Genomic DNA, 57,671 nt, shown 5'->3' with positions numbered 1-57,671 from the left:
AAAGCAAAGCTATTATGCTCCCCAATACGCGAGCAATACCACAAAATAGAGCCCACCAAAGCACAAAGCAAGCCTATAATACTAAGAAATAAAAGCGCGAAAGACTTATAGCTCATTTTTCCCCTTAAAAGTTGAAGTATAAAAACTGACTTGTTTTATCAAGCGTGAGAAGACTCGCTATCATTAAAAAGCACATAAAAACAAAATTGCAATAATTTGGCTTAAGATGTGAAGTAAGATATTGGCTATTTTTACACATAAGGCAGAGTATAAAACCTATAATGATATGAGCATATACGATATACATACTCTCTTCCATAGCCACCGCCCATTTATCAAAGGAGACAAAGCCAAAAAAAGGCTCTAATTTAGCCTTAAAAACAGAGGGGAGGATAATATCCCCCATAAACATACCTTTAAGGCAAAGTAGTGCTGCATAAACACTCTCACTTCTAAAAAACACCCAAGCAATATTGATAAAATTAAAGGTAAGAAAATAGCAGAGGGCTTTATAAAGCCTATTTTCTCTTAAAGTCATTAAATATTTATGAAATAAAAAAATATAGCTTTTATGGCAGATTAGCCCTAAAGCGTGGATACACCCCCATATTATAAATCCCCAGCCCGCCCCATGCCAAACACCGCTTAAAAACGCCACAATAAAGCAATTTCTCAAAGTGAAAAGCTGATTTAAAAATAAAGAATGTGCGTGATTTTGTATGTGAGGATTCTTACTCCCACCTAAGGGGATATAAACATAATCTCTTAAGAATCTCCCCAAAGTGATATGCCATTTGCGCCAAAATTCGCTAATGCTTAAAGCCTTATAGGGGGAATTAAAGTTTATAGGTAGCACAATGCCAAAAAGCAGCCCTAAACCAATAGCCATATCACAATATCCACTAAAATCAAAATAAAGCTCTAGGCTATAGCTTAAAGAAGTAGCCCAAGATTCAAAAAAATTAAGCCTAAGCCCTGATTGCAGGGCATTAAAGCCTTTATCTGCATATTCTCCCAAAGTATCGGCAATGCAAGATTTCTTAAATAAGCCTATAGAGAAGATAAATAGCCCTTTAGCAATGTTTTCCCAACAGATAGAATGCTGGGCTTTAAATTGAGGCATCATCTCTTTATGATGTACAATCGGTCCAGCTATGAGTTGAGGGAAAAAGCTAATGAAAAGGCAATAATCTAAAAATGAAGAATCCTCTATCTTAGATTTATAACAATCCACCAAAAAAGCGATTTGCTGAAAGGTAATAAATGAGAGAGCTAAAGGAAGCACAATATGGGGTAGGGGAATATTTATATCAAAAGAGAGAATCTTAGAGAGAAGATTCACATTTTCTAAGAAAAAATCGCTATATTTAAAAAATCCAAGTAAAGAGATATTAAAGATTATGCCTATAATAAGCCAAATCTTTGCTTTCGCCCCCCCCCCCGTGTAATTTCATCGCTTGCTGCATTTTTCTACTTAAGTAATAATTAATACATATAGAGCCACAAAGCAAAGGCAAATATATGAATTTCCAAAAAGCATAAAAATATAAACTTGAGCAAAGCAGAAAGATTTTTGCTATATTTTGCTTATTGAGTGCTTTGAGGGCGTGGAATCCCACCCATACAAAAGGGAGGAAACAAAATATAAAGATATATGAATTAAATAGCATAAAATGTTATTTCATCAAACATTGAAGTATTATATCGCCCATTTGCGCACAACCCACATTTTTCATACCCTCACTCATCATATCTGCTGTGCGATAGCCTTGAGATAATGCCTCCTGCACCGCCTCCTGCACCGCCTCGCTTTCTTTTTTTAATCCAAAAGATAGCTCTAGCATCATCGCTGCAGAGAGGATTGTCCCTATTGGATTAGCAATGTCTTTGCCAGCAATATCAGGTGCGCTGCCATGTATAGGCTCATACATTCCTCGTGTATTTTGAGAGAGAGAAGCAGAGGGAATCACCCCAATAGTGCCTGTGATGATGCTTGCTTCGTCACTTAAAATATCACCAAACATATTTTCAGTGAGGATTACATCAAATTGACTAGGAGCTCTACATATTTGCATAGCTGCATTATCTACATACATATGGCTAAGCTCTACTTCAGGGTAGCTTTGTGCGACTTTTTCTACCACTTCTCGCCACAATCGCGAAGAGCTTAATACATTTGCTTTATCCACAGAGACAATGCGTTTTTTGCGATTTTTTGCGATTTCAAAGGCTACTTTTGCAATCGATTCTATTTGTTTTTCACTATAGCTCATTATATCGCTTGCTACCTTTTGCCCTTGAATTTCCTCTAATTTATGCTCTCCAAAATACACTCCGCCAATGAGCTCACGCACGATGATAAAGTCAATGCCAAGTTTGAGAATCTCATTTTTTAGAGGGCTTGCATTACTTAAATCTTGTATCAAAGTTGCAGGGCGAATATTTGCAAATAGCCCAAGCTCCTTGCGTAAGGTTAAAAGCGCAGATTCTGGGCGATTATGCGGGGGCTGTTTATCCCATTTAGGTCCTCCTACCGCCCCAAGTAACACACTATCACTTTGCTTGCATATTTCTAAACTCTCTTTAGGGAGGCATTGACCACACGCATCAATAGCACAGCCCCCAGCTAAGACTTCATTAAATATAAATGTATGCTGATATTTTTCTGCTATAGCTTTTAGAATCTTTAGAGCTTGCGTGATGACTTCTCTGCCTATGCCATCGCCATGTATGAGGGCAATATGTTTTTCCATAATTTCTCCTTTATGCCTTTGCTTTAGCCTTAGCAATCCAATTTAAATATCCATTTGCATTAATGATTTCTTGGATAAATGGCGGAAATGGCGTGGTATTAAATTGGGCATTACTCTCACAATTTCTAATCACACCACGATCAAAGTCAATCTCCACTTTATCGCCATTTTCTAGGCTTTGGGCGATTTGTTCAGATTCTATAATGGCAAGCCCTATGTTAATGGCATTTCTATAGAAAATCCGCGCAAAAGATTTAGCAATAATGCAGCTTATCCCGCTTGCTTTAATGGCAATAGGTGCGTGCTCTCTACTGCTCCCGCAGCCAAAGTTCCACCCTCCTACCATAATATCACCCTCTTTGACTTTTTTCACAAAATCTTTATCAATATCTTCCATGCAGTGGCTTGCAAGCTCTTTATGGTCAGAAGTATTTAAATAACGTGCGGGAATGATTACATCTGTATCCACATTATCTCCATATTTATGGACAAAACCTTGTGCTTTCATTAACTCTCCTTAATATATATCTTGAGGTGCGCTTAAAATACCTCTTACTGCGCTTGCTGCTGCTACTTCAGGGGAGGAGAGATATACCTCACTGGTTACATGCCCCATTCTCCCTACGAAGTTACGATTTGTTGTGGAAACACATTTTTCATTTGCAGCTAAGATTCCCATATGCCCACCAAGGCAAGGACCACAAGTAGGAGTAGAAACGACACAACCAGCCTTAATAAATGTCTCTAAATAGCCTCTGTTGATACATTCTAAATAAATATTTTGTGTTGCGGGGATAATAATGCAACGCGTATTTTTAGCAATTTTTTTATCTTTTAAAATATTTGCTGCTATTGCCATATCGCTTAATCGCCCATTTGTGCAAGAGCCAATTACGACTTGATCAATCTTAACCTCTCCCCATTGCTCCTTTTCTTTAGTATTTTCGGGTAAATGCGGGAAAGCCACAGTGTGATTAATAGCATCTAAGTCAATATCAAAGATTTCTTCATACTCTGCATCTATATCAGGCTTGTAGATTCTAAACTCTCTACTCGTGCGCCCTTTAGCATATTCAAGCGTAATATCATCAACTTCAAAAATACCATTTTTTGCCCCCGCTTCAATAGCCATATTGGCTATACAAAGCCTATCATCAATAGTGAGGTTTTTTAGCCCTTCTCCACCAAATTCCATACTTTTATACAAAGCCCCATCAACGCCAATTTTGCCAATAATATGCAAGATGACATCTTTACCGCTCACAAAGGGGCGCAATTTCCCTTTGAGATTAAACTTCATCGCTTTTGGGACTTTAAACCACGCTTGCCCCGTTGCCATACCTACAGCCATATCTGTAGAGCCAACCCCTGTAGAAAACGCCCCTAATGCCCCATAAGTACAAGTATGGGAATCTGCTCCGATAATCAAATCACCAATGGTTACAATGCCTTGCTCGGGTAAGAGTGCATGTTCTACGCCCATATTGCCTACATCATAATAATGTGAAATATCAAAATCTTTAGCAAAGCAGCGGCACTGCGCACTTTGAGTGGCTGCTTTAATGTCTTTATTAGGGGCGAAGTGGTCCATTACTAAAGAGATTTTATCTTTATCAAATACTTTTTCAAATTTTGCTGCTTTGAAGGCATTAATGGCTACAGGTGTGGTAATGTCATTACCAAGCACCATATCAAGTTTTGCCATAATCAAATCTCCTGCCTTCACACTCTCTAATCCTGCGCGGTCGGCTAGAATCTTCTGTGACATAGTCATTCCCATTTTCTACTCCTTATTTATGTATTAAAATTCGATTAAGCGCACTTGCTAGTCCAAATACAGATGCCTTAATAATATCATTATCAATGCCTACTCCAAAGCATTTTTGAGTTTTACTCTCAATTTGCACAAATGATACAGCTTTAGAATCTGAACCTTTTTTGAGACCATATTCGCTATAGTCAAGGATTTCAAAGTCTATATGGAAATATGCTCTTAATGCGTTTGCTACGCTATCAAGGCGTCCATTTCCACTGCTTGTAATTAAAATTGGCTCACTTTTATTTGCTTGCTTTAATGTGAGAGAGACTTCAATTTGAGGGGCATTATCCTTTTGTGTAAAGTGGCATTGCTCTATGCTAAAGCAAGTTTGCACATTCACAAAATCCTTTTGGAAAATATCACAAATCTCATCAGGGCTTAGCTCTTTATGGAGAGAATCAGAGATGTTTTTTACATAGTAGGAGAATTCCTCCCTTAAAGGTGCGGGGAGATTGATACCATAATGATTATGGAGAATGTAGGCAATACCCCCCTTGCCGCTTTGAGAATTTATGCGTATGACATCACTTTCATATACTCTGCCCACATCTTTAGGATCAATGGGTAAATATGGCACACTCCAAGTATTTAAATTATGCTCTTTATGATAAGCCATACCTTTAGCGATAGCATCTTGATGAGAGCCAGAAAATGCCGCAAATACAAGCTTACCAGAATAAGGCTGTCGCTCATAAACTTGCATTTTTGTTACCTTTTCATACACATCACAAATAGCAGGGATATTGCTAAAATCAAGCTTTGGGTCTATGCCATGAGAGAGCATATTCATAGCGAGTGTGATAATATCTACATTTCCGGTGCGCTCACCATTACCAAAAAGTGTCCCCTCGATTCTATCTGCTCCTGCTAAAAGCCCTAATTCCGCATCAGCCACAGCACAGCCTCTATCATTATGAGGGTGGAGGGAGATAAGCACATTTTGGCGATTTTTAAGATGCTTTGACATATATTCTACTTGGCTTGCATAGATATGAGGTAGGCTCATCTCCACGGTTACAGGGAGGTTGATAATAAGCTTTTTGTCTTCACTTGGCTTAAATACATCAATAACGGCATTACATACTTCAAGGGCATAATCTACTTCTGTGCCACTAAAGCTTTCAGGCGAATATTCGAATCTAAAATTCCCCTTTGTGCTTGCTGCATATTCTTTAAGGCACATTGCCCCTTGAATGGCTATATCTTTGACTTCTTGTTTAGATTTTTTAAATACCTGTTCCCTTTGGGCATATGAAGTTGAGTTATATACATGCACAATCGCATTCTTACAGCCCTCTAGACTAGCAAAAGTCTTTTTAATAATATGCTCTCTTGCTTGAGTAAGCACTTGCACGCTTACATCTTCAGGGATAAGGTTTTCTTCAATCAATGTACGCAAGAAGCGATATTCTGTCTCACTCGCAGCGGGAAATCCCACTTCAATTTCTTTGAATCCAACGTTTAGCAGCAGTTTAAAAAATGTGATTTTTTCTTCTAGGCTCATAGGAGTAATAAGGGCTTGATTGCCATCGCGTAAATCTACACTGCACCATATTGGGGCATGTTGGACATATTCTTTTTTACTCCATTCTAAACATTCTACAGGAGGCATAAAATAGCCTCTTTGATATTTTGTATGACTCATAAAGACTCCTAGTTTTAAGAAAAATTGCTGCTAAAAGCCTTATGATTCTAGCAATAAAAACTATACAGGTAATAAAAATTCTTTACAAAACCTAGAATTTTCCATTTGCAAGGAATGATTGTCAATTTGTGGGATATGAGGTTTCTAAGATTGTAAACATTCTTCAAAAATAAATTTATGATCTTCTGGGAGCGATTCAAAAAGTGCTAGGGCAAGTGCTCGTATCTCCCATAATGCAGATTTAGAAGTGCGCAAGGCAAGGAGGTTTTGCAAGCTTCGGGCATTGATACTAAAGCTTAGCTCCGTGCGATAAGATTCGGGCATGGCAAATTTTGCTATATCATTATTGACATTATTGCAAAGAATCTCCCTTAGTCGCTCAAGGGCTAGCACAGAAGCTTCATTGACTTGCTCATTGCTAGTAAAGACTACATATTTTTCAGCTCTTGCAAGATTTTCTTCATTAATGGGTAGAAAGCTAGGGAGGTCTTTTAGCTCTTTTAATGTATAGCGGCTAGATTTTACACTAAAGCTTGCCATACGATGACGAGCTAACTCTTGGAGGCAAGCACGCGATATACCCTTGATGTAAAAGTTATAATATAAATGTTCTAAAGTGCTGGCGTGTTTATATTTATTCCCCACTCTATCAATAAGACTTATATCCTTTTCTCCGCCATTATCGCCCTTATCAAAGCTCTGCCAACAAGTGCGTATGGCATGAGAACAGATATGTAGGGGGGTGTAGTGTAAAAGTGTAATATCAATCTTGCATTCTCTTTTCTCTACCATTCTTCCCTCTTGTGCTTTATAGAATCATTGTAGAATATTACGAGTTTTAAGCTAATTTCACAATATGGAGAAAAGGGCAAAGATGATTTGGCTTGATATTATTGACCCTAAGTATGTGATGTTTTTTAAGTCTCTTATCCCGCAATTACAGCAATATAGTCAAGTGCTTATCACTACGCGTAAAAGTTTGGGCTATGATGAATGCGCAAAACTCTTAGCACTTTTTGGCATAAAGGCTTATGAAGTGGGGGGCTATGGAGGAGAGAGCAAAATAGGCAAATTTCAAGCTAGACTAGAGAGACAACAGGGCTTTTTAGCACTTTTTGAGACTTTGGGGGTTATGCCTAAGCTTTTTATCACAGGGGCGAGTGTTGATGGTGTGCAATGCGCATTTGCTTTGGGCATTCCCATAGTGCATTTTGCTGATACGCCAGTGGCAGATGAGGTCTTTAGCCCACAAAGCCTTACTATTCTCTCCCGCCTTACCTTACCTCTTAGCAGCCTTGTGTTTCGTCCATTTATCGTGCCTGAGATTTGCTATACCTGTTTGGGTTTGCTTCCTTCTCAAGTGATGGCTTATGACTTTATAGATGTGGCATTATGGCTAGGTGATGTGCCGAGCTTTGAGCAAAACTCTCCACAAAGGAAAGCATTTATCCAAACATATGGCTTAGATTCCAAGCTTCCCATTATCTTAGTGCGTGAGGAAGAATACAAAGCCCATTATGTGAAAGAGAAGTTATCACTGATTTATCAAAGCATAGAGTTACTTCAAAAGGAGGCAAATATATTGCTTATGCCTCGCTATGGGAGGGAGGAGTTAGAATCTGCTTATGGCAAATATACAAATGTGAAGATTCTAAAAGACAAGCTTCCACCAAAGGCATTTTACCCCTTTGTGGATTTGCTTATTGGCGGAGGGGGGACTATGAATTTAGAGGCTTGTTATCTAGGCATACCGGTGATTTCTACGCGCTCTCTTTTGCTTTTTCACGATAGATTCTTGCTTGAATCTCATCTTATGTTCCACGCTAAGGATATAAAAGAAGTACTATCCCTAGCCCACACTCTCCTTGCAAAAGGCTCAAATCATCAGCATAGAGATGATATATTTGCACCAAATGGAGCGAGCTTTGATAGCCTTTTGCCTCATATACAAGCTTTTATAAAGCCTTAGTTCATCATCGCCGCAGCGCTCATATCCCACATAGGCACAAATACCCCCAATGCCAAAAAGAGCAAAAGCGCGCCCATAATCAGGCTAAGGGCAGGCTCGATAAGGGAGATGAGAAAGGTAATTTTATCTTGAATGCTCTCTTCAAATCTTTTAGCGCATACTTCAAGCATTTCAGCGAGTTTGCCGCTTTGCTCCCCTGCGGTGATAAGCCCAAGAGTAATTTCATCAATGATATTTTCTTGCATAAGTGCTAAAGAAAAGCTCTTGCCATTTTTGATAGATTCTAAAACCCTTGCAAAATGTGCTTTAAGCACAAGATTAGAGAGGGTGCTATTGCTTAAGGAGAGTGCCATATCAAGGGGTGTGACGGATTTAAGCTGTAAAAAAAGTGTGAAAGTGTATTGATAAAACACATGCAGCTTAATAAGCTCCCCTATAAGCGGTATATGCAGCATAAGGGCATGGACTTTGTATTTAAAACGTGTTGAATGTTTATAGAGCTTTTGCAGGAGGTAAGCGAGCAATGCTATAACTATGCAAAATAAAAGCCCAAAATGGCTAAAAAAAGACTGCAAATACATAAGAATGCGCGTATATATGGGGAGAGTTACATTCATTTCTTCAAACATATTTAAAAATTCAGGCAGTACAAATAGCATAAGCCCCACAAATGCCCCTATAATGCTTATAAGCACAAGCAATGGGTAAAGAAGAGCATGCTTAATTTTATTTCTATTTTTATACTCTCTTATGGAGTGATTGCTTAGCATTTTAAAGACCTCTCCAAGCTCGCCACTTTTCTCCCCGAGCTCTATCATACTCCAAGTCATCTCGCCAAAGACCCCTCTATGCTCTTTAAAGGCAAGTGAGAGCTTCTGCCCTAAATTAAGTCGATAGGAGATTTCAAGTAAAATCCGCTTGAGTGCGGGCTTTTTTGTGCTTTTTGCACAAACTTGTATGACCTCTAGTATGGGTAAAGACGCGCTTAGCATAATGGAGATTTGCAAGAATAATGCGCTTATATCTTGCTTTGTGATTTTATTATGAAAACGGAGCATTTGTAGATGGAGAAATTCAAATCCACTTAGGGCTTTGATTTCAATAGGATAGATATTGTATTTTTGCAAGCTTTGTTCTCTTGCGTTTTCATATGAGGTGCAAAATAATGTAATTTGCACATGTTGATTGTCTTTAATGCCTTTAATTAAATATTTTTGTGGAAGTTTTTTCATATATTGCACACCCTATAAATTTCTTCAAAACTACTTTGCCCATTTTTGAGAATACTCATACCCTCTTCTAGCATACTCTTAAATCCAGATTTTTTCAGCAAATGATAGGTGTGAGACTTATCATTTGGGGATTTGATATATTCATAGAGTAAATTTGAGCCCTCTAAGAGCTCAGAGCAAAGTATGCGCCCGCTAAAGCCCTGCATATTGCAATGCACACATCCACAAGGAGCAAAAAATGTCCCATCTTTTATATCTTCCCATAAATATTCAAGTTTCGCATAGAGAAGCTTTTGGTATATGTTTTGTGAATCTATAGGGGTTTTGCAATATTCACAGAGTTTGCGCACAAGCCTTTGAGAGACAATAAGACGCAAGCTAGAGGTAAGTAGATAATTTTGTGCTCCCATATCAAGCAAACGTTCTACTACGCTAAGAGAATCATTTGCATGCAAGGTGCTAAGGACTAAATGCCCTGTAAGAGAAGCCCTTAAGGCTATATCAAGGCTATCTTTATCACGTATTTCTCCTATCATCAATACATCGGGGTCATGCCGCAATAATGCCCTTAAAGCTTGGGAGAATCCAAAGTTATATTTGTCATTAATAAGCACTTGGGTGGTGAGCTCTGTGTGGTATTCAATGGGATCTTCTAGGGTGATGATTTTTTTATCGGGGGATTTTATGGATTCTAACATCGCATAAAGCGTGGTTGATTTACCACTCCCTGTGGGTCCTGTGAGGAGAATAATGCCATTTGGTATATGGATATGATGTGTGATGATTGCTAAATGCTCCGGTTTGAAGCCTAAAGATTGCAAACTTATGCTTTGCGTGTTTTTACAAAGAATTCGAATTACAAGTGATTCTCCCCCAAAGGCAGGGAGAATAGAAAGCCTAAAATCATAAGAGATTCCATGAAATTCCCTGCTAAAGCGTCCATCTTGGCTTTGCCTCTTTTGGGTAATATCAAGCTTGCATTCGAGCTTTAAGCGTGAGCTGAGTGCTTCAAGCACATAAGATTCTAGGCTAAAAATTTCTCTTAACATACCATCTATGCGGATTCTTATGCGGGCTTTGCTTTGGGCGTTATGCTCAAAAGATTCAAAATGTATATCACTTGCCTTTTGCTCAATGCACACTTGCAAGATAAAATCAAGCAAAGCGACTACGCTAATATCTTTTTCTCTCATATCTTCTTGATTGTGAGCGGGGCTTGTGTGTTGGGTAAGGAGGGCGTTTTTGAGATTATTAAAATGTTGGAAGAGATAAATTTGATGAGCTTGCAGGTGAAAATCCTCACTTGAAGTGCTAAAAAACGATAAATGCACCTTAGGATAAAGCTGCAAAATATGCGTGCGCACAAGTCCCATTGAAATATCATCACTATCAGTTGCTATATGTAGATTATTCTCATCAATATGAAAGACTAAACATCTTTGCTTTTGGACAAATTTATATTCAAGGATATTAAGACAAGCCTCACTTAGTGCGATATTTTGCAAACTCATCGGAGGGAAGTTCATTATAATGCCCTTGATGCTTGCTTCAAATCTTGCAAGTTTAATAGAGATGAAAGATCTTTGCTAAAGTCTATTATCTCTTCTATCTTTTTTTCTTCATTAATGAGCTCTTCTCTTGTGTTTTGGGGCATTATTTGGGGGCGAGATTCTAAATCTACAATATATGGGGCTATTACAATCACCATTTCTTGGGTTTCTTTGGTGTTTCTTTTATAGCTAAAGAGATATTTAAGGAGTGGAATATCCCCTAAAATAGGGAGTTTTCTAATTGTCTGCCCCTCTGTTTTATCTATAAGCCCACCTAAGATAATGCGCTGCCCATCTTTAACTTGCACAAGTGATGAGAGCTGCTTTGTGGAGAGGTTGGGAGGTGTCTCAAGGGCGGTGGTTTGGTTTTCAATCGCAATATCTTTGGTTTTAGTAATGGAGGGATTGATTTTTAAAATGATTTTTTCATCTTTAATGCTTGGGGTTACATCAAGCAAAATCCCTGCAAAAACGGAGGGAAAGGCTTGGGCGTTATTTTGTATAGAAGTGCCTTGTGTGGTGGTTTGATAAGTGGTGCTTTGAGCATATCGAAGCACACTCCCCACGCTAATAATGGCGGGTTGATTATTAAGGGTGAGAATCTTAGGGTTAGAAATACTTTGGACTTTGCCATACGTTTGGAGAAACTCCACAATACGATTAATACTTACTCCCTGTGAGAAAATATTAAGGCTGAAGTTTCCACCACTGCTTTGTATGCTAGCAGAGCTGGTATTTTGCGTATCAATATTAGGAGAGAGGGTAAGGAGATTGCCTAACTTATAAAATTCATTCCAATCCACGCCATAAGTTTGGTTATTGCTATGAGTGAGGTTGAAAATATATACATCAATGAGCACTTGCTTTTGTATTTTGGCGTTGAGGTTTTTGAGATATTGCCCAATGCGCTCAATTTGTGCTGGACTAGCAGTGATAGTAAGTAAGCCCGCTGCTTTATTGATGATAATATCCTTACCTTTACCCTTTAACTCTAAATGCTCTGGTTGGTACATATCCCCGGGTGCATATGCTATGCCAGCGATTTCATTATAGAGCTCTCCCCAGAAGTCAATTTCATCAATACTATAAATTTTTGTCCCGCTTTTGCCAATGTTTGGATTGCTTGATGTGGCTTTACCAATTGCCATTTTATGAGCTTGATTCTCAAGCTCGAAGTTTGAGATAGCAAGAGGGGCGTTTGATATGCCATTATAGAGGCTTTGGACTTGATTATCTTGTGAGAATACAATATCTGTGTTGCTTGAGCCTACGCGAGTAGTGGCAATATAGCTAATCTCAAATGTTCTGGTAAGGAGTGAGCCGATTTTAAGCATTTCTTGCTCTAGGCTATAGTAGAGGTCATTGCCTACAATAAGGCTATCTAACACTTTATGGAGGGGTTTATCACTTATAGTGATAGCTGTTTTCTTGCTATCTAGCATATTTTTTGTGTTTTCTTGCAGGTAGATGACATTGAGGTGGCATTGTGCGGCTATTTCTTCAATAATCTTGCTTAAAGCTACATTGCTATTGGCGCGGATATTAATGGGGCTTTGGCATGCAAAAAGCGTTAGAGACAAAAAAGATATGCTAAAGATTATAAGATGTACTCTCACTCTCTCCCCCTTGGCGAGATATGAAATATAGCACTTGTGAGTGCAAGTATAGCTAAAATGTAGCATAATAAGGCAATGCTATATGCCTTAATCTTGGTTTTTAATCTCGCCAACAAAGACATTATAATAGGCTTTCCCCTTTTTAAGAATGATATGCTTGGCGCGTATATCCGCAATAACATAATTTTGTATGCCATCACCCTTAGAAAACCACTCTTCATTGATAAGCACCTTGCCATTAATAATAGCACGAATTTCTAAGGGCTTTTGGGCGTGGATTTGTTTAAAAGGATTAGACATATTCTGCAATACTTCAAGGCTTTGTGATTTTGAAAAGGCTTGCAGATGTGTGATTAAGGCTTGGGCTTGATTGGCATAGAGACTAAGTGCAAGAAGGCATAAATAAAGGCAGATTCTCATGGGCTTACCAATGTGCTTGGATTAAATCTATGATCTACAATAAGCATTTCAAACATAATGGCTATATCTGAGGGTTTTAAATGCAAAAAGTCAATGCTTAAAAAATCATAAGATTCTATATGTGAGAGGAGAGAGAGGATATTTTCAAATTCTCCCCGCCCCTTTATACTTAGGGCGTTAAACTCCGGATATGCTCCAAAAGAAGCAAGGCTAATATGCTCTCCTTTGGCAAATTCAATAAGTTGGGGCATAAGCATAAAGGGGTTTAAAGGAGGTTCTTGCTCCTTAAAGTAGCGTTTTATTAAAGAGAGCTCATCTTCTATGCCCTGAAGCTCTGAACGCAAGGATTGCATTTGCTCTAATTGTATAGCTTTAGCATTAAGAAAAGAATCTGATGAGAGCATAAATTCCCTTTGTGTATGTTCATAGAGCGCTCTAAGTGAGCGTAAATTATCAAAGAGTGGTATATAGACAAACTCAATCATCACAAAGAGCACACATAGCCCTGCACAAATGCCTAAGAGATACTTCTCGCGCAATGTTTTACTAGAGAGAAAGCCATAAAGCAGATGTTGGAGTTTAAATATAAAAAGATGGTATTTAGATGGCATGTCGTATTACCATAATATGAGCGTGGAAATGGGATATATCTTCATTTTCTTGGATTTCTTCTATTTCTTCTTGTAGAAGTGCATTTTGTGTAGGGGTGTTTAGCAGGGCTAAAAGCTCGGAGATATGGATTTGACTTTGCGCACTTACTTTGAGAGTAGCGATAAACACATAAGGGGTGAAATAAAAGCTCATATCCTCATATTTTATATGTTTGCTTGGTGCTTTGTGTATATCTTGCATAAATATATAACGTTTGTGGTAGGTTTGCTGCCAGAGTGAAGTCTCTTTGAGATGAGCTAAAAGTGCCTCTTGCTGTGCTTTTAGCACTTCAATGCTTTCATACTTAGCCCTATCATGCTCTGCTTCTTTTGGGGTAAAAAGCACTTCGCTTTGGCTATTAAGCTCTGTGATGGTGTGATGGAGTGATTGATTATAGAGGGCAAGGCTTAGGGGAATAATGCAAATAAATATAAAAAGCACACAAGCGCTAAGGGCATATAGCCTTTTATGCTTAAAGCCCTTGGGGGCGAAATTTGCTAGAGGAGGTTTTGACTCCGCATAATGTAGGCTTAAAAGCGCTCTAAATGCTTCAAAAGTAAGTGTATCTTGCTTGATTGTCTCACTCAGCGGGGCAAGCTTTAGCTGCTGGGTGTGATGAGGTGTATTAATGTAAAGTAGCTCCTCATCTTGTGGGGCATTTGGCATAAAGTAATATATTTGCTCAAAATGCTGATGATATGCCTCTTGGAGATAGATAATATGCGAGCTTATTTGACTTAGGGTTTCATCTAGGGTAATAGATGTATAAGGTAGAACTTCTTTAAGCATACTTGCTTCAAAATAGCATAGAAAAGATTCTATCCATATAAGCAAATGTGCCTTAATGCCAAAGCTCCTTAAAGCACAAGGCAAGAACATATCATTTGTGATAATTTGGGCTTTAAAGGCGGGGTGTTTATGGTAGAAAAAGCATTCATATATACATTTTTGCTCATCAAAGAGATGTGCATGTGCTATGAAATAAAATTCATAGGCATAAATGGGCTCATTTAATGCAGCTTTTTCATAAGCTAGACCAAAAAGCAAGGAAGAGAGTTGCTCATTATCTGCATACTCCCTTTGTGCCTCTAGCTTAAGATGAGTGAAATAAGACAAACTCGGGCATATAATAGTTATGTTTCTTGGTTTTTTCTTAAGGGTGTGCAAGGCATTATCTATGAGTGTATATGCCCTGCGTGTTTGCAAATCAAAAAAGCTTAATTTCATGCAAAGGGCTTAGATTGGTTTGTGGCGATTCTTTGAGAGTGGGTAATGGCTATGGCTATAGCATCGGTAATATCAAGGGGCTTAATCTCGCCTCTAATGCCTAAAATGCGCTTTACCATAAAGGCAACTTGAGCTTTATCTGCCTTGCCATTACCTGTAAGAGCTTTTTTAATCTGTAGGGGGGTGTATTGTGCAAAATAGCCGATCTCTTGGAGAATTTTTAGGCTTAATGCCCCGCGAAATTGCGCAAGTTTAATGACACTTTGAGGATTATAGGCAAAAAATATATCTTCAATGGCTACCTCATCAATGCGATTGGCTTTAAGCACTAAATCTATACCCTCTACAAATTCTATAATTTGGGCTTGTAAATCGCGTTCTTTGATTTTAATAATCCCCGCTTCTATGAGTTTTGGTGCTTGTGATGGGAGAAAATCAACAATCGCATAGCCACAATTTCTAGTTCCGGGGTCAATACCTAATATATGCACATCATATCCAAGTTTTGAGTATGTTTGACATAAGCAGCAAGCCTTTGTTCTCATTTTGCATTTGTAATATATTGATAAAATGTCGCAGTTTCTCACATTTTTATTCACGATTCTAGCTCATATCGTGTCTCAAGGCAAGTAAATGCATTTGGATAGTATATTAAAAAAGCTTAAAAACAAGCTATCGCAGCAAGAATATGATACGTATATTTCACTTATGGAATATGATGAAAATGCCTCTAGAACAGATATGGCGGTTTTTTTTTTGCCAAATATTTTTGTGCTAAATTGGATAAAAAGCAATTATCTTGATAGCATTGCTGATGCCTTTGAGGAGGAGAGTTCCCATGGCATACGTCCTGAAATTCACATTAGAGTGAAAGAAAAAAAGCATAATGCCAAAAGTCAAAAAAGTGCTAAACTTAACTTTCAATCAAATAGCCTCTCTTTATATCCCCTTTATTCTTTTGAAAATTTTGTCGTTGGGAAGTCAAATGAGTCTGCTTATAATGTGGCTAAAATGGTTGCAGATAGGCAGGCAGTATATAATCCTGTAATGATTCATGGAGATTCGGGATTGGGCAAGACACATCTTTTAAATGCTGTGGGTAATCACGCCAAAGAGCAAAATAAAAATGTGATTTATATCCCAGCAGAAGAGTTGTTAAATGAATACATAGAGAGAATCAAGCGTCAAACAATGGATAGCTTCCGTGAAAAGTATCGCAAATGTGATTATCTCCTTATTGATGATGTGCAGTTTTTAGGCGGCAAAGATGGCGTGCAAGAAGAATTGCTTAATACCTTTAATACCCTCTATAGCGGGCAAAAGCAAATAGTAATGACAAGTGATAAGCCACCCAAAGAGATGAGGGGATTAGCCCAGAGATTGCGTTCGCGATTTGAGGGCGGAATAATGGTAGAAATCACCTCGCCTGACCTTGAGACAAAAATAGAGATTATTAAGTCTAAATGTGAAATTAATCATATTATCCTTAATAAGGAGGTGATTCACTATATCGCTTCAAATATTCATGGCAATATCCGCCAGATTGAGGGGATTCTCTCTACTATTAATCTTAATTTGAATCTCTCGCCTGATAGCAACCCGCTTAAAGTTGCTGAAAGTGTGTTGAAAAACTATCAAAATGAAAGTTCAGGGAGTGCTACCTTTGAGGATATTCTCAATGTAGTAAGCAAGGAGCTTAATATCAAGCAGAGTGAAATCACCTCCAAAGAGCGCACGCGTAAAGTGGCTTTTGCAAGGCGAGTGGTGATTTATCTCACGCGGGTTTTGACGTATAACTCCATGCCTTTGATTGCAAAAGAGCTAGGTATGAAAGACCATAGTGCTGTAAGCAAGGCATATAAGAGTGTGGAGGAGGAAATGCTCCAAAATAGCGATACAAAAGTTATGATTGAAAATATTAAAAGCAAAATCAAGCAGGGTTAAAATGTTTCATTCAAGCAATTTAGAACAAAAGCGCACAGATTCCCTTTTATTTCAAATAGCACTTTTTTCCGCAGCTTCAATGACTGTGCTTGGGGGGACGATTATTGCGCCATCAATCCCGCATTTTGAAGAGCATTTTGCTTCAAGCGCTCATATTGATATGCTATCGCGCCTTGTGCTCACACTCCCGGCTTTGTTTATTATGGTTTTTGCCCCTATAAGCGGGTTTTTGATAGAACGTTATGGACGCATAAAGTTTTTATATCCTGCTATTTTTTTATGGAGTGTGAGTGGGGCGATAGGATTCTTTTTAGAGGCAAGCATTTATTGGATTTTAGCTTCAAGGGCTGTATTTGGCATTGCAACGGCATTTGTGATGACTGCCATTAATGTGCTTATGGGAGATTATTATCAGGGAGCAAAGCGTGAGAGGGCTTTAGGACTACAGGGCTTTTTTATGGCAGGTGGTGGCGCGGTATTCCTTATCTTGGGCGGGGTGCTGAGCGATATAGATTGGCGTTATCCATTTTTAGTATATACCTCTGGCTTTTTTATTTTGCTTTTGGCTATGTTTATGCTTTTTGAGCCACAAAGAAGTGTGCCAAAGACGCAGCAAAGCCAAGTAGAGCACGTTTCTTTTAATTTTTTGAAATTTTTGCCTATTTATCTCTTTTCATTTTATGCGATGAGTATGTTTTATGTCGTTCCTACGCAGATTCCACATTTTATTGTGCATAATCTCAATAAAAGTGGCAATTATATAGGCATTAGCCTTGCTATAAGCTCTGTGTGTTCGGCTATCTTTTCGCTCTTTTATGCGAGGTTGCGCTCTAGGTGCAGTGTGTATCTCCTTTATTTTATAGCTTTGAGTGCGATTGGTGTGGGCTTTATGCTTATAGGTTTTGTGCAAAGTTTTGCAATACTGCTTTGTGCCTTAGTGCTTATAGGCTCTGGGCTTGGCATTATTTTAGTGAATAACACTTCTTGGCTTTTATCCGTAGCAGGAGAGTTTGAGCGAGCAAAAGCCGCAGGATTCTTATCTGCAAGTGTATTTATGGGGCAGTTTTGCTCCCCCTTTATGACCCAACCTTTAGTCCGTTTAGGCGGCATACCCTTTATGCTTGATGTTAATGGGGTGATTCTTATTGGTAGTGCGGGGATATTTTTATGGTGGCATATAAGGCATATAAGGAATGCAAAGGCAGATTCTAAACCTTAGTCACCTTTTATAATATTTGTTAGATATTTTTCTACAATCTTTTTATGTGCTCCCTCTGGTTGAGAGTCTAAAAATGCCTTAAAGCCTCGCTCTAAACAATACCCGTTAAGCTCTGCTACTTTATCCTCTTCAAAGTTTAGAATCGCATAAAAAAGTCTTTTGTGTTTTTTATATGCTTTTTGTGTGTGCCAAAATTGCCTAGTCGCATCTCTTACGGTCTGCCCAAAGTCGGGCTTTTCTCCTTTGAGAAGCAATTCGGAGATAATTTGAGCTTGGATTTGAGTGATATGTGAGCATGCCTCTATATAGATATTTTCTTGTGCTTTTGTGATGTGTTCTAACTTTGCCTCATAGATATAGTGAGAATATAGGGCAAAAATAAGAATATGAATCATAAGTAACGCTCTCTTATCTTTTAGTTAATGCGCACATTATATGTGAATTTTTCTTAAGAGGCAATTTATAGTATTAACCATCTCCCCTTAGGCAGGGACTCTAAAGTATGCTAAAGGCAATTTTTAGCACGTTGGAGAATCTCCACATCACTCCCCATATCAAAATAGTTAAACTCATCTCCGCTTTGCCTCTCTCCGCTTAGCAAATCTCCGCTATTGCGGTATTTTAAATCAAGCTCTGCTATCTCAAAGCCACTTAGTGTCTTACAAAAGGCTTGAAGCCTCTCATTTGTACTTTGGTGTGTGTAGAGATAGCAATACCCCTTTAGTCCATTGCGACTTACTCGCCCGCGCAATTGGTGCAAGGTGGCTAAGCCTAGCCTTTCTGGGGCTACGATGATAATAGTAGAGACTTTGGGCAGAGATATGCCCACTTCAATGAGCGTTGTCGCCAGAAGCAAAGAGCCATTTTGTGCAAAATCACTGATCACTTGCTCTTTATTTTTATCCTTACCAGAAGTGCAATACACATTGTTAAAATGCTTCTGCCAAAAGCCAAGCCCCTCATTGAGCGAGAGATAATCTAAGCGATCGCTTTCTTCCACAAGAGGATAAACAATAATGGCTTGATGTCCTTTGTTGATTTCATTTTGCAGATGAATAAACATATCTTTAAAGCTACTTTTATCAATAATCATCGTATCAATGTCTTTTTTAAATGGCATATCTTTAATAATGCTAAGGTCAATAAATTGTGAGTTAATCATCGCTAAAGTGCGTGGGATAGGCGTAGCGGAAAATTGTAGCACATGAGGGCGGGCGTTTATTTGGGGTAGAGATTCTAAAAGATTTGGCAAGCCTTCTTTACTTTGTCCTATTTTTTCTAGGCTGTAACGTTGATTTGTACCAAATCTATGTTGCTCATCACTCATCACAAGGGCTAGATTTTCTAAGCTTAGTTCTCTATAGAGCAGGGCTTGTGTGCCTATGATAAAATGCGCATTTTGCTCTTCTTGGCTAAGTGTTTTGCTTTTAGCAGTGATGAGGTGAATACGCATATATGGGGGTAAGAGCTTTTGTGCTTGTTCGTAGAGTTGTGCAGCAAGTATGGTCGTTGGCGCCATAAGGATACTTGTATGTGGATAGCACATCATCACTGCACAGAGTATTACAATGGTTTTACCACAGCCCACATCGCCCATAATAAGCCGTTTAGCCGCTATATTTTGTGATAAATCTGTGCTTATATCGGCTATGGCTTGTCTCTGCCCCATAGTGAGGCTAAAGGGAAGTGATTCTATAAACTCATCAATATGATTATCGCATTTATATTTTGCACTAAAGTAGCGCTTTTTCTTGCTAAGTAGGGAGAGGTATTGATATATTTCTACAAATTTGAGTGCTTGCAAATGCGCTGGGGGGAAAGTATTTTGTGTATTAAAGGCTTGGCAAAATGATGATGTTGGGTTGAAAATTTCATATATTTTCTCTGCTATATCAAGGGGAATGTGGCTTTCAAGGAGATTTTCTATGCTCACAAACTCCTTGCTTAGCTCGCACATAGCCTTAGTATTGAGGGCTGTGGTCTTAAAATGCACATTAATGGTATTTATATGTGTAATGGCTTTGGGTTGTGTTATGTGGTATTGCCCATTATAGAGCTTAAGTTTGCCCATAACATATATCTGGCTATGGGGGGCAAAGATTTTTTTATGAAAGGCTTGGGGGTGAAATATAGTCATCACAAGCTCTTGGTCAAAATCACTCAAACTCGCATAGATTTTGATATGCGCATTTGCGCCAAAACTATGCTGCAAGCTATGAATATATACTTTAAACACGCCATTACTTTCCAGCACAAGTTCTGAAGAGAGGGTTGTATCTGTGTAGGATTTAGGCGTATGGGTGAGCACAAACTGCAAGAGTGAGGAGATTTTAAGCTTGGCTAAGCGGGATTGATTGGTTTTGCTAAGAGAATTTATAAGAGAGCTTATGGGGGAGTTTATAGGAGAGTTTGCAGATTCACTCATGGGATTTAGAGCATTAGGCTTTATTAGCTTGTGTGCAGAGCTGTGCTATATCAAGCACGCGATTAGCATAGCCCCATTCATTATCACACCATGCCATAACGCGCGCCATTGTGCCATTTAATACATAGCTTAAATCTGGTACAAAAATAACACTATGGGGATTCCCTATAAAATCACTGCTTACCCCCTCCTTTACATCTATATCTATAATGCCCTTCATTTCGTTTTGGCTGGCGTGTATTATGCACTCATTTAGGGCTTTTGTGCTTGTGGGGGAGGAAAGCATAAAGGTAATATCAAGGAGCAAGACATTTGATACAGGCACGCGCACGCAATGCCCCTCTACCTTTCCCTCTAGCTCGGGCAGAAGACGTTTAAGCGTGCTTGTAGCGCCCGTGCTTGTAGGGATAATATTTTGTGCTGCAGCACGAGAACGTCTTTTGTCGTTGGGATACACGCTATCAAGTAGGGATTGTTCATTTGTATAGCTATGAGTGATACAAAAGCTCATCATATCAATGCCAAAAGTTTGGGCTATAACCTTGCAAAGTGGGGCTAGAGCATTTGCGGTGCAAGAAGCATTAGAAAATATCTGCTCGCCCTTGTAGGAGTGTTCATTCACACCGAGGGCAAACATAGGCATATTATCTGTAGGAGAAGCTGAGAGAATCACCCGCTTAATGCCCTTTTGGCAATGGTGCTCTAAGGATTTAGCGTCTAAAAACTGCCCGCTTGATTCTATAACCACATCAGCCCCAAATGCCGCGAAATTAAGCTTTTCTTTGCTATTACAATTGAGCGTAGCAATGGGCGGAATGCCGCTTTTGTTGAGCGTTAGGGTGTTATTTGCATAAGTGGGAGCAAAGGGTAGGAGACCATGCGTGCTATCGTGCTCTAAGAGATAGGAGAGAATCTCCCAATTTTGCACATCATTAATGGCGACAATATGGATATTTTCTCTTTGCAATGCTGCACGTAGAATGCTTCTGCCGATGCGTCCAAAGCCATTAATAGCAATCTTTACCATACACTCCCTTTGTTTGAAGCTTTGGGCGATTCTAGCATATTTCTTTTATGTATCGCCCTCATAGGTTGGATTATTCTTGTTTGTTTATAACATTATGCAAACCCTCATACAAATCCTCTTTGGCTTCTTTTGCCTTTTGTTTGCTGTTATGGTAGAGCATATATGTAGCCGTTTGTTCCATATCTTCACTTATTTTATGAAGCTTTGCAGCAAGGGGTGAGTTTTGCTCTTTGAGTGGGAGCCAATCTTGCTTTATATCATCACTTGGGCGAGTATAGAGCATTCCCCCTCCAGATTCTGGGTATTCATTAGAGTAGCAGTATTTGCTGCTTACTAAGATAGGGGGTCTATTGAGGCGACGGATAAAGGTAAATCTCTCATCGCCAAAAGTATTATCAAGTAAATCTCTGCCCATGGTGGTATTTTGCACAGAAACTCCAGCTAAACCCGCAGCAGTAGGAAATATATCAATATGCCCTCCTGCTTGAGGCATAACCTTACCTTGTGGGAAAGCCTTAGGGTAGTGGATAATAAGCGGCACTTGGAATTCATGCAAACGTATGTATTGGTAATTACTTGGGGCGGCAAGTGAAGTCTCACTCATACCATGATCACCGGTGATGATAAAAATCGTATTTTCATAATAGTTTGATTGCTTAGCAACTTCAAAAAACTTCTGCAAAGCATAATCACAAAACTTCATAGAGAGATATTCTTGTGCGCTACCAAAGCCATATTTTTTTAAAAAATCATCACTAGGAAGTGTGTAGTCAAAATCTGTCATATCACTCGGCACGCTAAAAGGAGTGTGAAAGCTTGCAAGCTGGATAAGGCTTATAAAGGGGGTTTGCTGTGTTTGTAATAGCGCATTTGCCTCTTGCAAAAGGTCTTTGTCAGAAATCCCCCATACATCAAGCCTTGGGGATTGCCAATAGCCCTCCTCATATATTTGCAAACCAGCGATATTATTACTCATTACCCCGCGGATATTTGCCCAATTCGCATTCCCTCCAAGCATATAGAGCTTAGAGTAGCCCTCAAAGTCATTCCACACTAAATGTTGATCTATGGTATTTGGGTCTCTTGAGCTTGTTTTAAAGAATTCATTTACATCAGGAATACCTGTGATGATAGAAAACATAGCCCTTGCAGTCGTGCGCGCAGAGGCGTAGTAGTTAGGGAAGTAAAGAGAGCTTTGAGCAAGGGATTGTAAAAATGGTGTTGTATCAAGCTCATCAAACATCAGCGAACTTTTATGCGTACTCATAGATTCAATAACGATAATAACGATATTTGGCTTCTCTTTAAGGGCTGCAGGAGATGAGGGGTGAGTGAATCTATCATAATGCAAGTTTTTCTCATCTAAATGTTGCAAGTTGAGGTATTGTGCCGCAGTGGGGTAGGCAAGCCTAGCTTGTGGGGTATTGTCAATAAAGGTATCTTTTGTAGGGCGGGTGTCGATAAGATTCTGCAGAGGATTAAGGGCTAGGGCGGTGATTTGGTTATGCCCAGAGAAATACGCCTCACTCCAACGCAAAGGGTAATACACTATGCTATATTGCCCATAAATAAGCACAAATATAATAAGCAAAATAGCAATGCCTGATGTGATTTTGCTTGATAGGCTGGTTTTGATATGCACCCATTTATCGAGAATCTTCTTGCTAAAAAAGATTAAGAGTGAGACAATCAATATAAGCGCAAACACAAGCTTGATAACAGGGTAAGTCTGCCACACCATACCAAGCGCTTCTTTAGTATCTTCAAGCAGGGCTAGGGTTGAGAAATTAAGCCGTGATTGTAAATAGGCATAGTGGGCAAAATCTGCGATATATAAAAGCACATACAAGGTAAATACTATGCCATAAAACACAAGCAGATAGACTCGCACTGCATTAAAGAATCTCCCGCTTAGAAAAAGGCAGATAAGAAGAGGTAAAGACATAAAGGCTGCTATGCGACCATCAAAGCGCACACCGATATATAATGCCTTTAAGATGTCTTGTGATGAAAAGCCCTCAAAACTCTGCCATTGCCATAATAAAAAGCTAAAACGTAATATAATGGCTACAAGCCATAAAAACATAAGAAACTTTATGTATATTTTGGTATTACTTGTCATTATGCCCCTTCCTTTATGGTGAGAAATGCACATTATAATGCAAGGCTCCTAAAGTTTCAAGCTTCTAGCCCTGCTAAAGCAAGCAAGGCTAGATAAGGTTTTTAATCGCTGTACGGATAGATTCTATAGAGCGGGGCTCTATTAAGCGCTCGCCTACTTCATTGCCGTTTTTATAAAAGATAAGTGTAGGGATTTTACGGATATTAAGCGTGTTTTTAAGCTCTATCTCTGTATCAAAGCTCACTTTATAGATAGTAATTTGCCCAGCAAATTCCTTATCTAGCTCTTCAAGCATTGGCTCTACATGCCTGCAATCAGGGCACCATGACGCACTAAAATTCACTACTACACAACCATTTTTAATGGCTTGATTGTAGTTTGCGCTCTGTATAACTTGTATCATTTTCTCTCCTTAACATATCAAATATACTAAAGCATAAGCACTCACTAGAAGTATGACAAACAAAATAAATGCAAGTATAAATGTCTTTGTGCCAAATGATACAAACTTTTGCCAATCAATCTGCAAGCCTAGTGCTACCATTGCAAATACAAGGAGTATTTTTGAGCCAAATTGTGCTGATTGCAAAATAACAGGAGGGAAATCATACATAGAATTAAGCGCAATAACCACGAGAAAAAGCAGGGCAAAATAAGGGATATAGAGAGTGCCTCGCTCTTTAGAATCTTGCTGTTTCTGTGCAAACATCACATAAGCAATAATGAGCAAAAGTGGCACAAGAAGTATCACACGTGTCATTTTAATAAGAATGGCGATATTTTGTATCTCTGGTGAGATAGCCCCAGCCCCTATGACATTCCCAACTTCATGCAAGCTTGCCCCAATCAATATACCCCATTGGTAATCGCTCAAAGGAAGCAAGCCACTATAATATACTAAGGGCAAAAGCACCATACCACATAGTCCAAAAATCACAATAAAGCTTAGGGCAATGGAGCTTTTACTAGGACTTGCTTTGATAGTGGATTCTAAGGCTAAAATAGCCGCCGCTCCACATACCGCACTCCCAATGCCCACAAGCATACTGATTTGAGTATCAAGTTTGAGGATTCTGCCAATGATGAGAGCAGAGCAGAAAGTGATAATAACAATGCTTGCAGCAATGCAAAAGCCGCTTATGCCGAGTGTGGCAATTTCTCCAAAAGTGATATATGAACCATAGAGAACAATCCCCGCTCTTAAAAGCTGCTTGCTACCAAACTTTATGGCTTTGTGTGTAAATGGGATTTTAGGATAGAGTGGGGAGAGAAGTGCGCCGAGCAAAATGCCTATGATTAATGGAGAGAGAAAGGGGAGAAGCGTGTTTGAGATAAGAAAAGCACAAACACTAATTATACTAAGAAGTGCGATTCCATAGAGAAAGTCTCGTGCATTATTCATAACATTCCTTTAAGTATTAGGTAAGTATCAGGTAGCGGTATGTCTTTGTGGTAATGATTGTGTGAAAATTGAGTAAATGCGAAGTAAAAGTATGTAAAAGTGGTGGCTCGAGGCGGAATCGAACCACCGACACGGAGATTTTCAGTCTCCTGCTCTACCGACTGAGCTATCGAGCCATTGCAAATGCGGATTATATATAAAGGCTTTTAAAATTTGGCTTAAAGCACCCTTTGCAAGTCTTGTATGTCTTGCAAGTGAGTTTAGGGCTATCCCCCTGTGTAGTAGAATGCCCGCGCGGAGTGCTGCTCTTGTGAAATATTTTGATTCCATTGGTTTTTTTCAGGTTTGTTTTGTACAGCAAGTTTGAGAAGAGTTTGCATTTTGGACTTATCTTCTTTTAGAATCGCATCTTTAAGCACTACGCTTTCTTGATAATACAAACAAGGGCAAATCACGCCATCACTTGTTAGGCGAATGCGGTTACACGTAGCGCAAAAATCATCTTCATGCGGGGAGATAATGCCAAAAATAAAGGGCTTTTGCCCAAAAGCAGAATGCGTAATGCTATAGAGCTTTGCAGGAGAGGCGTAATCACTTTGGATTTGAGTGCTAGGGTAGTGTGCGTTGATAATGGCAAGTATTTGCGCATTTCTTAAGCCCTCTAGGTTTTGTTTTGCATGTATATTTTCCATAAATTCAATAAAGCGAATGCCAAAGTCATTATCACGGGCAAAATGCAGCATATCAATCATTTCATCATCATTTATCCCTTTTAGGGGCACCATATTAAGCTTAACTTTAAGCCCGCAGTCTTTAGCCGCATATATACCTTTGAGAATCTGCTCGCCCCCATCGCGTTTAGAGATAAGCTTTATCCGCTCTGACTTGAGCGAATCTAAAGAAATGTTAATGCGACTAAGCCCCGCGTCTTTAAGGCTTTGGGCGTATTTTTCTAAGAGGAGGGCATTGCTTGTGAGAGTGATTTCCACATGCGGGGCATAGGCGCGAATATCAGCAATGAATGCGCTTAAACCCTTTCTTAAGAGCGGTTCTCCACCTGTTAGGCGAATTTTCACAATACCCTCATCAATAGCAACTTTTATAAAGGCTAGCATTTTCTCTAGGGGGATTTGATTATGGCTTGTATCTTGGGGGGTATCTGGCATACAATATTGGCAACGTAAATTGCATTCTTTTGTTAAAGATACACGCATGTAGTCAATTTTACGATTAAAAGTATCTATAAGCATAATTATTTATCCATATTTATTTGATGTATCCATTGGCTTACAATTGGCTTACAAAAGAGGCGCGATTATACAAAATAAGTTAAAATAGAACAAAAGTTAAAAACACATTAAAAGCATATTAGGATTTGTAGGGCTTATTATAGGGTTTAAATGTAAGGGAGTGGATATGAGTAGTTTGAAGGAGGAGGGATTGATGGCAAAAATTATGATTCCATGTGTGATTTTAGCCGGAGGCAAGAGCTCAAGATTAGGCAAGGATAAAACACAAATCCCGCTAGGTAAAAGCTCGCTGAGTGAGTTGGTTTTTACCCATTTACAAGAGATATGCGGGCAAGTGTATATCAGTGCTAAAGAGCGAGATAAATTTGGCTTTGAAGCAGCATTTTTAATAGAGAGAGATCCTATTTATGCTCCCATTGTAGGTATGATAAACGCATTTAAGACACTTAAAAGCAAAGAAATACTTTTTGTAAGCGTGGATACGCCATTTATCACTCATAAAACCTTGCGTGCCCTTGCAGATTCTAAAGCCCCCATTGCTTATGCTCAAAGCACAGATAAAGCCCATTACCTTATCTCAAAATGGCAAGATTGTATGCTTGATGCTTTGCTTTGGGCATATAAGTCAAAGATGTATGCCCTTCATCGCATTATAGAATCTCACGCCCATGAGGGGATTAGTGCGAGTGATGAGGAATGCTTTAATATTAACACTATGACAGATTATGCACAGGCATTAGCACTTTTAGGCGCACAAAATTGATGTTCTCAAAGGCTCATTATGGCAGATGAGGAAAAGACCCAAGCCCCCAGTGCCCATAAGATTCAAAAAGCAAGAGAAGAGGGGAATGTAAGCAAAAGCCCTGAATTTGTGGGGTTTTTTGTTTTACTTGTGGGTTTGGGGTTGATGTTTTTTTTAATACCTTTTTGGGTTCAAAGTGCTCAAAAAATCTTTATTTATGCCAATGCGCTTATGCAAACTGATGTAGATAGACGCTTGTTGGGTAATGTTATGCTAAGTATTGCTATTGAAGTGTTTGTGATGTTAGCCCCGCTTTTTCTTGCGCTTATGATTGTGGGGATTCTTGCTAATATTATGCAATTTGGGCTTTTATTTTCCCCAAAGGCAATAAAGCCCAAACTCTCTAAACTTAATCCCATTAGCGGCATTAAAAATGTCATATCCTTAAAAAAGCTCCTTGATGGCTTTATGATTACTTTGAAGGTATTTGTAGCCTTTATTGTGGGATTTGCAGTGTTTGTTAGCTTTTTTGATGAGTTGCCAAGCTTGTCAATGTCAGGGCTGTATCTGCAGATTCTGTGGTTTAGGGAAAAGGCGCTTATTCTTATCGGTGTGCTTTTAATTTTATTTTTTGTCATGGCAATTAGCGATTATCTTATTAAAAAATACCAATACACAAAGAGCCTAAGAATGAGCATTAAAGAGGTCAAAGATGAATACAAGCAATATGAGCAAAGCCCTGAGATTAAAGCAAAAATCCGCAGAATGCAGCAAAAGCTAGCCCAAAGCCGTATGATGCAAGAGATTCCAAGTGCTTCTGTTGTGATTACTAACCCCACGCATTATGCGGTGGCATTACGATATAGTGAGAAAGAATACAATAAAGGCGTAGCGCCAATTTTGGTAGCAAAGGGCATAGATGAGTTGGCTATTCGTATTAAAAGTGTGGCAAGGGAATATGGCATTAGGATTATTGAGAATCCTCCCCTTGCACGTGCGATTTACAAACAGCTTGATTTAAATCAAAGCATACCCCATGAGCTTTTTGGTGCGGTGGTGCAGGTGTTGCAAAATGTTGCCTATCTTGATTCGCTCGAGGGCAAGGATACATTAAGTAAGCTTTTACAATCAGCGATCAATAAAAGTGCATCACGCTAAAGGCAAAGAGTGTGCTATAATGCCAGCTTTTAGTTCTCACAAGGGTTTTAAAGCATGGGTAATAGAGGTTTTATCATAGTAGGCATAGGCGTAGGGATACTTATTGTAGTAGGGCTTATCGTTTTTAGTTCGATTATTTTTGAGACAAAAGCCCCGCAACTTACCCATACACTCCCCACACATTGGAATTTAGATGATGAGCTTTATGCGGAGTTTGAAGATGAAAGTGGCATACGCGATTACCATATACAAATGATTTTTAATGGAGAAGTGCTAAGTGATGCAAAAGAAATTATCTTAAATAAGCCAAAAACCATTAAAATCCCTCTTCCTAAATCCACCACCCCCTTAAAAAATGGCACGATGATTCAGTATAAAATTTCTGTAACAGATTGGAGTAATGCCCATTTTTTTAGCGGGAATACGGCTAAATTAGAGCTTCAACTTGTGGTAGATACTACTCCCCCTGCGGTTAAGACAATCGCCCAATCTCATCAGATTCTAAGAGGTGGGAGCGCGGTGGTTGCTGTGCAGATTAAAGATAGCGCATTAGATGAGGTGCATATCAATAATGGCACAGATGATTTTGTGCTTTTTAAGTATTTAAATGATGATATTTATGTGGGTATCATCGCGTGGCCCTTGAAAAATAAATTTTTTAACGCACAAGTGGTTGCTAAAGATAAAGCAGGCAATGTAACCAAGCATAATATCCCTATGACGCGTAATATCAATGTCCCATATTATAAGTCAAATATCACTATTAAAGAGAATTTCTTAAATGGCAAGTTAAATGAACTGCTCTCTCAGATTGATAAAAAGTATTTGCGAGATTTTGAGAGCGATAGCGAACGTTTTGTGTTTTTTAATGAAACGATAAGAAAAGAAGATGAGCATAGAATCTTAAAAGCCTGCAGCAATTTAAGCTCTAAAAAAAGCTATATTGATGAGCATTTTCACGCATTTGTACCTCTAAAAGGCTCCAAGCTTGTGGGGAGCTTTGGGGATTATCGCACATATTTTTTAGATAAAGAAAAAATCAGCGAAGCCACACATTTGGGTATTGATATAGCAAGTGTGCAAAATGCGCCTATTATTGCTAGCAATAATGGTGTAGTGCTACTTAAGGGCTATCTTGGGCTATATGGCAATACTTTGCTACTTTATCATGGATTTGGTATTTCATCTTTGTATGCGCATATGTATGAGAGCTATGTAGAAGTGAGTGATGAAGTAACACTTGGGCAGGAAATAGGCAAAACAGGGAAGACAGGTTGGGCATTTGGGGATCATTTGCATTTTGGTATTTTAGTACAAGGGCATTTTGTGCGTTTAAATGAATGGCTTGATCAAAGGTGGATAGATGATAATGTTATTTATGTGCTAAGAGCCGCACGCGAGTTTGCGCTTAATAATTAGGTGTGCTAGATGATAAAAACACGGCAACGTACAATGCGAGTGCTTGAGTTTGAGGGGAATGTAGATATACAAGAATGCAAGGAGTTTGTTAGTAAGCATTTGCCACTTTTGCAAAATCATGTATTTGCATTCCAAGCAGAGATTAGTCAAGAGTTAATTGACTTTTTGCAGGAGCAAGGTTTAAGCGTGGCGGTCATTCATAATGGCGTATTGGCAATACAAGAAGTTAAAAAAGAGCCTAAAACCCCTCCGCCAGCCCCAGATCCCTCTTGTGTAAATACACTTTGGCTACATCGTGTCGTACGTAGTGGAGAGGAGATTTGCACTGATGGGGATATGGTTATAGAATCTCGCATAAATAGCGGGGCACGTATCATCTGCGGGGGGAATTTGTTTCTTTTTGGGGAATGTTATGGACATATAGAGGGGAATGGAGATTTTATTATTTGTCGTAAAATTTTTGCCCCAGCACTTTTGTTTCAAGGAATGATAATTGATAGAGATGTGTTGCATAAAATTAACCAAAGTAGCGCATTATTCAAAATGATTTTTAAAGAGGGTGACAATATACTCACAAAGGATATACAATGAGGCAAAAAACCATTACAAACAAAGTGGAAATCGTAGGGATTGGTTTGCATAAAGGTGTGCCTGTGCGCATGGAGCTTGAGCCATTAGATATTAATAGTGGCATAGTGTTTTATAGAAGTGATTTGGGCGTGAGCATTCCCCTAAAGCCTGAAAATGTAGTCGATACGACTATGGCAACAGTGCTTGGTATGGGTGAGGCGAGGGTCTCTACGATAGAGCATTTGCTTTCTGCCATTGCCGCCTATGGGATTGATAATTTGAGAATCTCCCTTGATAATGAGGAAGTGCCTATTATGGATGGGAGTGCGATAGGGTATTGTATGCTCCTTGAGGAGGCAGGGATAAGCGTGCAAAATGCGCATAAAAAAGCCATTGCTATAAAAAAACCTATAGAGATTATTGAGGAGAAAAAGTTTGTGCGTGTGGAGCCAAGTGAGAAGATGATTTTTGACTTTAGCATTGACTTTAATCACCCCGTGATTGGTAATCAACAATATAAATTTATCTTCTCCACGAAAGCCTATAAAGAAGAAATTGCAAGGGCTAGGACATTTGGATTCTTACACGAGGTGAATTATTTGCGTTCTAAGGGTCTGGCAAAGGGCGGAGATTTGAGTAATTGTATCGTGCTCGATGAGAGCGGGATACTCAACAAAGAGGGTTTGCGATATAAAGAAGAATTTGTGCGGCATAAGATTTTAGATGCTATTGGCGATATGGCATTGCTTGGTATGCCCTTACTTGGGACTTATGTGTCTTTTGCAGGGAGCCATAAGCTAAACCATCTCTTAACCAAACAGCTTTTAAGCGATGAGAGAGCGTATGAGGTTATTGAGCTTGAAGATAAGGCAGGGGAAGAAAGCTTAGATTATGCCTATGAGACACATTGATATAGTCCTAATAAGCGTTCATACCCCCCTCATATGTGGAATCTATGAAAACAATCAGCTCATCTCTCAATCTCAAAGCGATGAGCTTCTCTTAAGTGCTTTGCCTCATTTTTTTGAATCTGTGCTTCCCACCTCATCACAACACCCTGCCTATCACCATACCAAGATTGATGCTATTTATTATGCCAATGGACCGGGAAGTTTTAGCGCTTTAAAGCTCACACATATCTTTTTGCAGACATTACATATCGTGCATGGGATTAAGCTTTTTGCTACTTCGAGCTTTTACTTTACCTCTAGTGCTTACATCAAGGCTTTTGGGAATAGCTACTTTCATCAAAATGCAGCGGGTGAAATTTCACTTATTCAAAATGCAAAAGCCCTTTTAGGATGGCAGCTTACAGAGGCGGAGTTCTCTCTCCCGCATATACTTGATAGATCTGCCTTTGGGCTTAAAGTAGAGCCCCTTTATGTATTGCCGCCGGTGTAAGGGTTGGCAATGGCAAGTTAGCAAATGTGCAATAGGCTAGCGGTTTTCTTTTAATTTTGCTTTTAGCTTGTGGAATAAAGATTTGAGTTGTTTATAATGCTTACTATAACGTTCTTGGTATGGCAAGATAATCTCAATTTGCTTTTGGGATAAAAGCTTTTCTTCATGTTCAAACTGCCAAAGGATTTTTTTATGAATGGGTTGGGTTAAGAGGCTTTCTTGCAAGAAGTTGAAGCTAAAGCCCATATAGAGCTCATCACGGATATTTTCTAAACTTGGGTTAAAAAGCGGCAAAGTATCGGGGCTTTGGGTATGCTTTTGTAGGGCTTCATGGATTTTAAGGCTTATGGTATTTAAGCATAAATGCAGGGCTAGGGGGTAATTTAGCGAGAGTATCTTGGAGTAAAGCATAAGTTGGTTTTTAAGATTTTGGCTTGTTTGAAGTGTGAGATTTGCATACGCATCGGTGATATTTTCAAGCGTTTTATGCAAAAGTGGGTTTTGCAATGGTGGAATAAGCATTTCATACCAATGTATGATAATATCCTTTAAATAGCCTAAATGAGCAAGAATGAGGCTATCAAACTCTTCTGCTTTTGCGCTTATATCAAAACCGAGTTTAATAAAATCTCGCCTAAATTCCGAATCTGTGTTGCACAGATTGATAGCTAGCCGCTCTCTAGGGAGGGTTGTTATTTCCTTTGTGTAAGGTTTTTGCCTGCTTATGCCAAATACCTTTTCTGTTCGCATAAATGTTTTTGGAGTTTTCTCAAGCGCATTATAGATATGCCTTGAGAGGGTTTCAAGCAGAGATTCAAAAGTATGAAAAAGTGTAGGAAATGACTTATAAAAGGCACTTTGAGGGTAATTATCACTAAAATGCGTAGGCAAATCTTTCAATGATGATATAAGTTTATCAAATCGCAATGAGGCATGGAGGCTTAGGCGCGCATAAGTAAGAGTGAGGGTGCAGAGTTGCTTATAAATACTATGGAGTTTGGCTTTATGCGCACAAGGAGCGATATGCGTTTGTAAAAAGTCAATAACATCTTGAATATGAGAATCTTCCCTTAAATTTTGTGCCTCTTGCGCTTCTGGCGTAGAGTATGCAAGCAAGGCATTTCTAGCCGATATGGCAATCACATCTTCAAAAAGCCCTGCAAATGCCCTTTTAGCATACGCAAGGCTTGTGTCAATTTCTGCCTGATTTTTCAACCTATCTTTTTGGTTTAGCACGCAGAGGCTTTTGCTCGCATAATGTTTGATATGCGAGTGGATAATATCCTTTTCACTTTGTTTGCCTACATTATCAATAAGTGTTAGCCAAATAATGCCATCTACACTCTCTAGCACCGCATTGGTCGTGTCTGTATCGCTTTGATTGAGTGAGTTAAAGCCCGGTGTATCAAGGAAATTAATGCTTTTAAGCAAAGCAAGAGGGGCATAAAGCTTATAGAAAGCTATTTTTGCATTTTCAGCTGCGCTTACTTCGTGCATATAGTTTAGGGCTTTTGTGGCACTACTGCCGTTTTTATAGGTAATCTCAAGGGCATATTCATTCCCATAAGTGATATGGCATACTTTTGCTGTAATGGGTGTGATACCGCTGGGGAGGATATTCTGCCCTAAAAGGGCGTTTAAAAATGTAGATTTACCACTGCTAAACTGCCCTATAATAGCTACTTTCATCGGCTCTTGCTCATGGGCTATTAGTCCATTTAGGGTATCAAGTGTGTATGAATCAAGCTCTGCAACTGCACTGAGCGATTCTTTAACCTCATCGATTAGCGCATACGTGGGGTTACTTTCTTGGAGGAGCTGCTTTTTTGCTTGCTCATATTCTTTGATGAATGTCTCTAAAAGTGGGGTTTGTACGGAATCTGAAATGCCCATTATATGTCCTTATTCTAAGCTTGCTAAATGCGTTTGTAGCTCATTTATAATGCCATCAAGTGCGCGCTCTTTTGTATTGAAGTGTTGCATTTGACTTTGTTTATTTGTATCTTCACGCTTCTTTAGTATTGCTTGGATACTTTGCTCTTTTTGTGTAATTTCATTTTGAATGCGAGATGTTTCATATTGTGCAATATTATGAAAATATGCAAGAAAAGTGGTGTTAATGTCTTCATTTTTAGTCTCAATGAGCCTCACAAAATGCTCAAAAAGGGTATTAAATATATCTTGCAAGGACTGCCTTAGGGTATTTTCTTTGTTGGCGTGTTTTATCAAAGTATGTAAGGTCAAAGATTCCATAATGGCGTGAAGCTCGGCATTTTTTAGCTGGAAGTGGATATTTGGAGCACTCACTTCATCATTATGGGCAAGGCTGGCTTTAAGTTGGGTGATTTTGGAGCCAAGCTTGTAGCGATATTCGCGTGCTATGTCCCCAAAGCAGTCTCTCAAGCTTAGGTCTATCATTTTGTGGAGATTTGCTACTTCTGTTTTATTCCCTTGCTTGTAGTCATATACAATATCATCAAAAATCTTATCCTTAAGCACTTCTGTGGCTTTTGATAGGGCATCAGTGCTAAGTGATGTGAGGTCAGAGAGGAAGCTTTTTAGCTCATTATGGAGGCTTGAGAGATGAGACTTTAGCTTTTGCAATTCATCTAAAAGGCTTTTGTTATGTGCCTCCTCTTGGGTAATAATCTTTTCTAGCTCTTCATTGCTTGCGTAGAGCAAGGCAGTTTGCAGGCTTAGAGCCGCCTTTGCTTCTTGTGCGATTTTATATGTGCTTTTGTAGGCAAGATAGAGCATATCCCTTGCCCTCAAGCTTTGCTCACCTAAAAGCATATCTTGCAAATATGATTCTATTTGTAAAATCCCGCTTTCTTCTAGGCTTATATTGGCTTTTTCTGACTGCTTTGTGCGATGAAGCAATGCCGCATATCCAGCAAGTGGCAGGAAGTCGATACGATTGATGAGTTGGGTCATATCACCTTTGTAGTGGGCTTTTTTAAGCTGCGCTATAAGGCTTGCTTTGGTGTATTCAAGCGCAGAGGCTTGCTCTGCTTTGCTAAGGAGATCAATGCGAGTAAGCACGACAAGGAGACGTGATATATTTTGCTCTAGTAAAGATTCTAAAATAAAGTCAATGTCCTTTTGCGTGGCTGCACAGCTTGCGTTCATCACATGTATAAGCATATCACAACGTTCCAAAAACTCCCGCGTAATATCTTCGCGTTTGGTAATAGGGTCATCAAGTCCGGGCGTATCTACGATCTCCACGCCATTTTGCAAAAAGCCTAAGGGAGTAAAAAGCTCAACTTGGGAAATGAGATTGCAAAGCTTGCTGCTATGATTGGCTGAAGTATAGGCACTAAGCTCATTAATGTGTATATCTTTTATTTGACTAGGCTGTGTGATGAGTTGGTCTAAATCTTTGCCAAAATGCGCCTCGCACTCTTGCACAAAGGCTTTAATCCCCTCATCATACGCACTCTCCTCGCATAAATCCCTCCATTGCTCCTTGCTCCAAAAATGTACTCTAGCCCCACTCTCCCCATAGCGCAAAAGCGTAAGATTTGCCGTTTCGGGGATAGTAGAAGTGCCTAAAATCTCCTCCCCTAAGAGGGCGTTTAAAAATGTAGATTTACCCGCACTGAGCACACCTGTTACCCCGATACATAAATGCCCGCTTTCAAGCTTCTCCCACGATGAAGCAAGCATACTTTGCGTGTGCTCTTCAAGCAAGGGGGAGAGTTTGGTATGCAAGTTTGCAAGTATGTTTTTTAGATGTGTAAGGCTAGGGCGAGATCTTGTCTCTTGGGTTTGTGCTATGCTATGGGCTTGTGCTTGGGTAAAAAGTGCAAACTCATTATCATCAATGATATGTGCTAAATTAAGCCTTGCAAAATAAGGCAAAAGCTCATCAAAAATAGAGGGATTTTCTTTGAGTATATGCGCCTGCATTTCTAAAATGGCATTAAAAAGCTGGGATTCCCCAAATAATGGGGATTTTAGAGTATCTGGCAATGTATCCATAAAGCTTGGAGTATGTGTGAAAATATGGAAATTACTTTTTTTAACACAAAAAAGCAAGCTTAGGGCTTCTAGGGATTGATTATGTGGGGTGATGTGTGAATGCTGGGTGGGTGGAGGCAAGTGATGAAAATTGTGAAAGTATTTGTGCAAAGCTGACATATATATCTCCATAATGGAATAAAATAAAACCAATAAAAGCGTGAGTTAAGCTTGAAGCATTTTACATAAAAATCACAAAAGTAAAATAAATTAATAATTATTGTCAAAAGGAGGGGGAGTTTATGGGGAAAAATCTTTATTTTCTTTCATTTTCTTTATTTTGGGCTTGTGAAATTTGCTAAAATTCACACTTTTATTTCTGCAAAAGGCTTTATATGAGTTTTTTACGCAAAGTGGTAATGCTTTATGTGCATGGGTTTAAACATCTAAGTTTAGGCAAAGTATTGTGGAAAATTATCATCATAAAGCTTCTTATCATTTTTGTTGGCTTGAAGATGATTATATATGATAAGAATCTCTCACACATAGGCGATTTTGAGGATAAAAGTGCCTTTGTGCTTAAGAATCTTACGCAAGGAGGAATGTATGGAGATAGTAAATGAGAGTGTGAATTGGGCAAGGGCGCAATTTGCCCTAACGGCGCTGTATCACTTTTTGTTTGTGCCTCTTACTTTGGGGCTCTCTTTTATCATCGCTATTATGGAGAGTATTTATGTAAAAACGGGCAATCCACAATGGCGTAGCATTACGCGCTTTTGGCTGGCATTATTTGCTATTAATTTTGCCATTGGTGTGGCTACGGGCATTGTTATGGAGTTTGAGTTTGGCACAAATTGGGCAAATTATAGTTGGTTTGTGGGGGATATTTTTGGCGCGCCTTTAGCGGTTGAGGGCATTATGGCATTTTTCTTGGAGGCTACATTTTTTGCAGTGATGTTTTTTGGTTGGGATAAGGTTTCAAAGGGCTTTCACTTGCTCTCTACTTGGCTTGTCGCTATTGGGAGCAATTTAAGTGCCTTTTGGATTCTTGTCGCAAATGGTTGGATGCAATACCCTGTAGGCACGATTTTTAACCCCGATACCGCGCGTAATGAAATGAGTAGCTTCCTAGAAGTTGCCCTCTCTCCTGTGGCTATTTCAAAGTTTTTACACACGGTGGCGAGTGGATATGTGATTTCTGCACTTTTTGTGATGGGCATTTCTGCCTTTTATTTGCTTAAAGGGCGTCATATACTTGAGGCGAAAAAGAGCCTTGTAGTGGGGGCAAGCTTTGGGCTTATTACCTCTATGTTTTTGTTTTTTAGCGGTGATGAGAGCGCCTATAGGGTAACGCAACACCAGCCGATGAAACTTGCTGCCATGGAGGGCGTTTATAAAGGCGAACATCGCGCAGGGATTAGTGCATTTGGGATTTTAAACCCTGATAAAAAGCCCGGCGATGATAGGGAAGTGTTTTTATTTGATTTAACCATACCTTATGCACTCTCTATTTTAGGTAATCGCAGCCCTGATAGCTTCGTGCCCGGGATAGAAGATTTACTTTATGGGAATGAAGAAAAAGGCATAGTTAGCATAGAAGAGCGTATGCAAAATGGCAAAATCGCCTTGCAAGCCTTGAGGGAATATAAGGAAGCAAAATTACAAGAAGACACTCAACGTATGGATATGCTTAAAACTACATTGCAAAAGCATATGCAGGACTTTGGCTATGGCTATTTGCAAAGCCCACAACAGGCTATCCCTCCTATAGCCTTGACATTTTATAGCTTTCATTTAATGGTTGCTTTGGGCAGTGCGTTTTTTGTGCTTTTTATTGTGGTGCTTTATCTCTCTATGGCAAATAATATTATGCAATTTCGCAAGATTCTATGGCTTTGTGTGATAGCCATACCTTTTGGTTATATCGCCGCAGAGGCGGGGTGGATCGTTGCTGAAGTAGGCAGACAGCCTTGGGCTATACAGGACTTACTTCCCGTGGGCATAGCCGCTACAAACCTCTCTAGCCTAAACGTGCAAGTATCGTTTTTTATTTTTGCCTTGCTTTTTACTGCATTGCTTTGTGCGGAAATAGGCATTATGATTCGCGCTATTAAAAAGGGCTTTATAGCAGATAATCACGTAGCACAAGGAGGGAGATAATGTTTTTTGGACTAGATTTGTATGCTTTGCAAGTGTATTGGTGGGTGATTATTAGCTTGCTTGGGGGCTTGCTTGTGTTTATGTTTTTTGTGCAAGGTGGGCAGAGCTTGATATGTCTTTTAGCTAAAGATGAGTTAGAAAAATCTATGCTTATTAACGCCTTGGGTCGTAAATGGGAGCTAGGATTCACGACTTTGGTGCTTTTTGGCGGGGCGTGTTTTGCGGCATTTCCATTATTTTATAGCACAAGCTTTGGTGGGGCATATTGGGTATGGTTGGTTATTTTATTTTGCTTTGTGATTCAAGCGGTGAGCTATGAGTATCGTAAAAAGGCGGGGAATGTCTTTGGCTCTAGGGTATATGAAGTGTTTTTATGGATAAATGGTGTTTTTGGCGTGTTTTTAATTGGCGTGGCTATTAGCACATTTTTTAGTGGCTCTTACTTTGTGCTTGATTCTCATAACTTTGTGCAATGGAGCAAGGCAAGCAGAGGATTAGAGGCATTACTTGAATGGGGGAATTATTGCTTAGGCTTTAGCCTTGTGTTTTTAAGCCAGATTCTTGGGGCGAGCTATTTTTTAAACAGCATTGATGATTTAACTCTTGCTAAGCGTGCAAGAAGGGCTATATTGCTATCAAGCATTGCCTTTGTGCCTTGCATTTGTGGCTTTTTAGCATGGATTTGCCTAAAAGATGGCTTTTATATCAGTGAGGGCGTGGTGAGTGTGCAAAAATATGTCTATTTACATAATTTTTTATCCATGCCATATTTGATTGTAGGCTTAGCTATAGGCGTTGGGCTTGTGCTATGGGGGATATATAAAAATGCCTTTACTTCGAGTATAAGAGGTATATTCCCTCTTGGTGTGGGGAGTGTGCTTGTGGTCATGGCAGTGCTTTTAAATGTAGGGCTAGGAGATAGCGCATTTTATCCCTCTATAGCGGATTTGCAGAGCTCTCTTAGCATACACAATGCCTCTTCGAGCTATTATACGCTCTCTATTATGGCGTATGTGTCTTTACTTGTGCCTTTTGTGTTAGCATATATTGTTTATGTATGGCGTGCAATGGATAGAGTGAAAATCACTAAAGATGAAATACAAGCCGATTCGCATGCGTATTAGCATCTTGGCTTATTTTAAGATGTAAGGAGAGTGTATGCTAAGTTCTATTTTTATGCTTATTTTGTGGGTGGTGGTGATTTATCTTTGTTATAAATTTGTGTGGCTTAATATCACTCATATTCAAAAACAAGAAGATGATAAACCTCAATAAATTATGGAGAGTGGCTCATTAAAACTTGCATAAAGCCCTATATGGGGCATATTCTAGCTATTTTTAGTGTGGTTGTTTGGGGTGGGACTTTTAGCTCTACTAAAGCCTTACTAGATAGCTTTAGCCCAGCAGAAATTCTCTTCATTCGCTTTTTTGTGGCTTATATATTTTTAAGCCTTTTGTGTCGTTCTTATATAGGCTTTAGCGGGTTTAAGAATGAATGGCTTTTTGTCTTAGCTGGGGGCAGTGGAGGGTGTTTGTATTTTTTAGCAGAAAATATCGCCCTCACATATACCACTGCTTCTAATGCAGCCTTGCTTGTAGCGATTAATCCGCTATTTACGGGGCTATTGTGTTATTTGCTCTATGGCAAAAGGCTTAATATGTATTTTGGCGTGGGCTTTACTTTAGCATGTGTGGGGATTGTGCTTGTTGTTTTTAGGGGTGATTTTAGTTTTGAAGTATATCCTTTGGGTGATATGCTTTGCATTATAGCGGGGTTGATTTGGTCATGCTATACACTTCTTGTGGGGAAAATCTCTGCATATTTTAGCCATACTTCAAGCCTTGCGATTTTAAAGAGAATCTTTTTTTATGCTTGGCTATGGTCTCTCCCTTTCGCGCTTTACTCATCTCCGCTTTTAGAGGAGGATTTGAGTGTATTTTATGGGCGATTTTTTGAATGGAGTAATTGTATAAACCTTATCTTTCTCTCTTTGGTCGCTTCTGGGCTATGCTATCTAGCTTGGAATGTGAGTGTAAAGCATTTAGGGGAGCTAAAGGCAAGCACTTATATCTATGGAGTGCCTGTGGTGGGAGTAGGAGTGGCATGCGTGGCTTTGGGCGAGGAGATAAATATGTATATCCTCATAGGCGGCTTGCTTACGCTTTTAGGCTTATTTATAAGCCAGAAGTAGCATTATTTTCGCATTTCTTTCCATAATGCTCCTATATGGTTAAGTTTCATTATATTTGGGCTGTAATAAGGATAGAGAATCTTTGCTGGCTACTAGTGAATTTTACAGCGATTCTTCGCCCTCTAGTATGGGTAAAGATATGACAATCATCTCGTGATTCAAGTAGAAATGTTGCTATGCTTTGCTTAAGATAAATACCAACTCAATACCACCCAAGCTTGCTCAATCTATGCTTGCAAGGCAAGCAAAAGATATGCGCTAGAAGTTTTAAGCAATATTGCGATTATAAAAATTCTTTAAAATATGTTTTTAGCCAATCTGTGAGTTTTTCATTTTCTGCTTTTATGGAATCTTTGTTGAATGTTGCAAAATTCTCTTTATTTGCAAAGATTGCATTGTAAGGGATGTTAGATTTTTTATAAATGTCTTGTTTTGCGACCAATGCCTTATCTTTGGCTTCGCTATTGAGTGGTTGTTCTAAAACAAGCAAATTGCCAAAGTCATGTTCAAATTTTTCAAATTCTTCTTGACTCTCAAAGCCATATTGTTTTGCCAGACCATTATTAAAAGCATTTTGAGAGATAATGTGTTCTATGGTTGCATTATATACTTTCTCGGGAACTAAGCTATTTAATATGGACATATCTATACCTTGAGAATGATAAGTTAAGAAGATGTAGTGAAAGTATTTTTTGTCTTGTTGATAAATATTTTTTGCCAGTTTGTCAATAAAGTCTTTTATTGCTTCATAGTCTTTGTCTTTGTATGCTTGAATAGCAAAATCAATAACTTTTCCCTTAAAGCTATCTTTGCTATCTGTGTGCTCATAAAGTTTATAAGCACACCCATTGTTTATAGAGCCTAGACCATAGAAGAGCATTTCAGCTTGTGCGAAAAGCTTTAAACATTCATTATCTAGCACTTTATTCATCTCTAGTCGCACTAAAGAGGAGTAAAAGTATGGATTGATTTTTAATATATAGAAAAGCTTGAAGATTTCTTCATTGGTTTCTGCCTTTTTGGCAATGTCTAAGAATGCACAAAAGAAATCTCTCAAGTCTTGCGAGTACTCATCAAGCCATTGGCGTAAATTATTCTCGGCTTCTTGGCACTTTTGCTCGGGTGATTCTTGCAGTGTTTTTAGTTTCTCTTTTAGCAATGTCTTGATCTTATCATACGATTTATCTGCCCCATAGCTATAATGACCTATAGCACTCTGCCCTAAACTATGGTAATGAAAGACTCTTTTTTCTACCTCTTTGGCAAAATCCCTATCTCCTAGAGATGAGCTAACGCGTTGCTCTTTAATGGCTGTAATTATTCTAAAAATCTCCCCAAATCGTTTATTGATTTTCTCATCAAGCTCAAGTTCTCCTTGACAATATTTGTTTGAATACAAAATAAGCAAGGCTTTGAGTTTATCTAAAATAGAGAGTGGCACTCCCCTATCATTGACGCTTTGAAAGGTGCGAATCGCCCTGCCAGAATCTTTTTCTTCAAGAAGCATCATAGCCATCTTGTGGAGCGTATTTAGACAATTTTGGGCTTCTTGTTGAGATAAACTTGCTGTTTTAGCTAAAATAGTGTTAAAAACTTCACACAAGTTTTTTTGCCCCTCTGTTTTGGCTTCTTTTTCTACAGCATCAGGTATTTTTGGCTCTTCTGCGTGATTCAGTATTTTTTTAAAAAACTCTTTGTTTTGACTTATAAGTTTAAGTCTTAAATCGCCATTTTGGTCAAAAAAATGGTTTCGATAATAATCTCCTGTCTTGGCATTTAACGCATAGCGAAGCATAAAAATCGTAGTAGCCCTTTGTTGCCCATCGATAATGTCATACACTTCAGAATCAGGCTTTTTAGCCACTACGATAGTGCCTAAAAAATGTCCCATATCATCATTAGAGTTTTTTGCCTCTAATAAATCTTCCCATAAATCCTCTAAATTTTGCTTTTTCCAAGCATAGTCTCTTTGATAGTTTGGGATATTAAAAGTGTTCCTAGTACCAAATATCGTTTCCACATCTTGCGTCATCATTAGACTCTCCTTTTGTTTTATACTTTAAAAATTTGAGTTATATCAAAAAAAAAAAAAAACAGCTTAAGCGCGGCATTTTAATGAGCATATTTATATAAGATAGCCTAAAGTGGTATCATCTCGGTATTGTCTCGTGTTTAAAAGAATTTCTAAGATTGCATAGTATAGAATCGCGGCGTTTTTAAAGGCATAATTAAGGCTATAGACTTCTATAAGTTCTCAAAAGATCCAAAAAAGCATTTCAAAAGCATTTAATGTATAGCTAAGCAAATATCAAGGAGTGAGGTGTGGATATATTACAAAAAGCCCTAGCTAGAGAGCATTTAAGCGCACAAGAGTTAAGCAAACTCTATGAGTATGATATTTTTACCCTAGCAGATGCCGCTCAGCAAATCCGCACGGGACTCTATGGTAAAAAGGTGTTTTTTAACAATAATCGCCACATTAACCCCAGCAATATTTGCGCTGATGTGTGCAAGTTTTGCGCATTTTCTGCCTCTAGGAAAAATCCAAACCCCTACTCTATGGGCATTGATGAGGTTCTCTCCCTTGCGCACAAAGCTTATGAAAATGGCGCAAAAGAGCTGCATATTGTCTCAAGCCATAATCCAAACTATACGTATGAATGGTATTTTGAACTCTTTAGGGCAATTAAAAAGGCTCTGCCCCAAGTGCATTTAAAAGCCCTCACCGCCGCAGAAGTGGATTATTTAGATAGAATCTCCAATAAAGGCTATAAGAGAGTGCTTGAAGATATGCTTGCTTCGGGAGTAGATTCTATGCCCGGAGGTGGCGCGGAGATATTTGATGAAAAGGTGCGCCGCTATATTTGCAAGGGTAAAGTAAGCTCACAGCGGTGGCTAGAGATACATCAGCATTGGCATAGCTTAGGGAAAATGAGTAATGCGACTATGCTATTTGGGCATATCGAGGAGAGAGAGCATAGGATTGATCATATGCTACGATTAAGGGCTGCCCAAAGTGAAACAGACAAGGTAGCAAACAAGCAAGGAGGCTTTAATGCCTTTATCCCGCTTCTTTACCAACGGCAAAATAATTTTTTAAAGGTTACATCTTTTCCTAGTGGGCAGGAGATTCTTAAAACTATCAGCATAGCTAGAATTCTCCTTGATAATATCCCCCACATTAAGGCATATTGGGCGACTTTAGGGCTTAATCTCGCTATTGTCGCGCAAGATTTTGGGGCTGATGATATGGATGGGACGATTCAATTAGAGAGTATCCAATCTGCTGCAGGGGCAAAGAGTAAAAGTGGCTTAAGCAAGCATGAGCTTGTGTGCCAAATTAAAGATGCGGGATTTGTCGCTATTGAGCGAGATTCTCTTTATAATGAACTTGCAGAGTGCTAATGCGTTGCTGCCATTGCCAGCTTGATTACCCGCCCTCTGCGCTTTTTGTCAGATATGATGAGAATGGCAAAGAACTGCACTTTTGCTGCAATGGCTGTGAGAGTGTGTATTTCTTACTCCAAAGTCAATCACTTGGGAGCTTTTATGACAAGCTTACCCGCCCTCTAGCCCCTCCCGAACTTCAGCAAACCGACCTCTCGCGCTTTGATAGCCCAGCCTTTAGCCAAAAGTATGTCCGCCCTCTCATACAAGGCGAGAAGCAATATTCTCAAGTGCATTTGATTATCAGCGGGATTCACTGCGCAGCATGTATTTGGCTAAATGAAAAAATCCTCCTTAGTATAGATGGCGTGCAAAGTGTGAGCATTAACTACACAAACAACAAAGCAAGCATTATATGGGATACGCATAAAGTGGCTTTGAGTGAGATTATCGCGCGGATAGAGAGTATCGGCTATGGAGCTTATGCGTATGATAGCACTATCCAAGAAAGCACCGATAAAGCAATGATGAGAGAATACTATATGCGCGTGATTGTCGCGCTATTTTGCACGATGAATATTATGTGGGTGGCAATCGCACAATATAGCGGATACTTTTTTGGCATAGAAGAAGAAGCAAAGGACATATTAAATGCTGCCTCATTTATCCTCTGCACGCCTGCGCTTTTTTACTCTGGGTGGGTGTTTTTCCGCTCGAGTTATTATGGGCTAAAAAATGGCTTTATAGGTATGGATTTACTTGTAGCAGTGGGCTCTAGCTTGACTTATGGCTACTCTATTTATGCAGCCATTTCGCGGAGTGGAGAGACTTATTTTGAATCGGTAAGTATGATTATTACCTTTGTGCTTATTGGCAAGTTTTTAGAAGTGAGGGCGCGGAAAAATGCAGGCGATAGCCTTGATAAGCTTAATAACTTGCTTCCCACAAGTGTAGAAGTATGTAATGAAGATGGCTCAACGCGTGAGGTTTCGCCTGAAGAAGTGCAAATAGGGGATAAGATTTTAGTTCGTGCGGGGGATAAGATTGCTATCGATGGGGAGCTTTGCTCCAAAAATGCGATTTTTGATACAAAGGCGATTAGTGGAGAATCTTTACCCTTAGAGTGTAAGGGCGGTGATGAGGTGCTTTCTGGCTATGTGAATTTAAATCATCAGATTTTTTATATCGCTAAAAGGGCTTTTTCTGAAAGTTTAATGAGCCATATTATAAGCCTTGTAAGCCAATCTCTCTCGCATCGTCCATATATTCAGAATCTCGCTAATGCTCTCTCACAATACTTTTCTCGCACGATTTTAAGTATCGCGTTTTTGTGCTTTGTGGCTTGGCTATTTGTGGGTGGTGTGGGCATGGAGAAGTCTCTTATGATTGCTATATCGGTGATTATTATTGCTTGTCCTTGTGCTTGTGCTTTGGCTACGCCTATTGCTTCTGTGGTGGGCATAGGGGAGTCCTATCGGTACAATGTACTTTTTAGAGAAGCGAAGTTTTTAGAGAGTTTAGCAAAGGCAAAAATAGTGGTTTTTGATAAAACAGGCACACTCACTTTAGGCGAACCCAAAGTGCAAAAATGCCATTTGCAAGGAGAGCGTGGAGCATCTTATGATAGAGGGCTGCTTTATGCGTTTGTAAGTAAAAGCGCGCACCCTGTGGCAAAGGGCATTGTGCAGTTTTTAGAATCTAAGGGAGATTTGCACAAAAATGTGTTTATTTTGGAGGATTTCACTCAATTTGACGCTAAGGGCATAAGCGCGAGCTTAAGGTATGAGGATTTAGGAGAGATGAAGCTTATAGGCGGGAATCTCGCATTTTTGCAAGAAAATGGCTTTCAACTGCCAAATATAGCCCTCAGTGGGGGTATGGTATTTGGATTTGGGGTGCAAAAGGGCGAGGAGTGTATCTTACAAGAGATTTTTGAGCTCTATGATGAGCCAAAGCCTTATGCAAGGCAAATGATAGAATCTTTACATAAAAAAGGCATAGAGACTATTTTACTCAGTGGGGATAGGGAGCAAAGTGTGCGAGAAATCGCCCAAAAAGTGGGCATTAAAGAAGCCTTTGCTACACTCTCTCCTTTGCAAAAAGCAGAATGGATAGAATCATATAAAAAAGCCCATAAAGAGCATGTGCTTGTTATGGTCGGAGATGGCATTAATGACGCGCCTGCTTTAAGCAAGAGTGATATAGCTATCTCTATGGGGGCAGGGAGTGATATAGCGATTTTAAGCAGCGATGTAGTGATACTTGATGATAAGCTTAGCACACTTTGCAATGCCTTTGAAATCGCTCAAAGGACATATAGAGCCATTAAGCAAAATATCGCCCTAAGCATAGGCTATAATGCCCTAAGCGTGCCTATAGCGGCTGCTGGGCTAGTCATACCGCTTTTTGCTGCACTTTCTATGAGTGTAAGCTCTTTAATTGTGGTGCTAAATTCGATGAGATTGAAATATTTTAAGGGAGCGGAGTATAAAAATGGGTAAATTTTGTTATTTTCTATGTAAAAAAGATAAAAAACTTGCACACTTTTGCCTTTCTTGTGGAAGTTTGCAATACAATAGCATATAAATTTGACAAGGAGGCATTATGAAAAAGCATATTGTATTTTTTGAAGCAGTGGGAGGCACTGATAAGGGAAAAGACGGGCATAGAAGAGACACTGTGCCTATGATGGACTATCTCAAAAAGTTGGGTTGGAATGCAGAAGTGGTGTTTTTAACTGATGAGATTCTTAAAGATGACAAAAAGAAAAATGAGATTTTTGAGTATGTTAAGGGCGTGGCTGATGCGTATGTATCTCGCGTAAATCCGGGGAATCTTAAAGAAGAAAAGCTTTATTTTGATGTATTAAGAAAGCTCTGTGATAGCGGTGTAATTGGTATGCCTCACCCTGATGCAATGATTGGTTATGGGGCAAAAGATGCTTTAACCAAATTACGTAATACAGAGCTTGTCCCTACTGATACATTGGCATATTATGACCCGCAAGAGGCGCAAAGAATTGGCGTGAAATGGGAGGCTGGCGGCGAACACGACTTTAAGAAAAACTTCCCCAAAACACTTGCAAAAGGCGAGCGCGTATTGAAGCAAAATCGTGGCTCCACAGGGGAGGGGATTTGGCGTGTGCAAATCAAAGATCCAAATAAATATAAAGGCGTGAGTGAGCTCCCTCTTGATGCGGAGATTCGCTGTACTGAAGCGGTGGATAATCATGTAGAAGAGCGCAAACTCGGTGAGTTTATGGATTTTTGTGAGAAATATCTCAAGGGTGATAATGGTATGCTTGTGGATATGACATTCTTACCTCGTATTAAAGAAGGTGAGATTCGAATTCTTATGCTCTATAAAGATCCTATTTATGTCGTGCATAAAAAGCCAGCAGAAGGGGCAGATGCGTTCTCTGCGACACTCTTTAGCGGGGCAAAATATCGCTATGATAAGCCCGAGCAATGGAGCGAGCTTGTGGGGTATTTCTTAGCAAATCTCCCAGAGATTAAAACCAAACTTGGCAATTATGACTTGCCTTTAATTTGGACAGCTGATTTTATCCTTGATACTGATAGCAATGGTAAGGATAAATATGTGCTTGGTGAGATAAATTGCTCTTGCGTGGGATTCACAAGTCCGGCTGAATTTTTAGATAAAACCGCAAGAAGAGTGGCTAATACAATTATTAATATTGTAGAAGATGCTAAATCTTAGTAGCATAGCAATAAAAGGTTTAGAATCTAAAGGGCAAGCCTTTTAGATTCTAAATACCCCGATTCTTGTTCTTATAGGGATTGTGTTTAAGAATCTCTCTTCTAACTTTAAAGCATATTGTAGTAAAAACACATTATAATCATACACTTTACTTTGAAGTGAGGAGTGAGTAGTGATTGTCCGTGTTCCTGCTACAAGTGCCAATCTTGGACCCGGCTTTGATACTTTAGGCTTAGCCTTGGGTCTTTATAATGCTTTTAATATCTCTCCCTCCCGTTTAAGCAGTATTCATATTTCTGGTGAAGGCGGCGATCGCCCAAAGCTACGCGTGGATAACGCATTTGTGAGGATTTTTAGCGAAATACTAAGTGCTCATAATTATCCTGCTGGGCATTTTAAATTTAATTTGAATAACAACATACCCATTTCACGTGGGCTTGGCTCAAGCTCTGCGGTGATTATTGGCGCGATTGTGAGTGCGTATCATATTATGCAAAAGCCCATAAGCAAGCCTGAAATTTTGCAGCTTGCTCTCTCTTATGAAAATCACCCTGATAATATTACTCCCGCGCTCTATGGGGGCTTTACTATTGCTATGCTTGATTCGCATAAAAAGGGACAAAAAGCGCAGGTAAGTAGCTTTCAAGCACCTTTACCTACAGATATTAAAGCCGTTGTAGTGATCCCTAATATGACAATTTCTACAAAGCTATCTCGCCGCACCCTGCCTAAAAAACACACCACAAAAGATGCTATCTTTAATCTCTCTCACGCGTGTATGCTAAGCGCGGCGTTTATTACCCAGAAATGGGAGCTTTTGGCTCTTGCAAGCAAGGATAGATTCCACGAGGAGGCACGTATGAAAAACCTCCCCGTGCTTTTTAATGTACAAAAGATCGCCTTGCAAAATGGCGCGCTCTCAAGCACGCTTTCTGGGAGTGGGTCGTCATTTTTAAATATTTGCTACCGCGATGATAGTTTGGCATTAGCACGGGTTTTGCAAAAGCATTTCCCAAAATTCCGCGTGCTTGAATTAGAGTTTGATAATCAGGGCGCAACCCTGATAGAATCATAGAAACTTTAGGTACATTGGGTATAATAGTGAAACAGCCTAAGCAAACGCGTATGTGTATCAAATGCCGCAAAAGATTTCACCAAAAGGAGCTTTTAAGACTGCAGAGTGATGGTTATTCTTTATGTCCATTTAGTGGAAAGGGGAGAAGTTTTTATGTGTGTGGCGGGTGTTTAGAGCAGCCTAACGCATTTGAGATTATTTTTAAGATAAAAAAATTGAAGTTCAATGAAGTGCATGTTGCATATGCAAAGGAGATATGGAATTTATGGAAACAAAAGTGAGGTTATCAGAAGTAGGCGAAGAATTTGGCAAGAGTGCGAAATTTGCCTTTGAAAAAGCGAAGGAAATGGGGCTAAATGTAAGAACATCTTCAAGCTATATCACAGCAGACGAGGCGGCTTTACTCTGGGAGTATATTCAAAAAGATATAAATTCTACTACAGAGCAAAAAGATGAGGGAAAAGCCTCTAAAAAAAGCACACAAGATTCTAAAGCACAAAAGCAAGCTACACAAGATTCTCAAAAAGAAATTGCTAAAAAAGAGGCTAGCAAAAAAGAAAAAAGTAAAGAAAAATCCCCCCCTAAAGAAGCACAAACACAAGCAGATATAGCTCCTATTGCCCAAAATACTCCAATAGAAGTAGAGAAAACTCCTCAGGTTGAGCCCAAAAAGGGGTTGCGCATTGTGCGTAAAAATAAAAGTGAGCCTAAAATCGAGGAGAGCAAGAAAGAAGAGAGTAAAAAGCCTACACTAAGCTATAAAGAGCTCCTTGCTGATAGTGCTATTGATGATCAAAAAAAGCATAAAAAAGAAAAGCCAAAGCCCAAAGTCGCCCATAAACACACAGACCAAAAAATGCACATTCTTGATGATAGGGACATTACGCTTGATTATGATGACGAGCAAGATGAAATTATGCTTTTTGACTTAAATGAAATACAAGTGCGCGATGAAGAAGAGGAAAATCAAATCCGACAGGCTATTACCGAACGTGTGCATGTTCATCGTAAGAATCCTTGGATGAGCGAGGGGAGCATTAAGCGCAGTGGCAAGAGACGCAAGCCTATTAAAGCAGCAAAAGATGTGGATAAAATCAAAGGTCCTATCTCTATCCCTGAGGAAATACGCGTTTATGAATTTGCTGATTTGGCTAAAGTTGAGCTAAAAGATGTGATTAAAGTGCTTTTCAATCTGGGCGTTATGGCAACCAAAAATGATTTTTTAGACCGCGATGCTATTGAGATATTAAGTGATGAGTTTGAGCTTGAAATATCTATTGAAAATGTGCATAACCACGACATAGCTGATATATCTTTAGATGAGGGTGTAGCGCAAGTGGAGCGTCCTCCTGTGGTAACTATTATGGGGCATGTCGATCATGGGAAAACATCATTACTTGATTATATCCGTAATTCGCGCGTGGCAAGTGGCGAGGCAGGGGGGATTACCCAACATATCGGTGCGTATATGGTAGAAAAAAATGGCAAGAAGATTAGTTTTATTGATACGCCCGGACATGAGGCTTTTAGCCAAATGCGTAGTCGTGGGGCACAGGTAACAGATATTGCTATTATTGTGATAGCCGCAGATGATGGCGTAAAACAGCAAACTATTGAAGCGCTCAATCACGCTAAGGCTGCTAATGTGCAAATTATTATTGCGATGAATAAAATGGATAAAGAAAATATTAACCCCGATAAAGTTAAGGCAGAATGTGCAGAACTTGGATTTACCCCCAATGATTGGGGTGGGGAGTATGAGTTTATCCCCATTTCTGCAAAAACAGGCGAGGGGGTAGAGAATCTCCTTGAAACAATTCTTATTCAAGCAGAAGTATTGGAGCTAAAGGCAGCTCAAGATACGCAAGCCAAGGCTATTGTGCTTGAAGCAAGCTTAGAGAAAGGCAGGGGACCTGTGGCTACTATTATCGTGCAGCAGGGTGTGCTAAAGCTTGGAGATTCTGTAGTGGCTGATACGGCTTTTGGACGTATAAGGGCATTGCTTGATGATAGGGGGCAAAGCATTACAGAGCTTTATCCCTCAGGAGTAGCGGTTATAACGGGGCTATCTTCTGTGCCTCAAGCAGGGGCTATGCTTCTTAGCGTAGAAAATGATAGTATAGCGCGAGAATATGCGCAAAAAAGACTTCTCTACCTACGACAAAAAGAATTAAGCAAAAGTACAAAAGTTACATTTGATGAGCTTGGAGAAATGGTAGCTCAAGGGAATCTTAAGACCTTACCATTGATTATTAAAGCTGATACACAAGGAAGCCTTGAGGCTATCAAAACAAGTGTAGAAAAGTTTAGTAATGATGAAGTGCGTGTCAATGTGATTGGTTTTGGCGTGGGAGGGATTAGCGAGAGTGATATTAGCCTTTGTGCGACCAGTGCTAATAGCGTTATTTTGGGATTCAATGTCCGCCCTACAGGGAGCGTAAAGGCAAAGGCAAAGGAATTTGGTGTAGAAATTAAAACATATTCTGTGATTTATGCCTTGCTTGATGATATTAAGGCCCTGCTTGGAGGGCTTATGTCGCCTGTTGTTGAAGAAGAGCATACAGGGCAGGCTGAGGTGCGTGAGACATTTAATATCCCTAAAGTTGGGACAATTGCAGGCTGTATGGTCGTTGATGGCAATATTCAAAGAGGCATTAAAGTGCGACTTATTCGCGATGGAGTGGTGGTGCATACAGGAGCTATCGCCTCACTTAAACGTTTCAAAGATGATGTGAAAGAAGTCTCCAAAGGCTATGAATGCGGGATTATGCTAGAAAATTATAATGATGTGAGAGTGGGTGATGTGTTTGAAACTTTTAGGGAGATTCACAAAGCACAGCAGATATAAGGCAGTGTTGTTTATTTCTCTTGTGGTTTGTGTTTCTCGCCCCAAGTGCAAAGTTCGTCTAAAATAGGAATAAGGCTTTTGCCTTTGTCGGATAGGAAATATTCAACCTTTGGGGGTATGCTCGCATACTCCTTGCGTATGATTAAATCATCTCTTTCAAGCTCTTTTAGGGCATTAGTTAGGGTTTTAAAAGAAATGCTCCCCATATAGGCTTTAAGCCTGTTATAACGCAAGATTTCAAAATGCGCTAAAGCATATAAAATCCCCATTTTGTATTTGCCCGCGATAAGTGAAATCGTGTAGGCAAATGGGGAGTTGCTGATGTTTTCTGCTTTAAGGCAGTGGAGTTGTTTGCTTTTTAGCTTCTTCATTTTTCCTTATTTTACACTCTCTTTTTGGTAAGTATCTTACTTTATTTTCCGTATTGTGCTTTTGGAAACTTTAGCATATAATGCCTAACTTTTAGTTTGAAAGGAGAATATATGAAGTCATTTGAGACATTATTACATCAACGTTTTGCATGTAAGGCTTTTAAGGAAGATGAGATTGCAAAAGAAGATTTAGAGTTTATACTTGAGGCGGGGAGGCTTAGCCCTAGCTCTTGTGGGTTTGAACCATGGAAGTTTATCGTGCTTTCTCGCAAGCATAATAAGGCTTTAAGCGAGATATGCTTTAAGCAGGAAAATGTCGCAACTGCAAGTGCCAATATTGCGATTGTAGCAAGGACTGATTTACAATCAAAAGATGAGTATATCAAGCAGCAAATTAGCAGGTATTGCAAAAGAGAAGATGAGAAATTTAATGCCATTGTGCAGGCTTACACTTATGAGACGAATGCACTCGATAAAGAGGGGCTTTATGCTTATGCGAAAGCCAATTGCTATCTTGCGCTTATGCAAATGGCACTCGCAGCCATAAGTAAAGGGATTGACTCGTGTATGATAGGCGGGTTTGAAAAAGACAAGCTAGATCAATTTTTAGGACTTCAAGCACCATTTGAGAGTGCAGTTATTTTGAGTTTAGGCTATAGATTGGCTGAGCCAAAGCATAGCAAGAAACGACTTTCCTTAAGTGAAGTAGTGGAATATAGGTAGGCTAGCAAATGCGGCTATGAGCTTTCTTAAAGCGCTGGTAAAGCCGCGTTTATGCTTAATTGGCATTGGCAAGTTAGAATGGATAAATATTATTTTTAAGGAGCAAATATGAAAAAAACGGCGATTATGGTAGTTGGGCTATTTTGTGGCTCTTGGCTTATGGGTGCAAATTATGTTGTTGATGCGAGTCATTCTTCGGTTGAATTTAGCGTGAAACATCTCTCTGTAAGCAATGTTAAGGGAAGTTTTGGTGATTTTAGTGGGTCTTTTGAGCTCGATGGCAAGGTGATTAAAGCCCTCCAAGGTGAAGCCAAAGTTGCTTCTATTAACACAAATAGCGATGGGCGCGATAAGCATTTAAATCAATCTGACTTTTTTGATGTGAAGAAATTCCCTAAGGCTACTTTGTCGCTTATTAAGCACGATGGCGATAAGCTAGAGGCTAATGTTACGATGAAAGGTATTACTAAAAAAGTGGATTTTAAAGTAAGCCTTAATGGTCCTATCAAGCACCCAAAAACAGGGAAAGATATAGTGGCACTTTCTTTAGAGGGCAAGCTTAATCGCAAGGATTTTGGTATTGGTGCAGATACAGGCAATGCAATGATAAGTGATAATGTAGATATTAAAATCGAGCTTGAAGCAGCAGAGCAATAACCTTAAAAGCAAGAGTTTTGCTAAGCTCTTGCTTATCTCACTTCTTTACACACTTTCCCTTATTTTGTCATTATGTAATCTCATAATAGCGCTTGAATGCTCTCTATTAAATGTATCTCATAACAAAATTTTGTTAGAATCTTTTTACATATTTTAAAGGTTTGCAATGCACTTTCTCCTCATTATCTTTTGCATTTTTATAGGCTTAATTATGTTGCGTATTCTTGTCTATTGTATGTTTATAGGTTTGAATATAATACATCGCTTTTTTCAAGCATTAGGCGAATCTTCTAAAAGGCTACAAGAGAGAGAAGCTTGCAGTGATACCTCATCTCTTTTGCCTGATAGCTCGCATATTAGGGGTGAAATTCCCAAGCAATCCTCAAGTAATGTAGCGCCAAATATGTGCCTAGAATCAAGTAGCCAAACTTATGTAGCAAGCACGTTGGAGGCTACCCACACTCCTACACTGCCTAACGTTATTGAAGTTCATTTAAGCAATAAGGCAGAATTATATGTGCATTTAGACAAACAAGCTAAGAGCGTGGATTATGACTTGATATTTCACCCTGTGCGCTCTTGTAATATTTGTGGAATCAATAAGGCAAAATCAAGAAAAATCATTTTTGATTTTATCAATAAAGCTTGATTAATTGGAAAAAATTTCATTTATGGAAAAAGGAGTATGGTTATTTATTTTCTCTAAGGCTTGAATAAATGTTAAAATATCAAAATTTCTTATGTCTAGTCCCTCATCATAAGCTAAAAATTTCACATATCTCTTAGAATCTTCAAAGATTTTAGGAGCGATGAAAAGGGCGAATGATTTTATTTCTTGCATATTATCAATTTTCTTTGTTTGTATCATCTCATTTAGATGTCTTGTAATGGGTATAAGCTCATTATTTACTTGCGCTCTACCACAAATAAGGCTCACCTCTACAATAGCCCAGCCCTTAGTGTCTTTGCACACAATATCTGCTTGATTTCCACTTGCATGCGATTTTGGCAAGCCCTCATCATCAATGCTATAATTTGGCATAATCTCTAAATGTGTGAGATGTTGCTTTAAGGCAATAGCGGTTAAAAATTCAAATCTTGTGGGCTCTGGTATAAATTTAAATACCTCATCGTTGCTATATGATTTTTTAGAGCCTAAAATTTTAAGCTCTTTGTAGATTTGCTCCTTGCTGTATTGTTTGGCAAAATTTTGTAAAGTTTGGAGTTTGAGGCTTTCTTGGTGCTCTGCAACTATCTCTTTAATTTCTAATATTCTCTCATCAATACTTCCCATATATGTAAAATAGGCTTTTTTATTGGAAAATGTTTGAAACTTCGAGTAATTGTGTATCACATAGTCTATTTTTGCTAACTCAAAGCTATTGAAGTCTAAAAACCTCCCACTCCCGCGTAAAGAAATAATCCCACAAATTCGCATTTTTCTTATATACTCATCTATGCTTTCTCCACAAACTTGAGAGATTTTAAATCGATTTTTATTCTCTGATTCTAAGAGTTTTAAACACTCTTCATAAATCACTTCATTTGAATAGCAAAAATGTGGATAGAGTGCTCTAAAGTTTAAGATAAATTCCGCCAATGCTTGAAAATTACTATCTCTCCAGCATAAAAAGAATGCAATTTCACTTTTATGAATTTTAGAATCCCCAATTTGGTTTTTTAGGGCTTTCATAGTATTAAGCAAAAGCAATAATGGCACATTGGCATTAAGCGTTTTTCTAAAGGGGTTGTTGCTTTGATATTTCATTAAGCAGTTCAAAAAAATATTTGCAATTTTTGCTTCACTACTTTCATTGTTGGGATTCTCGCATTGCTAGGATTCTCATTTAAGGCGTTAATGAGCAAATGTCCTGTATTTGAAATAAGCAGAGGCTCATTCATTGCATAAAAGCAAAAGCCAAATTCCATACTTAGTTTATAAAAGGTATCAAATCTTGAATCCCAGCCTTTTTCAAAGCCCGCTTCTTTGTGTTTTTGTGGTGAGTTTTCTATGATTTCTTGTGCTTGCGCGCCACTAAAAGGTTCATCAGAATCTACAATATCGTTAAAATGTGATTTAGCATAATTTGGGACATATATTTTGTTAGTAATCAAGTTTGTAATAATTTGCATAATAAGCTCATGTGTCAAAATCCTATGCTCATATGGTAAGAGGGTTTTAAGAAAATCAACTATCCTCTTAGGGTTTCGCATTGTGGTGCTAAAAGATAGGATTTTGTATTTTGCTTTAGACATTGCTGACATAAACCTCCACAGAATCCTTTTTGATTGAATTGTCATTAAAGCTGATATAGTTGCTTTTTATGGTGCAAGTTTTATATTCCTTAGTGAATTGCTCTAAGAATGGATTATTTCGTCCTTTGTGTTGCAAAAGATTGGTTAAACCCCATTTAAAGCCTTGAGAATCTAATTTTTTAAGCACTTGATAAAATATTTTTTCTTGCTCTTCATTCCATAATTTATTGTATTCGCTGCTGCTAATAAGATAGGGTGGGTCAAAATAAATAAAATCATTTTTGCAAAGCGTTATTTTGCTTAAAAAATGTTTATAATCGAGGTTGAAAAATTTTACCTGAGAATCTTGCATAAAGCCTAGATAATCTTGCAAAGCATTTAACACATTGAGATTAAAATCTACATTCCCAACGGGCAAATTAAAATCACCCTTGCTATTAAAGCGAAGCATACGATTAAAGCCATAAATAAGAAGTAAATAAAGTTTTAGCATATCGTTTTTGTCATTATTAAAATCAGCCCTTAGCTGCATATAGGAATTTTTATTGTATTTGGCAAAATAAGTTTTTTTATACGCAAGTCTTAATTCAAGCGGAGGAAGGAGGTTTTTTAAGGAGCAGGAAAGTTTATAGTGCTTTATCATTTGTAATAACTCTTTAAGCAAATCTTCTTTATTTTGATGTTGTAAAAATTGATGCAAAGCGATTAAATATTTATCTAAATCATTCAGTAAATATTTGTTTGCTTTAATGTTTAAAAAAGAACTTCCTCCACCCACAAAAGGCTCGATATATGTATCAATATTTTGTGGAAATACACTTTGTAATTGAGGCATAAGCTTGTATTTATCACCCACATAAAAAAGAGGTGAGCGCATTATTTTGCTTTTTGTGAAATGTTGTAGATTTTTTGCTTGTAATGTCATCGCACTTTCCCTATGAAAACACACTCTTTATGCTTATGAAACTCCGTTTTCCCACTACTGAAAGCTTTGTGGTCAAATTCATAAATAGAGGTTTTTGCCACAGATTCTAAAGCTGCCCTTATTTCTTCTAATTGTATTTTATTTCTACTTGAGCTTGACTTGGAGGTATAAGTATTATTATAAGTAACTACCAAGATTTTACTCATCTTTGCTAGATTTTCAATTAAATCTATAAAGGCAACTTTAGCTTCTGTCTTGCAATATTTGCTTAGATTCTTAGGCTCTGGTTTTAGGGCTACTCCATAGAGTTTGGGTTTATCATTTTGACTTAAAGTCTCAAGCAAATGATAGAATCTGCTATACTGCCTTGAATTGTAGGGAGGGTCTATAAAGGCAATATCAATTGTCCTACCCTCTTTTATAAATTGCTTCACTAAAGTATTGGAATCTTCTTTGAAAATTTCAATTTCTGCCTTAGTTTTTATGCTTTGAATAAGCTCGAATTTAAATGCGTCTTTTAGCGGAATGTTTTTGCGATATGCATCATAATGCCCAACCGTGTTTGCCACCCTATCGCTACTATAAAGCAGGCTTGATAAAAGTATGTAAAATTCTTTTTGATTGATTTGTTTTGTGTGTAAAAGCACATCAAGCCTTTCTCTAATTGCTCCGATGACAAGCGCGTTATTTTGAGAGAAAAATGTATTGCCAAAATGCTTGGCGTAGTAGTTGTTTTCTAGTATTTTAGGGTTTAGATTCTCTAAATCTTTGGCTAAATTTGTGAGTTTTGTTTGAGAGAATGGAGTTTGAGAGAAAAATCCCTGATAAATCACAAAATTAGATTCCAAAAAGTCATTAAGGATAAAGTGAGTAAAGTTATGCTTTTGCAAGAAATATTCACCCACAACGCCCGTGCCAGCAAATACATCAAAAAAGCTTAGTGCATTATATTTTGTATAATCAAAATGTTTTAAAAGCACGCAATCAATGGCTTTTAAAAGCTTTGTTTTAGCACCTGTATAACGTCTAGAGCACAGAGCAAACATACACACATCCCTTAGATTTTCTTGTCTTTCTTGGAGGATTACATTATACAATAAGCGATTAAAGCTTATCTCAAGCAATAATTAAGCCATTGAAATATGATAAATTTGACAAATGCCCTTAATATATTACCCTTAATCGCTCATCAATATTTGCACTGCTTTTAAGATTTAAAAATGGCTCTAAGTTTATATCCGCATAGCCATCGATAAGGATATATTCATTTTTTGTTTTACCTAAAATCTCTAGCACTTCTTTATCGCATTGCACTACACAATAGACATCTTCGCATTTATAAAGCTTAGATTCTAGTATGCACTCTAGGCTTTTATCTAGCTCCTTGCCACACTGCAAGGCAAGGTTTCTTGCAATATCGCTAGGGCTTGCCCCCTCACGCTTTGTGAGTAATTTCAAATGCCCATCTTCATCACAGATTAGGCTAGGTTTATCACAGAGGCTATAGACGCTAAAGCCTAAGTCACCCTTAAAATTTGGATTTTCTTTTGCAATTTTTGCTCCTGCTCTTTTTACCCTCTCAATGGTAATATCACTAATGGCGGGATTTTTACTCTTTAATTCATTTTTACAAAAATCATATGCGATTTTGTTTTTTTCATTAATTGGCTCATCAATTTGCACTAAGATAAATTGCCTATTGCCTCCATCTTCTGCATTGAGTTCCATTACCGCATGGGCGGTTGTGCCACTGCCTGCGAAAAAATCAAGGATAATATCTTGCTCCTTTTCTTTTTACAAATCTGCAGCTGCCCCCGCCCTACTCTTATCAGG

51 protein-coding genes, 1 tRNA gene and 1 pseudogene (1 of these 53 running past the window's edge) are annotated in these 57,671 nt (G+C 38.8%); 22 read left to right on the top strand and 31 right to left on the bottom strand.

Annotated elements, in window-relative coordinates; all coding sequences use genetic code 11:
- From CQA63_RS06865 to thyX, 7 genes are all read right to left on the bottom strand, one after another.
- Positions 1-116 carry the 5' end (the start) of a hypothetical protein gene (locus tag CQA63_RS06865; RefSeq protein WP_104699661.1) on the bottom strand. Its footprint begins 1,045 nt before the window's first position, so the window shows 116 of its 1,161 coding nt (coding positions 1-116); its start codon is at positions 114-116; its stop codon lies off the left edge, out of view.
- Between the two features lie 8 nt (positions 117-124).
- Positions 125-1,342, bottom strand: a complete 1,218-nt coding sequence (locus CQA63_RS06860; protein WP_233706580.1) for an MBOAT family O-acyltransferase — start codon at positions 1,340-1,342, stop codon at positions 125-127.
- Positions 1,343-1,676: 334 nt separating this feature from the next.
- Positions 1,677-2,753 carry a 3-isopropylmalate dehydrogenase gene (leuB, locus tag CQA63_RS06855; protein WP_104699660.1) on the bottom strand — a complete coding sequence of 359 codons (1,077 nt, stop codon included), beginning with the start codon at positions 2,751-2,753 and terminating at the stop codon, positions 1,677-1,679.
- Between the two features lie 10 nt (positions 2,754-2,763).
- Positions 2,764-3,261, bottom strand: coding sequence for a 3-isopropylmalate dehydratase small subunit (gene leuD / locus CQA63_RS06850; protein ID WP_104699659.1), 498 nt, complete (start codon positions 3,259-3,261; stop codon positions 2,764-2,766).
- A 9-nt stretch (positions 3,262-3,270) separates the two neighbouring features.
- Complete coding sequence (gene leuC, locus CQA63_RS06845; protein WP_104699658.1) at positions 3,271-4,533, bottom strand: 3-isopropylmalate dehydratase large subunit; 1,263 nt, start codon at positions 4,531-4,533, stop codon at positions 3,271-3,273.
- A 10-nt stretch (positions 4,534-4,543) separates the two neighbouring features.
- Positions 4,544-6,217: a 2-isopropylmalate synthase gene (locus tag CQA63_RS06840; RefSeq protein ID WP_104699657.1), complete on the bottom strand. Its 1,674-nt coding sequence runs from the start codon at positions 6,215-6,217 to the stop codon at positions 4,544-4,546.
- 144 nt (positions 6,218-6,361) lie between these two features.
- Positions 6,362-7,009 (bottom strand): FAD-dependent thymidylate synthase, encoded by a 648-nt coding sequence (thyX, locus tag CQA63_RS06835; protein ID WP_104699656.1) that lies wholly within the window; start codon positions 7,007-7,009, stop codon positions 6,362-6,364.
- A gap of 82 nt (positions 7,010-7,091) precedes the next feature.
- Here thyX and CQA63_RS06830 point away from each other — a divergent pair, with 82 nt between their 5' ends.
- Entirely contained in the window at positions 7,092-8,186 is a 1,095-nt protein-coding gene (locus CQA63_RS06830) for a DUF354 domain-containing protein (RefSeq protein ID WP_104699655.1), read from the top strand.
- Here the strand turns inward: CQA63_RS06830 and CQA63_RS06825 are convergent.
- The 7 genes from CQA63_RS06825 to ruvC all read right to left on the bottom strand — a co-directional run bounded on the left by CQA63_RS06825 (position 8,183) and on the right by ruvC (position 15,373).
- Positions 8,183-9,418 carry a type II secretion system F family protein gene (locus CQA63_RS06825; RefSeq protein ID WP_233706579.1) on the bottom strand — a complete coding sequence of 412 codons (1,236 nt, stop codon included), beginning with the start codon at positions 9,416-9,418 and terminating at the stop codon, positions 8,183-8,185. The genes CQA63_RS06830 and CQA63_RS06825 overlap by 4 nt on opposite strands.
- The gene (locus CQA63_RS06820; RefSeq protein WP_104699653.1) at positions 9,415-10,944 is read right to left on the bottom strand and encodes a GspE/PulE family protein; all 1,530 of its coding nucleotides are present in this window, start codon (positions 10,942-10,944) and stop codon (positions 9,415-9,417) included. Before CQA63_RS06820 ends, CQA63_RS06825 begins: the two co-directional genes overlap by 4 nt.
- Complete coding sequence (gene mshL / locus CQA63_RS06815) at positions 10,944-12,584, bottom strand: pilus (MSHA type) biogenesis protein MshL (RefSeq protein ID WP_233706578.1); 1,641 nt, start codon at positions 12,582-12,584, stop codon at positions 10,944-10,946. Before mshL ends, CQA63_RS06820 begins: the two co-directional genes overlap by 1 nt.
- A gap of 87 nt (positions 12,585-12,671) precedes the next feature.
- A complete protein-coding gene (locus tag CQA63_RS06810; RefSeq protein WP_104699651.1) occupies positions 12,672-13,004 on the bottom strand; it encodes a hypothetical protein in 333 nt (110 codons plus the stop codon).
- Positions 13,001-13,615 (bottom strand): hypothetical protein, encoded by a 615-nt coding sequence (locus tag CQA63_RS06805; protein WP_104699650.1) that lies wholly within the window; start codon positions 13,613-13,615, stop codon positions 13,001-13,003. Before CQA63_RS06805 ends, CQA63_RS06810 begins: the two co-directional genes overlap by 4 nt.
- Positions 13,605-14,882: a hypothetical protein gene (locus tag CQA63_RS06800; RefSeq protein WP_104699649.1), complete on the bottom strand. Its 1,278-nt coding sequence runs from the start codon at positions 14,880-14,882 to the stop codon at positions 13,605-13,607. The genes CQA63_RS06805 and CQA63_RS06800 overlap by 11 nt, the downstream gene beginning before the upstream one ends.
- Positions 14,879-15,373, bottom strand: coding sequence for a crossover junction endodeoxyribonuclease RuvC (gene ruvC, locus CQA63_RS06795; RefSeq protein ID WP_199770687.1), 495 nt, complete (start codon positions 15,371-15,373; stop codon positions 14,879-14,881). Before ruvC ends, CQA63_RS06800 begins: the two co-directional genes overlap by 4 nt.
- A 142-nt stretch (positions 15,374-15,515) precedes the next feature.
- Here ruvC and dnaA point away from each other — a divergent pair, with 142 nt between their 5' ends.
- Positions 15,516-16,826 (top strand): chromosomal replication initiator protein DnaA, encoded by a 1,311-nt coding sequence (gene dnaA / locus CQA63_RS06790; protein ID WP_115511846.1) that lies wholly within the window; start codon positions 15,516-15,518, stop codon positions 16,824-16,826.
- Positions 16,792-18,045, top strand: coding sequence for an MFS transporter (locus CQA63_RS06785; protein ID WP_244916282.1), 1,254 nt, complete (start codon positions 16,792-16,794; stop codon positions 18,043-18,045). Before dnaA ends, CQA63_RS06785 begins: the two co-directional genes overlap by 35 nt.
- Here CQA63_RS06785 and CQA63_RS06780 read toward each other — a convergent pair.
- The 8 genes from CQA63_RS06780 to moaA form a co-directional block, all read right to left on the bottom strand.
- Positions 18,042-18,440 (bottom strand): hypothetical protein, encoded by a 399-nt coding sequence (locus tag CQA63_RS06780; protein ID WP_104699645.1) that lies wholly within the window; start codon positions 18,438-18,440, stop codon positions 18,042-18,044. The genes CQA63_RS06785 and CQA63_RS06780 overlap by 4 nt on opposite strands.
- Positions 18,441-18,550: 110 nt before the next feature.
- Positions 18,551-20,470: an ATP-dependent DNA helicase RecG gene (recG, locus tag CQA63_RS06775; protein WP_104699644.1), complete on the bottom strand. Its 1,920-nt coding sequence runs from the start codon at positions 20,468-20,470 to the stop codon at positions 18,551-18,553.
- A gap of 13 nt (positions 20,471-20,483) precedes the next feature.
- Positions 20,484-21,497: a type I glyceraldehyde-3-phosphate dehydrogenase gene (locus CQA63_RS06770; protein ID WP_104699643.1), complete on the bottom strand. Its 1,014-nt coding sequence runs from the start codon at positions 21,495-21,497 to the stop codon at positions 20,484-20,486.
- 70 nt (positions 21,498-21,567) lie between these two features.
- A complete protein-coding gene (locus tag CQA63_RS06765; protein ID WP_233706577.1) occupies positions 21,568-23,619 on the bottom strand; it encodes an LTA synthase family protein in 2,052 nt (683 codons plus the stop codon).
- An 88-nt stretch (positions 23,620-23,707) separates the two neighbouring features.
- A complete protein-coding gene (locus CQA63_RS06760; RefSeq protein ID WP_104699641.1) occupies positions 23,708-24,022 on the bottom strand; it encodes a thioredoxin family protein in 315 nt (104 codons plus the stop codon).
- A gap of 9 nt (positions 24,023-24,031) precedes the next feature.
- A complete protein-coding gene (locus CQA63_RS06755) occupies positions 24,032-25,021 on the bottom strand; it encodes a YeiH family protein (RefSeq protein WP_104699640.1) in 990 nt (329 codons plus the stop codon).
- Between the two features lie 100 nt (positions 25,022-25,121).
- Positions 25,122-25,197 (bottom strand) — tRNA-Phe (locus tag CQA63_RS06750).
- A gap of 90 nt (positions 25,198-25,287) precedes the next feature.
- Entirely contained in the window at positions 25,288-26,271 is a 984-nt protein-coding gene (gene moaA / locus CQA63_RS06745; RefSeq protein WP_104699639.1) for a GTP 3',8-cyclase MoaA, read from the bottom strand.
- Positions 26,272-26,437: 166 nt separating this feature from the next.
- Between moaA and mobA the strand changes: the two genes are divergently transcribed.
- From mobA to CQA63_RS06715, 6 genes are read left to right on the top strand one after another with little or no spacing between them, the layout of a single operon-like run.
- Positions 26,438-27,034, top strand: a complete 597-nt coding sequence (mobA, locus tag CQA63_RS06740) for a molybdenum cofactor guanylyltransferase MobA (RefSeq protein WP_233706576.1) — start codon at positions 26,438-26,440, stop codon at positions 27,032-27,034.
- Between the two features lie 18 nt (positions 27,035-27,052).
- A complete protein-coding gene (flhB, locus tag CQA63_RS06735) occupies positions 27,053-28,171 on the top strand; it encodes a flagellar biosynthesis protein FlhB (protein WP_104699637.1) in 1,119 nt (372 codons plus the stop codon).
- Positions 28,172-28,225: 54 nt separating this feature from the next.
- A complete protein-coding gene (locus CQA63_RS06730) occupies positions 28,226-29,590 on the top strand; it encodes a M23 family metallopeptidase (RefSeq protein WP_104699636.1) in 1,365 nt (454 codons plus the stop codon).
- 9 nt (positions 29,591-29,599) lie between these two features.
- Complete coding sequence (locus tag CQA63_RS06725) at positions 29,600-30,181, top strand: septum site-determining protein MinC (RefSeq protein ID WP_104699635.1); 582 nt, start codon at positions 29,600-29,602, stop codon at positions 30,179-30,181.
- Positions 30,178-31,071, top strand: a complete 894-nt coding sequence (lpxC, locus tag CQA63_RS06720) for a UDP-3-O-acyl-N-acetylglucosamine deacetylase (RefSeq protein ID WP_104699634.1) — start codon at positions 30,178-30,180, stop codon at positions 31,069-31,071. The genes CQA63_RS06725 and lpxC overlap by 4 nt, the downstream gene beginning before the upstream one ends.
- Positions 31,058-31,561, top strand: coding sequence for a hypothetical protein (locus CQA63_RS06715; protein WP_104699665.1), 504 nt, complete (start codon positions 31,058-31,060; stop codon positions 31,559-31,561). The genes lpxC and CQA63_RS06715 overlap by 14 nt, the downstream gene beginning before the upstream one ends.
- Positions 31,562-31,597: 36 nt before the next feature.
- On the opposite strand, the gene CQA63_RS06710 is transcribed toward CQA63_RS06715, so the two are convergent.
- On the bottom strand, positions 31,598-33,454 hold the full coding sequence (locus CQA63_RS06710) for a dynamin family protein (RefSeq protein WP_104699633.1): 1,857 nt from the start codon (positions 33,452-33,454) through the stop codon (positions 31,598-31,600).
- A gap of 9 nt (positions 33,455-33,463) precedes the next feature.
- Entirely contained in the window at positions 33,464-35,704 is a 2,241-nt protein-coding gene (locus CQA63_RS06705) for a dynamin family protein (protein WP_158655451.1), read from the bottom strand.
- Positions 35,705-35,919: 215 nt separating this feature from the next.
- Here CQA63_RS06705 and CQA63_RS06700 point away from each other — a divergent pair, with 215 nt between their 5' ends.
- The 4 genes from CQA63_RS06700 (at position 35,920) to CQA63_RS06685 (ending at position 39,876) form a co-directional block, all read left to right on the top strand.
- The gene (locus CQA63_RS06700; RefSeq protein ID WP_104699631.1) at positions 35,920-36,147 is read left to right on the top strand and encodes a DUF4492 domain-containing protein; all 228 of its coding nucleotides are present in this window, start codon (positions 35,920-35,922) and stop codon (positions 36,145-36,147) included.
- Complete coding sequence (locus CQA63_RS06695; protein ID WP_104699630.1) at positions 36,131-37,684, top strand: cytochrome ubiquinol oxidase subunit I; 1,554 nt, start codon at positions 36,131-36,133, stop codon at positions 37,682-37,684. Before CQA63_RS06700 ends, CQA63_RS06695 begins: the two co-directional genes overlap by 17 nt.
- Entirely contained in the window at positions 37,684-38,808 is a 1,125-nt protein-coding gene (locus CQA63_RS06690; RefSeq protein WP_104699629.1) for a cytochrome d ubiquinol oxidase subunit II, read from the top strand. Before CQA63_RS06695 ends, CQA63_RS06690 begins: the two co-directional genes overlap by 1 nt.
- A gap of 192 nt (positions 38,809-39,000) precedes the next feature.
- Entirely contained in the window at positions 39,001-39,876 is an 876-nt protein-coding gene (locus tag CQA63_RS06685) for a DMT family transporter (protein WP_104699628.1), read from the top strand.
- 283 nt (positions 39,877-40,159) lie between these two features.
- Here CQA63_RS06685 and CQA63_RS06680 read toward each other — a convergent pair whose 3' ends face one another.
- Positions 40,160-41,911, bottom strand: a complete 1,752-nt coding sequence (locus CQA63_RS06680) for a DUF262 domain-containing protein (RefSeq protein ID WP_170128385.1) — start codon at positions 41,909-41,911, stop codon at positions 40,160-40,162.
- 287 nt (positions 41,912-42,198) lie between these two features.
- On the opposite strand from CQA63_RS06680, the gene mqnE reads away from it, so the two are divergent.
- The 6 genes from mqnE to infB all read left to right on the top strand — a co-directional run bounded on the left by mqnE (position 42,199) and on the right by infB (position 50,906).
- Positions 42,199-43,281, top strand: coding sequence for an aminofutalosine synthase MqnE (gene mqnE, locus CQA63_RS06675; protein ID WP_104699627.1), 1,083 nt, complete (start codon positions 42,199-42,201; stop codon positions 43,279-43,281).
- Positions 43,281-45,764, top strand: coding sequence for a heavy metal translocating P-type ATPase (locus CQA63_RS06670; RefSeq protein WP_104699626.1), 2,484 nt, complete (start codon positions 43,281-43,283; stop codon positions 45,762-45,764). Before mqnE ends, CQA63_RS06670 begins: the two co-directional genes overlap by 1 nt.
- Positions 45,765-45,867: 103 nt before the next feature.
- Positions 45,868-46,983, top strand: a complete 1,116-nt coding sequence (locus CQA63_RS06665) for a Cj0069 family protein (RefSeq protein WP_104699625.1) — start codon at positions 45,868-45,870, stop codon at positions 46,981-46,983.
- Positions 46,984-47,155: 172 nt separating this feature from the next.
- Positions 47,156-48,058 carry a homoserine kinase gene (thrB, locus tag CQA63_RS06660; RefSeq protein ID WP_104699624.1) on the top strand — a complete coding sequence of 301 codons (903 nt, stop codon included), beginning with the start codon at positions 47,156-47,158 and terminating at the stop codon, positions 48,056-48,058.
- A gap of 14 nt (positions 48,059-48,072) precedes the next feature.
- On the top strand, positions 48,073-48,339 hold the full coding sequence (locus CQA63_RS06655; protein ID WP_244916281.1) for a YlxR family protein: 267 nt from the start codon (positions 48,073-48,075) through the stop codon (positions 48,337-48,339).
- Complete coding sequence (gene infB, locus CQA63_RS06650) at positions 48,324-50,906, top strand: translation initiation factor IF-2 (RefSeq protein ID WP_104699663.1); 2,583 nt, start codon at positions 48,324-48,326, stop codon at positions 50,904-50,906. Before CQA63_RS06655 ends, infB begins: the two co-directional genes overlap by 16 nt.
- Positions 50,907-50,917: 11 nt before the next feature.
- Here the strand turns inward: infB and CQA63_RS06645 are convergent, their stop codons facing one another.
- Positions 50,918-51,277 (bottom strand): winged helix-turn-helix transcriptional regulator, encoded by a 360-nt coding sequence (locus CQA63_RS06645; protein WP_104699622.1) that lies wholly within the window; start codon positions 51,275-51,277, stop codon positions 50,918-50,920.
- Positions 51,278-51,388: 111 nt separating this feature from the next.
- On the opposite strand from CQA63_RS06645, the gene CQA63_RS06640 reads away from it, so the two are divergent.
- From CQA63_RS06640 to CQA63_RS06630, 3 genes are all read left to right on the top strand, one after another.
- Positions 51,389-52,000, top strand: coding sequence for a nitroreductase family protein (locus CQA63_RS06640; RefSeq protein ID WP_104699621.1), 612 nt, complete (start codon positions 51,389-51,391; stop codon positions 51,998-52,000).
- A gap of 108 nt (positions 52,001-52,108) precedes the next feature.
- Positions 52,109-52,657 carry a YceI family protein gene (locus tag CQA63_RS06635; protein WP_104699620.1) on the top strand — a complete coding sequence of 183 codons (549 nt, stop codon included), beginning with the start codon at positions 52,109-52,111 and terminating at the stop codon, positions 52,655-52,657.
- Between the two features lie 211 nt (positions 52,658-52,868).
- Positions 52,869-53,306, top strand: a complete 438-nt coding sequence (locus CQA63_RS06630) for a hypothetical protein (RefSeq protein ID WP_147288745.1) — start codon at positions 52,869-52,871, stop codon at positions 53,304-53,306.
- Here the strand turns inward: CQA63_RS06630 and CQA63_RS06625 are convergent, their stop codons facing one another.
- The 5 genes and pseudogenes from CQA63_RS06625 to CQA63_RS06605 all read right to left on the bottom strand — a co-directional run.
- Entirely contained in the window at positions 53,307-54,425 is a 1,119-nt protein-coding gene (locus tag CQA63_RS06625) for an AlwI family type II restriction endonuclease (protein ID WP_104699618.1), read from the bottom strand.
- A gap of 8 nt (positions 54,426-54,433) precedes the next feature.
- Entirely contained in the window at positions 54,434-54,922 is a 489-nt protein-coding gene (locus CQA63_RS06620; protein ID WP_147288744.1) for a hypothetical protein, read from the bottom strand.
- Positions 54,906-55,790, bottom strand: a complete 885-nt coding sequence (locus CQA63_RS06615) for a DNA adenine methylase (RefSeq protein WP_267891920.1) — start codon at positions 55,788-55,790, stop codon at positions 54,906-54,908. Before CQA63_RS06615 ends, CQA63_RS06620 begins: the two co-directional genes overlap by 17 nt.
- Positions 55,791-55,834: 44 nt before the next feature.
- Complete coding sequence (locus CQA63_RS06610; RefSeq protein ID WP_104699662.1) at positions 55,835-56,884, bottom strand: DNA adenine methylase; 1,050 nt, start codon at positions 56,882-56,884, stop codon at positions 55,835-55,837.
- A 118-nt stretch (positions 56,885-57,002) separates the two neighbouring features.
- Positions 57,003-57,626 (bottom strand): annotated as a pseudogene (locus CQA63_RS06605) (DNA methyltransferase); the annotation flags it as partial.
- Positions 57,627-57,671 lie beyond the last annotated feature (45 nt).

This window comes from Helicobacter marmotae, assembly GCF_003364255.1.
In the GTDB taxonomy this organism is placed as follows: domain Bacteria; phylum Campylobacterota; class Campylobacteria; order Campylobacterales; family Helicobacteraceae; genus Helicobacter_C; species Helicobacter_C marmotae.
This window is presented reverse-complemented; position numbering and strand designations above follow the sequence as displayed.

Excerpts from the sequence above, each read along its gene's own strand:
- leuB (WP_104699660.1), bottom strand. The coding sequence starts at position 2,753 with ATGGAAAAACATATTGCCCTCATACATGGCGATGGCATAGGCAGAGAA.
- leuD (WP_104699659.1), bottom strand. The coding sequence starts at position 3,261 with ATGAAAGCACAAGGTTTTGTCCATAAATATGGAGATAATGTGGATACA.
- leuC (WP_104699658.1), bottom strand. The coding sequence starts at position 4,533 with ATGGGAATGACTATGTCACAGAAGATTCTAGCCGACCGCGCAGGATTA.
- CQA63_RS06840 (WP_104699657.1), bottom strand. The coding sequence starts at position 6,217 with ATGAGTCATACAAAATATCAAAGAGGCTATTTTATGCCTCCTGTAGAA.
- thyX (WP_104699656.1), bottom strand. The coding sequence starts at position 7,009 with ATGGTAGAGAAAAGAGAATGCAAGATTGATATTACACTTTTACACTAC.
- CQA63_RS06830 (WP_104699655.1), top strand. The coding sequence starts at position 7,092 with ATGATTTGGCTTGATATTATTGACCCTAAGTATGTGATGTTTTTTAAG.
- CQA63_RS06825 (WP_233706579.1), bottom strand. The coding sequence starts at position 9,418 with ATGAAAAAACTTCCACAAAAATATTTAATTAAAGGCATTAAAGACAAT.
- CQA63_RS06820 (WP_104699653.1), bottom strand. The coding sequence starts at position 10,944 with ATGAACTTCCCTCCGATGAGTTTGCAAAATATCGCACTAAGTGAGGCT.
- CQA63_RS06810 (WP_104699651.1), bottom strand. The coding sequence starts at position 13,004 with ATGAGAATCTGCCTTTATTTATGCCTTCTTGCACTTAGTCTCTATGCC.
- CQA63_RS06805 (WP_104699650.1), bottom strand. The coding sequence starts at position 13,615 with ATGCCATCTAAATACCATCTTTTTATATTTAAACTCCAACATCTGCTT.
- CQA63_RS06800 (WP_104699649.1), bottom strand. The coding sequence starts at position 14,882 with ATGAAATTAAGCTTTTTTGATTTGCAAACACGCAGGGCATATACACTC.
- dnaA (WP_115511846.1), top strand. The coding sequence starts at position 15,516 with ATGCATTTGGATAGTATATTAAAAAAGCTTAAAAACAAGCTATCGCAG.
- CQA63_RS06780 (WP_104699645.1), bottom strand. The coding sequence starts at position 18,440 with ATGATTCATATTCTTATTTTTGCCCTATATTCTCACTATATCTATGAG.
- recG (WP_104699644.1), bottom strand. The coding sequence starts at position 20,470 with ATGAGTGAATCTGCAAACTCTCCTATAAACTCCCCCATAAGCTCTCTT.
- CQA63_RS06770 (WP_104699643.1), bottom strand. The coding sequence starts at position 21,497 with ATGGTAAAGATTGCTATTAATGGCTTTGGACGCATCGGCAGAAGCATT.
- CQA63_RS06765 (WP_233706577.1), bottom strand. The coding sequence starts at position 23,619 with ATGACAAGTAATACCAAAATATACATAAAGTTTCTTATGTTTTTATGG.
- CQA63_RS06760 (WP_104699641.1), bottom strand. The coding sequence starts at position 24,022 with ATGATACAAGTTATACAGAGCGCAAACTACAATCAAGCCATTAAAAAT.
- CQA63_RS06755 (WP_104699640.1), bottom strand. The coding sequence starts at position 25,021 with ATGAATAATGCACGAGACTTTCTCTATGGAATCGCACTTCTTAGTATA.
- moaA (WP_104699639.1), bottom strand. The coding sequence starts at position 26,271 with ATGCTTATAGATACTTTTAATCGTAAAATTGACTACATGCGTGTATCT.
- mobA (WP_233706576.1), top strand. The coding sequence starts at position 26,438 with ATGAGTAGTTTGAAGGAGGAGGGATTGATGGCAAAAATTATGATTCCA.
- flhB (WP_104699637.1), top strand. The coding sequence starts at position 27,053 with ATGGCAGATGAGGAAAAGACCCAAGCCCCCAGTGCCCATAAGATTCAA.
- CQA63_RS06730 (WP_104699636.1), top strand. The coding sequence starts at position 28,226 with ATGGGTAATAGAGGTTTTATCATAGTAGGCATAGGCGTAGGGATACTT.
- CQA63_RS06725 (WP_104699635.1), top strand. The coding sequence starts at position 29,600 with ATGATAAAAACACGGCAACGTACAATGCGAGTGCTTGAGTTTGAGGGG.
- lpxC (WP_104699634.1), top strand. The coding sequence starts at position 30,178 with ATGAGGCAAAAAACCATTACAAACAAAGTGGAAATCGTAGGGATTGGT.
- CQA63_RS06715 (WP_104699665.1), top strand. The coding sequence starts at position 31,058 with ATGAGACACATTGATATAGTCCTAATAAGCGTTCATACCCCCCTCATA.
- CQA63_RS06710 (WP_104699633.1), bottom strand. The coding sequence starts at position 33,454 with ATGGGCATTTCAGATTCCGTACAAACCCCACTTTTAGAGACATTCATC.
- CQA63_RS06705 (WP_158655451.1), bottom strand. The coding sequence starts at position 35,704 with ATGTCAGCTTTGCACAAATACTTTCACAATTTTCATCACTTGCCTCCA.
- CQA63_RS06700 (WP_104699631.1), top strand. The coding sequence starts at position 35,920 with ATGAGTTTTTTACGCAAAGTGGTAATGCTTTATGTGCATGGGTTTAAA.
- CQA63_RS06695 (WP_104699630.1), top strand. The coding sequence starts at position 36,131 with ATGGAGATAGTAAATGAGAGTGTGAATTGGGCAAGGGCGCAATTTGCC.
- CQA63_RS06690 (WP_104699629.1), top strand. The coding sequence starts at position 37,684 with ATGTTTTTTGGACTAGATTTGTATGCTTTGCAAGTGTATTGGTGGGTG.
- CQA63_RS06685 (WP_104699628.1), top strand. The coding sequence starts at position 39,001 with ATGGGGCATATTCTAGCTATTTTTAGTGTGGTTGTTTGGGGTGGGACT.
- CQA63_RS06680 (WP_170128385.1), bottom strand. The coding sequence starts at position 41,911 with ATGATGACGCAAGATGTGGAAACGATATTTGGTACTAGGAACACTTTT.
- CQA63_RS06670 (WP_104699626.1), top strand. The coding sequence starts at position 43,281 with ATGCGTTGCTGCCATTGCCAGCTTGATTACCCGCCCTCTGCGCTTTTT.
- CQA63_RS06665 (WP_104699625.1), top strand. The coding sequence starts at position 45,868 with ATGAAAAAGCATATTGTATTTTTTGAAGCAGTGGGAGGCACTGATAAG.
- infB (WP_104699663.1), top strand. The coding sequence starts at position 48,324 with ATGGAAACAAAAGTGAGGTTATCAGAAGTAGGCGAAGAATTTGGCAAG.
- CQA63_RS06645 (WP_104699622.1), bottom strand. The coding sequence starts at position 51,277 with ATGAAGAAGCTAAAAAGCAAACAACTCCACTGCCTTAAAGCAGAAAAC.
- CQA63_RS06640 (WP_104699621.1), top strand. The coding sequence starts at position 51,389 with ATGAAGTCATTTGAGACATTATTACATCAACGTTTTGCATGTAAGGCT.
- CQA63_RS06635 (WP_104699620.1), top strand. The coding sequence starts at position 52,109 with ATGAAAAAAACGGCGATTATGGTAGTTGGGCTATTTTGTGGCTCTTGG.
- CQA63_RS06630 (WP_147288745.1), top strand. The coding sequence starts at position 52,869 with ATGTTGCGTATTCTTGTCTATTGTATGTTTATAGGTTTGAATATAATA.
- CQA63_RS06625 (WP_104699618.1), bottom strand. The coding sequence starts at position 54,425 with ATGAAATATCAAAGCAACAACCCCTTTAGAAAAACGCTTAATGCCAAT.
- CQA63_RS06620 (WP_147288744.1), bottom strand. The coding sequence starts at position 54,922 with ATGTCAGCAATGTCTAAAGCAAAATACAAAATCCTATCTTTTAGCACC.
- CQA63_RS06615 (WP_267891920.1), bottom strand. The coding sequence starts at position 55,790 with ATGCGCTCACCTCTTTTTTATGTGGGTGATAAATACAAGCTTATGCCT.
- CQA63_RS06610 (WP_104699662.1), bottom strand. The coding sequence starts at position 56,884 with ATGTTTGCTCTGTGCTCTAGACGTTATACAGGTGCTAAAACAAAGCTT.